The following is a 55081-nucleotide window of genomic DNA, read 5'->3' as shown; positions in this document are numbered from 1 at the left end:
CGCGAGGCGCGCCTGGCGCAGCGGCGGAACTTCCCCCCGGTCCCGGAACATGCGAGCCTGCCGGAATGAGCCAACAGAGTTCCAAACCCGAAGCGCCGAAGTCCGGCGGCTGGATCAAGCCGGCGGTCGAATACGGGCCGATCGTGCTGTTTTTCATCTCCTACAAGATCTGGGGCCTGATGCCTGCGACCGCGGTGCTGGTCGCCGCTTCGGTGGCCGCGACCATCGTCGGCTATCTCCGCGCCGGGCGCCTGCCCTGGGCGCCGATCATCACCACCGCGATCGTCGTCGTGTTCGGCCTGCTGACCCTGATCTTCCACGACGACACCTTCATCAAGATGAAGCCGACCGTGGTCTACACGCTCTTCGCGGCAACCCTGTGGGGCGGGCTGCTGCTCAAGAAGCCGCTGATGGAGCGGCTGATGGGCACCAGCCTCAAGATGGATCATGCCGGTTGGCGCAAGCTCGAGGCGCGCTTCGCGCTGTTCTGCGCCGGCATGGCGGTGCTGAACGAAGTCGTCTGGCGGACTCAGACCGAGAACTTCTGGGTCAACTTCAAGTTCGGCTCGATCTTCCTCACCTTCCTGTTCATGGCGACGCAGCTGCCGATGATCAAACGGCACATGCTGCCCGATCCGGCGGAATCCGAAAGCAAGGGTGCCGCCGGGGAATGACCACCGAGGAACAGGAGTGGCTCGGCGAAATCCTCTACCTCGCGGAGCCGAGCGGACGTTCCGAGATGATCGCGCTGGTGCGCCGGCACTGGGAGACACTGCGCGCCGGGCGGCGCTTTCCGGCCCGGGCCGAGATCGATCCGACCGCGATCTACAACGCCCTGCCCTATGTCTCGGTGCTGCAGTACCAGCACGCGCCGTTCCGGATCCAGTTCCGCCTGGTCGGCAACGAGGTCGACCGGCTCTACGGCAGCAACGTCCAGGGCAAGTTCATCGACGAGATGGAGTGGGCGCCCCATGACATCATCGACACCACCCACATCTATGACCGTCTCTATCGCGAGGCGACGCCGCTCTTCGGCCTCTCCTACACCGACTTCCAGTCCAAAGCCGACCGCGTCTTCGAATGGGCGGTGTTCCCACTCTCCGACGACGGCGAACGCGTGAGCCACGCGATCAGCATCGACGACTACACGATGGTCACGCCGCGCGGCGGCAAGCTGTTCTGAATTGTGGCGAGAGACCCGCGGGTCAAGCCCGCGGGTGACGACATTCCTGAAGTCTAGACGTTCGAATCCGGCGCAGCGGCCTTGCGCTTGGCGAGGAACGCCAGCAGCGCTTCGTCGATCGCGGGATCGAGCGCCGGGGCCTCGTAGTCCTGCAGCATGCGCTTCCAGATCTTGTTGGCGCGCTGCGCGGCGTCCTGCTCGCCTTCGGCCAGCCACTGCTCGAAGCTGTTGTTGTCGGCGATCGACGAGCGGTAGAAGGCGGTCTCGAAATTGGCCTGGGTGTGCGAGCAGCCGAGGAAATGGCTGCCGGGGCCGACTTCGCGGATCGCGCTCAGCGCCTGGCCGTTCTCGGTGAGGTCGATGCCCTTGGCCAGGGTCTGCATCATGCCGAGCTGGTCGGCATCCATGATGAACTTCTCATAGCCCGAAGCGAGGCCGCCCTCGAGCCAGCCCGCGCCGTGCAGCACGAAGTTGGTGCCGGCCTGCAAGGTTGGCAGCAGAGTCTGAGCACTCTCGTATGCAGCCTGGGCATCCGGCACCTTGGAGGCGCAGAGCGAGCCACCGGTGCGGAACGGAATGCCGAGGCGGCGCGCGATCTGCGCCGCCGCGAGGCTGACCAGGGTCGGCTCGGGCGTGCCGAAGGTGGGCGCGCCGGATTGCATGGAGATCGAGCTGGCGAAGACGCCGAAGATCACCGGCGCGCCGGGCTTATAGAGCTGCGAGGTCGCGGCACCCGAGAGCACCTCGGCCAGAACCTGGGCGAGCGTGCCGGCGGCGGTCACCGGGCTCATCGCGCCTGCGAGAATGAACGGCGTGGTGATCGAGGCCTGGTTGGCGCGGGCATAGACCTTCATGGCACCGAGCATGGTGCCGTCCCAGACCATCGGCGAGTTGGCGTTGATGAGGGAGGTGATGACGGTGTTGGTCTCGAGGAACTTCTCGCCGAACACGATCTTCGCCATCTCGACGGTATCGGCGGCGCGCTCCGGCGCGGTAACCGAGCCCATGAACGGCTTATCGCTGAGCTTGATGTGGCTGTAGACCATGTCGAGATGCCGCTTGTTAACCGGCAGATCGACCGGCTCGCAGACGGTGCCGCCCGAATGGTGGATCGAGGGCGACATGTAGGCGAGCTTCACGAAATTGCGGAAGTCCTCGATGGTCGCGTAGCGGCGGCCTTCGTCGAGGTTGCGGATGAAGGGCGGGCCGTAGACCGGCGCGAAGACCGTGGCGTCGCCGCCGATCCTGACCGAACGCTCCGGGTTGCGGGCGTGCTGAATGTATTCGCGGGGCGCCGACTTCTGGATGATCGAGCGCGGCAAGCCCTTGGGGAAGCGGATGCGGGTGCCCTTCACATCGGCGCCGGCGGCCTTCCAGAGTTCGAGCGCTTCCGGCTCGTCGCGGAACTCGATGCCGATCTCCTGCAGGATGGTGTCGGCGTTGTTCTCGATGGTGGTGAGGCCCTCCTCGTCCAGCACCGTCACCAGCGGGATCTTGCGGACGATGTAGGGGTTCTGGACCAGCTTCGGCTTCTGGCGCTGGGCGCGACGGGCATCTGCACCACCGCGGGCTCTCCTTCCAGAATCCTTGGGACCGGTTTCGGCTACGGACATGGCCTCATCCTCAAGACTTTAGGGGCTAACACTGGCGTCATAACGACACCGGGGGCGGTTTTCCTCTAGCGGATGAGCGACCTTGGCTGCCGTTTTCGCGCCCCAGGTCCCGGCCGATTCCCCCTGATTTCCGGGGTTTACCGATGTCGCGTGGCCTTTTTCTGGTGTCGCAAACAGGCGGCAATCGGCCACCCGCCGCTTTATAGTCCGGCGGAAAATCAAATCCGGGAGTCTTGGGTCCATGGCCGAATTGCCGAGCAAAGCGAAGGTCGTCATCGTCGGGTTGGGTGGCATCGTGGGCGCGTCGGTCGCGCATCACCTGATCGAGCGCGGCTGGACCGACATCGTCGGCATCGACAAGTCCGGCATCCCGACCGATATCGGCTCGACCGCCCATGCCTCCGACTTCTGCTACATGACCAGCCACGACTTCCTCTCCTGCTGGTCCTCGCTCTATTCCATCGATTTCTACGACAAGCTCGGCCATTACGAACGGGTCGGCGGCCTGGAAGTCGCCCGGGTCGGCGACGATGCCCGGATGGACGAGATCAAGCGCAAGGTCGCCTCGGCCAAGGCTTTCGGCACGCGCGCCCGGCTGATCGACGCCAAGGGGATCAAGGAAAAGTTCCCGCTGATCGAGGAGTCCCAGGTCCAGGGCGGACTCTGGGACCCCGATGCCGGCCTGGTCATCCCGCGCTCGCAAACCGTCGCGCACAAACTGGTCTCCCAGGCCGAAGCTTCGGGCAAGCTGAAAGCCTTCGCCAACACGCCGGCGAAGTCGCTGGTGATCGAGAACGGCCGCATCAAGGGCGTCGTGACCGAGAAGGGCACGATCATGGCGGATTATGTCGTCGTCTGCGCGGGCTTGTGGGGCCGCCTGATCGCCGAGATGGCGGGCGAGGACCTGCCGGTGATGCCGGTCGATCATCCCCTCACCTTCTTCGGGCCGTATACCGAGTTCGCGAACACCGGCAAGGAGATCGGCTGGCCGCTGCTGCGCGACCAGGGCAACTCCGCCTATATGCGCGACACCGGCGACCCCAAGACCGCTGAGGGCGGCATGATCGAATGGGGCTACTACGAAGAGACCAATCCCCGGCTCTGCCATCCGCGCGATCTCCTGGAGAAGCATCAATCGCGCCTCTCGCCGTCGCAGCGCGATCTCGAGATGGAACAGATCCTGGCGCCGCTGGAGCGCGCGATCGAGCTGACGCCGATCCTGGGCGAACTCGGCTATGACGAGAAGCGCTCCTTCAACGGCCTCTTGCAGGTAACCGCGGACGGCGGCCCATCGATCGGCGAGAGCCAGAAGGTGCGCGGCCTCTGGTATGCGGTCGCGATCTGGGTCAAGGACGCGCCCGGCATGGGCAAGCTGGTCGCCGACTGGATGACCGACGGGCGCACGCCGATCGACCACGCCAAGATCGACTACGCCCGCTTCTACCCGCATCAACTCGAAGAAAAATTCATCGAGGGCCGCTGCGGGGAAGCGGCGCAGAAGATCTACAACCCCGCCGTCCATCCGCGCGAGCCCTATGCGACGGGCCGCAACATCCGCCGCTCGCCCTTCTATGAGCGCGAGAAGGAGCTCGGCGGCTATTTCATGGAGCTGGGTGGCTGGGAGCGCGCGCATGGCTACGCCGCCAACGAGCATCTGCTGAAGAAATACGGCAACCGGGTGCCGGTGCGCGAGAACGAGTGGGACAACCGCCATTTCTGGCGCGTCTCCAACGCCGAGCACCTCGCCATGAGCGAGGATTGCGGCATCGTCAACCTCTCGCATTTCTACATGTGCGATGTCGAAGGCCCGGATCATGTGGCGCTGATGGAATGGGTCTGCGCCGCGAAGATCGGCGGCGACAACATGGTCGGCAAGGGCATCTACACCCACTTCCTCGACGACGAGGGCATGGTGCGCGCCGACCTGACGGTGATCCGGATGGCGGATCGCTGCCGCGTCATCGACGGCGCCGATGCGGGGCCGCGCGATTTCCACTATCTGCGCCGGGTCGCGCAGGACAAGGGCTTCAACGTCACCGTCACCGATGTCACCGAGAAGTTCGTCACGATCGGGATCTGGGGCCCGAATGCCCGCACCACCTTGCAGAAGGTGGTGAAGGATCCGGCCGGCCTCACCGCCGAGAACTTCCCCTTCGCCGCGATCAAGCCGATCGAGATCGGCGGCAAGAACGTGATGGCGTTCCGCATCTCCTATGTCGGCGAGCAGGGCTGGGAGCTGCATATGAAATACGAGGACGGCCTCGCGGTCTGGGACGCCTTGCGCTCGACCGGCGTGATGCCGTTCGGCGTGGAGACCTATGCCAACAGCCGGCGGATGGAGAAGTCTCTCAGGCTGCAAAATGCGGATCTCCTGACCGAGTACAACCTGATCGAAAGCGACCTGCAGCGCCCGAAGGTCAAGGAGGCCGACTTCCGCGGCAAGGCCAAGCATCTCGAGCACCGCGCCCGCAAGAACCAGCCGGCGATGCTCTGCACCCTGGTGATGACCGCGAACACCGACAGCAAAGGCGTCGCGCGCTATCCGGTCGGCATCATGCCGGTGCTCGATCCGGCGACCGGCGAAGGCCTGGTGGACGAGCTCGGCCGCCGCTCCTTCACCACCTCGGTCGCCTATGGTCCGACCATCGGCAAGAACATCGCCCTCGCCTATCTGCCCTGGGCCTATTGCCAGGAAGGCCGCAAGCTCAACGTCGAATACTTCGGCGAGGCCTATCCGGTCGAAGTCGCCGGCGTAGGCTACAAGCCGCTCTACGACCCGGAGAACATGAAACCGCGGAGCTAGAAGAGATCTGCGCCCAGTGCATAAGCCGAGCAAATCGGCATGCATTCGGCGCGAGATTCTTCTTTCTGTCCGGGTACTGTCCGGGTTGAGCGCCTTCGTCCGGGTCCCGTCTGCGTTGATGGCAGCACGCTGATTTGTCTGCGTCCGATCTGCGTTGCGCTGCACTTTCGCCGCCGAGCAGTTTCGTCTGCCCGCGCTGTTCCGGCAGCATTTTTTGGCGGTATCGTCTGTCTCCTGTCTGCGTTGCGCTGCACTCTTGGGATTCAACGGCTTCGTCTGCGCTGGCCTCTGTCTGCGTCCCGTCTGCGTCGGCCTCTGTCTGCGTTGGCGCTCTGCGGCCTAATTCGGTCGGAGTAGCGGCATGTCGTATAGGGGCGGTGGGTATATCTCGGAATCGTCGGGGTCCCGTTGGGGTTAGACAATGCCGTGCGGGTCCTGTGGGGGTTGCGTGATTCTGTGTGGGTCCGGTGGGGGTTGTGAGCATTTGAACCTCGCACGCCTTCACACGCGCCGCGGCATTCGCCGCGCGCGGCCAGGGCGCACGAAAGCGCGCGCCGTCTTCTCCCTCATTCCCCTGAATGGAAGAAGCATAGCTCATTTGTTGCTCCAGAGCAACTTACGGATGTGAGTTCGCCCCGCTCGGCTTGGCCCGCCGCGCCGCGCACCGTCGGGGTTCCATATCTACGCCGCCGCCGATTGCCCAGATCAGCCAGAACACGAGCGTCGTTAAGCCACCCAAGTATCCCATCATGAAGTCGCTGGGACCTGGCCACGAGAGTCGGAACAATGCGGATGCGCAAATTCCCAGCAGCCCTCCTGCCGCCGCAACCGACCACCAGTGGCCGGGCCGAAAAGGTCGCAACAGCAGGAAAGCCGGAACACCGAGAACGACGACAAAACTCAAGGCAAACAAGTAAACCACGAGAAAGCCCTCGATTGAGGACATCGCGCGATCTCCATTCAGCGGGGAGCCATAGACCATAAGCGCCGGCGGAACCGCCGCGGCGACGACGAAGCCGACGGCTATGGCGACAAGTTCTCTCCCGCTGGCGCCGCACTCCCGAGCGATCCCCAACCCGATGCCGAGAAAGATAGGGAGCACGACAATGATCATCGGCCCCTACCGCTTACGAGTTCTGATTCATGGCTTGCGCCGGAAACTCGTGATCCAGCGAGTCCGTCGGTTTCGGTGCGAAGGCCTTGAACAGCTTCGAGCGGCGGAGCTTCACCAGCATGTTCATGTTGAAAAAGTGCATCACGCCAAGCACGACCACGACCAGGCCGATCTTGGTGCTCAGGAACTCGACCGCGCCCACGGCATCGGACGGCTTCTCGCCGTAGCGCAAGGCCAGGGACATGAAACCGATATTCACCAGGTAGAAGCCGACCAGCAGCAGGTGATTGATCGAATCGGCCAGGGCCTCCTGCCCTTCGAAATTCTCGATCAGGAAGACGCGGCCGTTCTTGTTCAAGGTGCGGCCGACCCAGATCGTGATGGCGAGGCTCAATCCGACATAGAGGGCATAGGTGACGAGCAGGAGCATTGCTGCCTCCTCCGCGGTGCGGTATAAGGTTTAGATATTTCGCTACATGGCTAATTATCACGCTATGGATATTTAGATATTTAGTCAACTGGCTAACTTTGTCGCAGGCCGCGCGGGAACCCGATGGATAAAGTCTTCGAAGCGCTCTCCTCCACCATCCGGCGGAAGATCCTGGCCTATCTCTCGGCCACCAGCATGACGGCGGGCGAGATCGCGGACCGCTTCGACGTCGCCAAGCCGACCATCTCCAAGCACCTCTCGGTGCTGGAAGGCGCCGGGCTGGTGCGCAGCGAGCGCCGCGGCCAGTTCATCCATTACAGCCTGGTCGAGGCCAACCTGGTGAACACGCTGACCGGCTTCATCCAGGAAGTCTGCCCGGTCGCGCGCCCGCTGCGGCGTGAGAGCAAGGCGCACGCCAAGGCGCGCAAGGCGACGGGCAACGGGTAACGCCCGCTCTTCCCGCTTGCAACAACCGGCAATTGCAGGCACCATTCGCGGGTCGTCGTCCTCCCGAAGGGAAAGGGAGCAGCGTGGCGGTCCCACCTCAAGATGAAGAAGAGACCAGAACCGGCCGCCGGCAGGACGTGACGGTGCTGGTCAAGGTCCTGCCCAAAGATCCGATGGTCGCGCGCAGGGAAAAGCTCTGGCCGCCCGAGCGGCCCGAGAAGGTCAAATGCGCCACGATCGACGACGGTCCGACCAGCGCGCGGATCTCGGTGGTGGACTACAACGCCGACCTCGATGTGCGCTTCGCGCCGGCCCGGGTCCTCAAGGACGGATCGGGCTTCCTCGGACTCGCGGGCAAGTCCCCCGACAAGATTCTCGAGAGCTTCACCTTCCACCAGATCAATGCCTGGGCGATCGCCGAGCAGACGCTGGAGCGGCTGGAGAGCGAACGCGCCCTCGGCCGGCCGATCCCCTGGGCCTCCGGCCTCGGCCGGCTGTTGATCCTGCCGCATGCCGGATATGAGCAGAACGCGTTCTACGACCGCGCTACCGGCGCGCTGCATTTCTTCTATTGTGAGGGCAAGGACGGGAACCGGGTCTTCACCTGCCTGTCGCATGACATCGTCACCCATGAGCTGGGACACGCGATCCTGGACGGATTGAAGCCCGGGTATAACGAAGTCGCCTCACCGGAGACGGCGGGGTTCCACGAATACTTCGGCGACGCGATCGCCATGATGGCCAGTCTCAGCAACCGGGAGATCGCCAAGCTGGTGGCGCGCGGCGCGCCGGCCCGGCTCGGCGCGCGGAACGTGGTCTCGAAGATCGCCAGCGAGTTCGGCGAAGCGCTCAGGGGTACCGATTACCTGCGGGGTGCCTGGAACAACCGGAAGATGCGCGACCTGCGCGGCAGCTACGAGGAGCATGACTGGTCGGAGATCCTCACCGGCATCTACTACAACCTGTTGCAGTTCCTCTATCGGCGAAACCTGCAGAACCTGCGCAAGGAGGAGCCGAAGCAGAGCCGTCAGTACTTGGCGATCAAGTCGCTGATCCGCTCCGCCACGCATACCGCCAACATCATGCTGCGGGCGATCGACTACTGCCCGCCGGTCGACCTGCGCTACGACGAATATGCGCGCGCCGTGCTGCGCGCCGACGAAGTCGCCTATCCGATCGACGCCTACGGCGTCCGGACCGAGCTCCGGCGCATCTTCAAGCAGCGCGGCCTGGGGCTCAAGCCCGAGCCGCCCAAACAACGGCAGAACATCGTCAGCGCGCTGCGCAACGCGCCCAGCATCGACGACGTGACCGCGACGCCGGTCGATGCCTATCGCTTCCTCAACCGCTATCGCGACGTGTTCGGCATCCCGCGCGACGCGAACCTGACGGTGGACACGGTCTATCGCACCAACAAGCGGGCCAGCAGCGGCTATTGGACGCCCAAGGAGCGCGTGATCGAGTTCACCTGGAGCGAGGACGTGAAGCTCGCCGGCAAATCCTTCGGCTCGCTCGACGGCACCTATATGCCGCTGCTCTGCGGCGGAACGCTGGTGTTCGACGGCAGCGGCAATTTCCTGCACCAGGCGATGGTGCTGCCCTCGGACGATCGACGCGAGCAGCTGCTGAAATACCTGCGTTACCTGGTCAGGAACGGCGAGATCGGCGTCACCGACAATGCACGCGGCATCGGCGCGCCCGGTCGCGACGCCTACCGCATCCGCGCCACCATCCGCGGCGACCACGTCCAGCTCCAGCGCAACGCCGCCATGCGGCACGATCGGCCCGGGCGTCGGGCACGGTAAGCATCACGGGACGCACCATGGGGCACATCGATGAGCCAGGAGATCCGCATCCGCGCCTATATCGTCGGCTTCGGGGATTGCATCCTGCTCAGCCTGCCGGACGGCAACAAGACCCGGCACCTGTTGTTCGATTTCGGCCGCGCCCCCAACGATTCAGCGAGCCTGGAGCGGTTCCCGGCGATCGCGGCCGACATCAAGAAGGAATGCGGCGGCCGGCTCGACCTGCTGGTCATGACCCATGAGCACCTGGACCATATGGAAGGCTTCTACCGCGAGCGGGAAGTCTTCAACAGCATGACGGTGGACCGGGTCTGGATGAGCCTGCCGAGCCACCCGAAATACTACACCGACTTTCCCAAGGCCAAGCTGCAGAAGAAGCTCCGCGCCGGCCTCACCGCCTTTGCCGCAGATGCCCGGCGCAACGGCCTGGTGCTGCATCCGGGTTTCATCTCCCTGCTTGAGAACAACCTCGCCAACAAGGACCGGGTCGAGTATCTGCGCAATCTCGGCAAGAAGCCGGTCGCCTATCTCGCGCGCGGCAAGTCGGCCTCGCCCGGCTTCAGCAACGTCAAGATCCGGGTGCTGGCGCCGGAACCCGATGTCAGCGTCTACTACTCGGCGAGTGCCCGGGAGAATGCCATGACGGCGGCGCTCGCCGCCGCCAGCGGGAGCGAGGCGGATCGCGAAGGCCTGACCTGGACCTTCCCGGATGTGCCGCGGGCCACCGCGAACCAGCTTGGCGGCGTCTCGCGCAGCGACTTCGAACGGCTGCGCCGCTCCATCCGCGAGGACGGCGTTGCCATGGCGCGGTTCATCGACCGGGCGCAGAACAACACCTCGCTCTGCCTGATGATCGAGGCCGGCGGCAAGCGGCTGCTGCTGCCCGGCGACGCCGAGCTCGAAAGCTGGGACGTCATGAAGAAGAAATGCGCGGCGGAATTGAAGAAGCCGGTCGACTTCCTGAAGGTCTCGCACCACGGCAGCCATAACGGCACGCCGCTGGAGCTGCTGGATTCGCTGCTGCCGGTCCGGCGCAAGCAATCGGCGCAGGTGCTGGTCTCGACCAAGAAGAACGTCTACGGCACGAAGAATCCGGTGCCCGACACCTCCCTGCTCGATGAGCTGGCCCGGCGCAGCCGGAAGGTGGTGACCACCGACGGCAAGCCCGGCACCCATGTCGACCTGAGCTTCTGACCGTCCCCGGAACTCCGGCCCGAAAATCCTGTCGCCCTTGCCCGGTTTCTGTAACAAGATGCGCGGGGGGATCGACATGAATCACTGCCATCGTTCCATCGCGCTTGCCGCCCTGCTTCTCGCCGCGACCGCCGCACCGGCCGGGGCGGACGTCGTCACCGGCAATGTGATCGGCGGCTTCGCCGAGGTCGCCAACAGCGTGAGCGGCGCCCTGCCCGGCCAGCAGCCGGCGCCGAAGCAGCTGAAATCGCCGGCGCATTTCGGCGAGAAGGTGCTGACCGCGGCGGGGGCTAAGGCCAACATCAGCTTCATCGACGGCTCGCATGTGCTGATCGGCGAGAATGCCGCGTTGACCATCGACGCTTTCGTCTTCGACCCGAAGTCCGGCAAGGAAAGCGCCGCCTATACCATCGCCGCCGGCGCCCTGCGCTTCGTCTCGGGGAGCATCAAGAGCGACAGCATCAAGATCCAGACCCCGACCGCGGTCGTGGCGGTGCGCGGCACCAATTTCAAGCTCAAGGTGCTGCCCGACGGCACCACCGTGATCTCGGTCAACCGCGGCGCGGTCGAGGTCACCTCGCGCCGGACCTTCGCGACCGCGACGCTCGGCGCCGGCCAGAGCGTCAGCTGCAACGAGCAGGGCTTGAGCGACGTTGACGCGAACGAAGTCGAGATCGCCGACGAGTTCGTCGATCAAGTCGAGTTCGACGGCGAGCCGGATCTCGCCGAGGTGGGCTTGAGCGAGCTCGGCTTCTCGGACGAGGAAGCCAACGAGATCGAATCCGCACTGAGCGAGTCCGAGAGCGAAGACGGTGCCGACGGCGCCGACAGCGATTCCGAAGGCGGTGACGGCAGCGACGGCGGCAGCGATTCCGGAGACGGCGGAGACGGTGGCGATGGTGGCGACGGCGGTGGTGATGGCGGCGGCGAGGGTGGCGGCGGCGGCAACAACTAGCGCGACCAGACCCTAGGTGCGGGCGAAGGGATCGTCGGTGCTGTCCTCGTTCCAGACGTATTCCGCCCAATGCGCGACCTGGCGCGCGCGATCGATGCCGCAAAGCCGCGCGATCAGGGCCAGCGCCATGTCGGTGCCGGCCGAGACGCCGGACGAACTCCAGAACTTGCCGTCCTCGACCCAGCGGGCGCGCGGCTGCCATTCCACCTTCGGCCCCTGGCGCACCACCCAGTTGTAGGCGTTCTTGTTGGTGGTGGCGCGCCGGCCGTCGAGCAGGCCGGCCCTGGCCAGCAAGGCGCTGCCGGTGCAGACCGAGGCGACGGTCTCGGCGCGCCCGGCGGCGTGATTGAGCCAATCGAGCAGGGCCTGGTTCTCGACCTCGCGGCGCGTGCCCATGCCACCCGGCACCAGCAGCAGGTCGTAGGGATGATGGTCGACCAGGTAGTCATCGACCACCGAGCGCGGGCCCTGGGCGCTGTCGACAACCTCCGCCTGTTCGGAGACCAAGCGGATCTCGAATGCATCCTCGAGCAGGCCCAGCATCTCCAGAGGGCCGAAGACGTCGAGCAGCTCGAACCGCTCGAACAGCAGGACGCCGACCGTGCGCTTCATGATGCGAGGAACCGCGCCATCGCCGCATTGTCGAGGCCGGCGGCTTGCATGACGCGGCGCGCGAAGGCGGCCGCTGCCGGGCGCAGGTTGCCGGGCGGCCGGTCGAGCCAGTAGGCGACCGGGTTCAACACAGTGCGGTCATCGACCGCAACCACCCGCCCCTGCTGCAGCACCTCCTGGATCAGCGGCGGCCGGGCCAGCGCGATGCCGAGGCCGTGCTCGGCGGCATCGACCACGAGGTTGTAGTCCTCGAAGCGGCGATCCTGGCGGCGCGGGCGATAGTCGAGGCCCTGGGCGCCGAACCAGGCGCGCCAGCCCGAGGCGTCGGAATCGTGGATCAGGGAATGGCTGAGCAGGCGTTCGGGCTTGCCCTTGCCGATCTGCGCCGCGAGCTCGGGAGCCGCGACCGGAAAGCAATGTTCCTCGAACAGCTGCACCGAGTGCCGCTTCGGAATGCCGCCGCGCCCGCAACGCAGCGCGAGGTCGATGCCGTCATCGGCGAGATTGGATTCGCGATGGTCGATGATGAGCTCGACCCGGAGCTCGGGGTCGCCGGCTTCCAGGGCCCGCAGCCGCGGCATCAGCCAGAGGCCGCTGACCGACGGCAGGGAAGCGAGGCGCACGACCGCGCTGCCGCGGGCCTCGATCCAGCGGTCGGAGCTGTCGGCAATCAGCGCCAGGGCCTCGGTGGTTCGCTGGTAGAGGCGCAGGCCTTCCGGCGTCAGCTCGACGCCACGGGCCTGACGCTGGAACAGCTTCTGGCCGAGCCAGCGCTCGAGCTTGGCGATCTGGCGGCTGACCGCGCCGTGGGTGATGTTGAGCGCCTCGGCCGCCGCGGAGAAGCTCCCGGTGCGCGCCGCCGCCTCGAAGGCCCGGAGGGTGTCGAGCGGTAGCAGCGGCGCGCGGTGGGAGAAGCCGGTGATGTGATTCATAGTCACAGCTCGACATTGATCCTGTCGATTGTCAAGCAGCTCACTTTTCCGCAAATTTCCAGGCACATAGATGGAGTTCACGATGTCCCTGGGTACGGAAGCCCTGCCATTGCCGCGCAAGTTCGACTGGATCCCCATCCTCGCCTTGGCGGTCACCGTGGTCGGCTGGGCCTCGGCCTTCCCGGCGATCCGGGCGGGGCTGACCGCCTTCGGGCCGCTGGAGCTGGGTTCGCTGCGCTTCGCCATCGCCGCCCTGCCCTGTGCGCTGCTGCTGGCGATCATGCGCCCGGCGCTGCCGACCTGGCGTGAATTCTTGCGGTTGGCGCTGCGCGGCCTGGTTTGCGTCTCGGTCTACACGGTGGCACTCAACATCGGGGAGCAGACGGTCTCTAGCGGCGCCGCGAGCTTCATCGTCAACGTGAGCCCGATCCTGACCGCGATCTGGGCGATGCTGCTGCTGGGCGAGCGGTTCGGCACCGTCGCCTGGCTCGGCACCGCGCTCTCCTTCACCGGCGTGACGCTGGTCGCTTTGAGCGACAGCGAGTCCTTCAAGTTCGATGCCGGCGTGTTGTTCATCCTCGCCGCGGCGCTCTGCACCTCGGTCGATGCGGTGATCCAGAAGCCGCTGTTCAAGCGGCATAACGGCCTTACCGTCGCCTGCTGGTCGATGATCTTCGCCGCCCTGTTCCTGACCCCCGGTCTGCCGGGCGCGTTCCGGCAATTCGCCGCGGCCGACGGCGAGGCGCGGTTCGCGGCGCTCTATCTCGGCACGGTGCCGAGCTTCGTCGCTTATTGCGGCTGGTCGGTGACGGTGTCGCGCTTCCCGGCGGCGCGGGCGGCGAACTTCCTCTATTGCATTCCGCCCACCGCGACCTTGATGGGCTTTCTCTGGCTGGATGAGATTCCGGCGCTGCTCGGGATTGCCGGCGGCGTGCTGGCGCTGGTCGGCGTGGCGGTGGTGAATATGGCGCTGCGGCGGCGCAGGACCAGCTAGAGTTCGCCTTCGCCGCTGGCGAGGGATTCCAGCGCCTCGACGTCCTTCAGCACCACCTGATGCGCGCCGGACACGGCGATCAGCTGGTTGCGCTTGAACTGGCTGATGCCGCGGGACACGGTCTCGATGGTGAGGCCGAGATAGTCGGCGATGTCGAGCCGGCTCATCGGCAGGTCGAGATTCGGGTTGTCATCCGAGCGCTGCATGATTCTCAGCAGGAACCAGGCGAGCCGCTCCTGCGCGGTCTGCCGGCCCAGCATGACGACGTGATTCTGGGTGGCCGAAAGGCCCTTGGCGAGCAGGTTCATCAGCAGCTTCTGCAAGGCTGGCTCGCTCTCGGCCGCCGCTTCAAGCTGCGCGCGCGGATAGGAGACCACGACCGCGTCGGCGATGGCCTCCGCGGTGAAACCGTGCTCGCTTTGCCAGTCCAGGCCGAAGAAATCGCCGGGGAGATAGAAGTCGGCGATCTGGCGGCGGCCGTCCATCAGCACGCGGCAGGTCCGGACCGCGCCGCTGATCACCTTGTAGACGTGCCGGGCGGGATCGCCTTCGTTGAAGACCTGGGCGTTGCGGTTGAACTTGACGACCTTGCCGATGCCCTGCAGAACCGCGGCGATCGGGTCGGCGGCTTCGCTTCTGCCGCCTTCCAGAACCGGCCAGGGCGCACGGGCGCGGGTGGACAATGTCTCTGCGGCAACGGGCACTATCTGCAGCATGGCGGTCATCGGTCGTACCCCGAGCGATCCTTGAAGATGCTCGAAGCATCCCCCGGAACGATCTCCGAGAATATTGAGGAAAGTCCCGTAAGGGGTATTACCTATTCAGGCGGCCTTCAGCGCGCGATCGACCGCGGCAATCAGCGCCTCGTCGACCGGCTTCTCGAGGAAGGCGAAGGCGCCGGCCCGCCGGGCCCGTTCCTGGATCTCCTTGCCGCCCTGGGCGCTGACGATGATGACCGGCAGGCCGATCCGGCGCCGGCGGAGCTGCTCCAACAGCTCCAGCCCGCTGATCTCCGGCATGTTGAGGTCGAGCAGCAGGCAGGCCCTGCCGCCCGCCTTGAAGCCGTCGAGGAAAGCCCGCGCCGAGGCGAATTCCTCCACCGCGAGATCATAGGTCTCGAGCAGGGCCCGCGCGGATTCGCGGACGCCGGCATCGTCATCGACGATGTAGACCGTATCCCGATCCGCTGCAGCCAAGGAAGTCTCCGAAAGCCGGGGCGCCACCCCTTGAAACTGGGGTATCCGGGGGCCGCAAGAAATACGGAAATACCCCTAGCGGGCCGGATCGCCTTTCTTGGGGCCGCCCGAGATGCCGGCCGCGATGGCGGTCCGCACCAGGTCGGAAAGGCTCTTCGCCTCCATCTTCTCCATCACATGCGCCCGGTGGATCTCCACGGTGCGGGGCGAGATGTCGAGCTCGAAGGCGATGATCTTGTTCGGCTGGCCGGCGACCAGCAGCTCCAGCACCTGACGTTCGCGCGCCGAGAGGCTGGCGATCCGCGCCTTGGCGGCTTCCGTGAGCGCGGCCTGCTCGCGCGCGCCATGCGCCTTCGCCAGCGCGCGCTTCACGCTGGCCAGCAGCAGCTCGTCATCGTAGGGCTTCTCGATCAGATCGACCGCGCCCGCCTTCATCGCCCGCACGGCGAGCGGCACGTCGGCATGGCCGGTCACCACGATCACCGGCAAGCCCGCGTTGCGGCGGTTCAGCTCCTCCTGCAGCTCCAGCCCGTCCATGTCCGGCATGCGGATGTCGGCGATCAGGCAGCCGGGCCGCCCGGGCCGATAGGCATCGAGAAAGGCGCGCGCGGATTCATGCGCCTGGGCGGCGAGGCCGGCGGATTCCAGCAGCGCGCAGAGGGAGTCGCGGGCAGCGCCGTCATCATCGACGACGAATACAATCTCGTCGGCCATCTACTGTTCCGTCTTCTCGATCAAGGGCAACTGGAAATGGAAGGAAACGCCGGCGCCCGGGTTGGGTGTCGCCCAAAGCCTGCCACCATGCGCATTAATGATCGACTTGGAAATCGTCAAACCCAGCCCCATGCCCCGCTCCTTGGTGGTCACGAAGGGCTGAAACAGACGGCCGATCTCCGCCTCGGACAATCCCGGTCCGCTGTCCGAGATCGTCACCTCGGCAAAACCGGCTTGGGGGCTGCTGCATTCGATGCTGAGGCGCGGCTCCGGCATCGACTGCATCGCTTCCAGCGCATTGCGGATCAGATGGATGATCACCTGCTGGATCTGCATCTTGTCGACCAGGACCGGCGGCAATTTCCGGTCCAGGGTCAGGGTCACCTTGGCGGTTCCGGCGCCGGGCCCGGTCAGGGCGCGCGCGACCGCCTTCTCGATGATCTTGTAGAGGGCCTCTTCGCGGCGGCTGGGCTGGCCCCGGGCGATGAAATCCCGGCGGTTGCGGATGATCGCGCCGGCCCGCACGATCTGCTCGCCGGCCTTGGCCAGCAGCTCGCCCGCCTTCGCGGCGCGCGCATCGTGGCAGGTCTCCAGGGTCCGCTGTGCGGCTTTCACGTAGTTCATGACCGCGGCCAGCGGCTGGTTGATCTCATGCGCCATCGACGAGCCCATCTGGGCCATGGCGCTCAAGCGCGAGACGTCCATCAGCGGTGCGGCCCCGCGCTCGGTGAGGTCGTGGACGATGCAGACCGAGACCTCGGCGCCTTCGGCCTTGCCCTGGCCGACCGAGAGATAGATCGGAAAGGTCGAGCCGTCCTTGCGCCGCCCGAGCGTTTCGCGGCTGGCCAGCCGGCGGCCGTTCTGCGCGTCGCGGTAGGGCGATGGGATCAGGATCGACACGTCCTTGCCGGTCACCTCTTCCGGCCGGTAGCCGAACAGGCGCGCGCAGGCGGGGTTGAATATTCGAATATGGCCCTCGGCATCGACCAGAATGATGCCGTCCGCCGCCGCCGTGATCAGCGCCTCAAACACCGCATCATCCCGATTTGCACTGCTTCCCGAGGCAAGCATCCCCAACCCACGCGATGCACACCACGCCGAAGGCCCGATTGTACCGGGCCAGCCTGCAACTCTATTTCGAACCTGCCGGCGCGGGCAACCCCGCTCACCCCTCCAGAAATAGCGCAATGTGCCTGAAAGTGTTACCTTTTTCGCAATGGAGCCGTGCCAATTGGCGCCTTGCCCCGCAGGTGCGAAGCGCCTAACTTGCGGCTTTGGCAAAATAAGGCGAGCAGGACCGGCAATGGCGAACCGCTTCTTGAAGCTCCTCAACGAACGACCCTTCCTGATGGCCGACGGGGCCACCGGGACGAATCTGTTCGGCATGGGGCTGATGACCGGCGACTCGCCGGAGCTGTGGAATTTCGAACACCCCGAGCGGATCGAGGCCCTGCACCAGAGCTTCGTCGATTCCGGCGCCGACCTGTTTCTGACCAACAGCTTCGGCGGGACCCGGAACCGGCTGAAGCTGCATCAGGCCCAGGACCGGGTCCACGAAATCAACAAGCGTGCCGCCGAAATCGGCCGCAAGGTCGCCGACAATTCGGGCCGCGAGGTCGTTGTCGCGGGCTCGATCGGCCCGACCGGCGATCTGTTCGAGCCGATGGGCACCTTGACCGAAGCCGAAGCCGTCGCCGCCTTCGCCGAACAGGCCAAGGCCCTGGCCGAGGGCGGCGTCGATGTGCTCTGGATCGAGACCATGTCCTCGAAGGAGGAAGTCGCGGCCGCGGTGAAAGGTGCGGCCACGACCGGCCTGCCGATCGTCACCACCATGAGCTTCGACACCAACGGCAAGACCATGATGGGGATCTCGCCGGCCGACTTCGTCGCCTTCATCCATACGCTGGACCCGAAGCCGGTCGCCTTCGGCGCCAATTGCGGGGTGGGCGCCGCGGATCTGGTGGCCACCATCGTGAAGCTGTCGGAAGCGGCCGGCCCGGACGACATCATCGTCGCCAAGGGCAACTGCGGCATCCCGTTCTACGAGGAAGGCAAGATCAAGTATAACGGCACGCCGGAGCTGATGGCCGACTACGCGCGGATCGTGCGCGATGCCGGCGCCCGCATCGTCGGCGGCTGCTGCGGCACCTCGCCCGAGCATCTGCAGTCGATCCGCCACGCGCTCGACGGCCACCAGCCGGGCGCCAAGCCGAGCGCCGCCGAGATCGTCGCGCGCCTCGGCCCGGTCACCGAAGGCGCCGCGGCCCTGCTCGCCGGCGGCGACATGTCCGCGGCGGCGCCCAAGCGCAGCCGCCGACGCGATCGCGGCACTTCGGAAGAAGCCGCGTTCTAAAGTCTGGACAGACCTAACCTGCGGCAAGACCCTCACCCCAACCCTCTCCCTACGGGAGAGGGAGTTTTCTGAGATCCATCATGTCTTCGCTCTCCGCCCTGCTTTCCGAGACTGTCGGCCGCGCCTTTGCCGCGGAGGGCCTCGATGCCGCTTTCGGCAAGGTCATCGTCTCCAACCGGCCGGATCTCGCGCAGTATCAGTGCAACGGCGCGCTGGCGGCCGCGAAGGCCGCGAAGCAGAATCCGCGGGCCCTCGCCGAGAAGATCGCCGAACGGCTGAAGGCCGAGCCGATCTTCCGCGAAGTCAGCCTTGCCGGTCCCGGCTTCGTCAATCTCAACATGACCGACGCCTATCTCGGCCAGCAGATGAACCGCATCCTGCGGGACACGCGGCTGGGCGTCCCGCCGCGGGCCAAGCCACGGACCGTGGTGCTGGATTACGGCGGCGCCAATATCGCCAAGCCGATGCATGTCGGGCATCTGCGGGCCGGCATCATCGGTGACTCGCTGCGGCGGATCTACAAGTTCGCCGGCGACCGGACCATCGGCGACGTGCATCTGGGCGACTGGGGCCTGCAGATGGGGATGATCATCTCCGAGCTGGAGCTGAGAAGGCCCGACCTCCCCTATTTCGACAAGAGCTTCAGCGGGCCCTATCCGAAGGAGAGCCCGGTCAGCCTGGCCGAGCTCGAGGAGATGTATCCGAAGGCCTCCAAGGACAGCAAAGAGAACCCGGAGCGGATGGAGATCTCGCGCCAGGCGACGGCCGAGCTGCAGGACGGCCGGCCCGGCTATCGCGCGCTCTGGCAGCATTTCTTTGATATCTCCGTGGTCGCGCTGCGCCGGGACTACGGCAATCTCGGTGTCTATTTCGATCTCTGGAAGGGCGAGGCCATCGTCCACGACCTGATCGCGCCGATGATCGCCGACATGAAGCAAAAGGGCCTGGTCGAGGAGAGCAAAGGCGCCGAGATCGTCCGCGTCGCCGAACCGGAGGACAAGGCCGAGATCCCGCCGGTGATCCTGGTGAAGTCGGATGGCGCCTTCATGTATGCGACCACCGATCTTGCCACCATCGTCGACCGGGTGAACTGCCAGGACCCGGACTTGAGCATCTACGTGGTCGATCACCGCCAGAGCCTGCATTTCGTGCAGGTGTTCCGCGCCGCCAGGAAGGCCAGGATCAACGGCAAGGGCGAGCTGGTGCACTTGGGCTACGGCACCATGAACGGCACGGATGGGAAACCCTTCAAGACCCGGGCCGGCGGCGTCATGCGGCTCGACGATCTCTTCCAGATGGTGACCGACGAGGCGACCAAGAAGATCACCGAGCACAAGCTCGGCGAAGGCTATGACCCGGCCGAGAAGATCGACATCGCGCATAAGGTCGGCGTCGCGGCGCTCAAGTTCGCCGATCTTTCCAACAACCCGATCGCCAACTATGTCTTCGACCTCGACCGCTTCTCGAGCTTCGAGGGCAAGACCGGTCCCTACTTGCTCTATGCCGCGGTCCGGGTGAAATCCCTGCTCCGCAAGGCACGGGAGCAGAACGACGCCCCGGGCACCATCCTGCCGCCGGAACCGGGCGAGCGCGACCTGCTGCTGCAGCTGGGGCAGCTGCCCGACGCGATCGAGGCGGCCTATGCCGACCTCGCACCGAACAAGATCGCCGACTTCGCCTTCACCCTGGCGCAGACCTTCAGCGCCTATTACGCCAATTTCCACATCCTCAGCGAGACCGACACCGGGATCCGGCGCTCTCGTCTGGCGATCGCCGAACTGGTGCTGAAGGAGCTGGAGCTCTGCCTCGAGCTGCTGGGAATCGCGACGCCGGAACGGATGTAGCTAGCGGCAGGTTGCCGCCAAGGCCTCCTCGGCCGATTGCAGCGTCGCCGCATCCTTGGTCTTCGCCCGCGCCTCGGCGATCGACGCCTTCGCGCTACCGCAATCGCCGCTCTTGGCCTGCGCAACCGCCAGCATGGCATAGAGACGATCCTGGTCCGGCGCGATCTCGGTGGCGCGCTTGAGGTCGAGGGCCGCTTCCTTCCACTGCTCGCCGATGCTTTCCAGGAAACCGAGGGTGCTGTAGGCGATCAGGCTGTGCGGGTCGATCACCGTCATCTCGCGATACTCGGCGATCGAGCCGGCGAGATCGTGCTGCTGCAGCAAGGCGGTCGCGCGGGTCAACAGCACCTTCGAGCGCTCCTCCGGCGGCAGATTGAACGAGCCCATCAGGTCGTTGCAGTCCTGCGCGGTCCGGCCCTCGCATTGGGTCGGGTTGAACTTCGCCTGCTGGGCGAGCGCCGCCGGCGTGACGAGCAGACTGAAGAAAACAAGCGCGAGGATTCGAAGCTTCACGGGGTCACCTGCCTGCCATACGCGCTGAAAGATGCATTCTTCCCAATAGTTTGGCAATCGACGGCCGGTGTTGACAAATCGTCCGGAACGTACAAACTGTACGGATGAAGATGACCAACCTGATCGAGCTCCCCGGCTCCGTGATGCCGCCGGGCCCGGTGGTCGATGCGATCGCAGAGACCATTGTCCGGCTGCTGCATCCCCATGCCGAGCTGGTGCTGCACGATCTGGCGACCGGGAAGATCGCCAAGATCTGGAATCCCTCTTCGGGACGCAAGCCGGGCGAGCCGTCCGATCTCGATGACATCGATCCGGAACTCGTGGAAGAGAACGTGGCCGGTCCTTATGAGAAGGCGAGCCCGAAAGGCGCGCGGCTGAAATCGATCAGCGCCATCCTGCGCGACCGGGTCGGGATTGCACGTTTCCTGCTCTGCATCAACCTCGACGTCTCGCAGTTCGACGCCGCCGCCAGGCTGCTGCAGAGCTTCGGCGCCAGCAGCGAGAGCCGGCCGGACTGGATGTTCCGCCAGGACATCCGCGAGCAGATCAACCTGCAGATCGCCGGCTATTTAAAGCGGCACAATCTCAACATGGCATCGCTGGACCAGGCCGGCCGCATCGCGCTGGTCGGATTCCTGGATGAGAGCGGCGCCTTCCAGACCCGGCGCGCGGTCGATCACATCGCCGCGGCGCTAGATCTCTCCCGCACCACGGTCTATCTCCTGCTGCGGCAAGCACGCACGCCGGGGCCTCAGGCAAAGACGAGGAAACGCAAATGACCATGCTGCCCGACTTCAAGCTCGAGACCTATCTGGCGAAGTGGGAGTTCTCGGCGCGCTACCACATGACCGCGTCGGACATGGAATCGATGTCGGTGGCCGAGCTGCTGGCTTTGGCAACGCCCGAGGATCGCGCGGCGTTCGACGCGTTGCGGCTAGGCTATATTGAAACCATGGGCACGCCGCCGCTGCGTTCGGCTATCGCCGGTACCTATGCCGGCCTTCAGCCGGAGGACGTGCTGGCCTTCGCCGGCGCCGAAGAAGGCATCTTCTGCGCGATGCATGCCCTGCTCGACAAGGATTCCCACGCAGTCATCGTGACACCCAATTACCAGTCCAGCGAGACCCTTCCGCTGTCGATCTGCGCTACCACAGGCGTGGCGCTGCGCGAGCGCGAGAACTGGGCGCTCGACGTCGATGAATTGCATGTCGCCCTCAAGCCCTATACCAAGCTGGTCCTGATCAACTTCCCGCACAATCCCACCGGCAAGGTGATCGACCGCGCGAGCTTCGACGCGGTGGTGACGCTGTGCCGGGAGCGCGGCATCACCCTCTTCTCGGACGAGGTCTATCGCGGGCTGGAGCGGCGCCCGGAATTGCAATTGCCGCAGGCCGCCGATGTCTATGAGCGAGGGATCTCGCTCAATGTCATGTCCAAGGCCTATGGCCTGCCGGGACTGCGGGTCGGCTGGATCGCCTGTCGTGACCGCGCCCTGCTCTCCCGCATGGAGCGGATCAAGCACTACCTCTCGATCTGCAACGCCGGCCCGAGCGAGCATCTCGCCGTCATTGCGCTGAAGGCACGCGCGCGGATCGTGGCGCGCAATCTGGCGCTGATCGAGCGCAACCTCGGCGACGTGAATGCCTTCTTCGCCGAGTTCGGTGAGCTGTTCGACTGGCAGGTGCCGGATGGCGGCTGCATCGGCTTTCCGCGCTACAAGGGCAAGGATGGGGTCGAGAGCTTCTGCAAGCGCCTCGCCGAAGAGATCGGCGTGGTGCTGCTGCCGTCCAGCATCTACCAGTCGGCGCTGACGCCGACGCCGACCGACCGGTTCCGGATCGGCTTCGGTCGGAGTTACGTGCCGGAGGGGATCGCGGCGATGCGGGCCTGGCTGCGGAGCAACCGGCAGGCGGCGTGAAGGTTACAGCGCCGCTTCGAGATCCGCGATGCTTTCCAGCACGACATGCGCGCCCGCATCCAACAGCGCATCCTTGGAGCTGACACCGGTCAGCACGCCGATCGCGCGGCCCGCTTTTCCGGCACGGGCCATGTGCATGTCATGCGGGCTGTCGCCGACCACGGCAATGGCGGAGGCCGGCAGCTGCATCAGCCTCGCGAAGGCCTCGACCATGCCGCCGCCGGGCTTGGTGCCGTGGCCGGTGTCGAAGCCGCAAATGAAATCCAGCGCCTGCTTGACGCCGAACTTGTCCATCGCCTGGTGTGCCGCGAGCTCGCTGTCCATGGTGGCGATGCCGAGGCGATAGCCGCGGTCGCGCAGCCGGGCGAAGAAGCTGTTGAAGTCGACCACCGGGTGCATGACCTCGGTCTGGCGCTTGAGGAAATGCGCGGAGACCGAGCCGTAGAGGCTGTCCACGTCGGTGCGGCCGAGCAGCTCGGCCCAGAGCGCCACGATCTCGCGGTTGCTGCCCGAGGCAATCACCGAGCCCGGCAGGTAGCGGCCGGTCGCGGCGTCCTTGCCCGATTTCAGCATGATCTCCGCGGCGCGCGCGGCATTGCCCTCGGCCGCGAGCAAGGCGGCTTCCTCGGTGACGGCGCCCCAGGTCCGATAGAAATCGAACAGCGTCCCGTCCTTGTCGAAGAGAATGGCTTCGATCATGGGTGGAAGGTCACGGCGTCTCGACAGTCGCCGGGTCGGGCTGGTTGACGCGGGCGTATTCGGTCTGGCGCAGCATGCCGCGATAGAGCTCGTGCTCGCCGACCACGCCGATCAGCTCGCCGCTGTCGCCGAGCAGGACCAGCGGGCGCTTGGTCTGCTGGCGCACCATCACCGCCGCGCGCATGGGCGTCATCGGCGTGCCGCAGACCATGACGTTGTCGCCGAGCCGGTCGAGCGCCAGGTCGGTCGCATAGGACAGGAATTGCCCCGGCTTGCCGTTGACGATGAGATCGATCGGCTTGCCCTGGGGGTCGAGGCGGCAGCGGCACTTGCCGGCCCGGTCGAGCTGGATCATCGAGGAGCCCTGCTCGCGCGCGAGGTCGCTGGCCCGCCGCATCAGGGTGCCGCCCTTGAGGACGGTCAGCGGATTCATCGAGGCGACGAACTGGCGGACATAGTCGTTCACGGGATTTAGGATGATCTCCTCCGGCCGGCCGAACTGGACCACGCGCCCGGCCTCCATGATGGCGATCCGGCTGCCGATCTTCAGCGCCTCGTCGAGATCGTGGCTGACGAAGACGATGGTCTTGTGCAGCCGGCGCTGCAGCTCCATCAGCTCGTCCTGGAGATGCTCGCGGATCAGCGGGTCCAGGGCCGAGAACGGCTCGTCCATCAGCAGGATATCCGCCTCGGTCGCGAAGGCGCGCGCCAGGCCGACGCGCTGCTGCATGCCGCCGGAGAGCTCGTGCGGGAACTTGTCGGCGAACTTGTCCAGCCGCACCAGGGCGATCTTCTCGTCGACCACCTTGTCGCGGTCGGCCTTGCTCATGCCGCGCACGTCGAGGCCGAAGCCGACATTTTCATGCACGGTCAGCCAGGGCATCAGGCCGAACTGCTGGAACACCATCGAGATGTTGTTGCGCCGGACCTGGCGCAGGGTCTCGGCGTCGCAGCTCGCGACATCGACCTCGCGCTTGCCGTCGTTCACGATGACCTTGCCGCGGGTCACCTTGTTGAGACCGTTGACGCAGCGGAGCAGCGAGGACTTGCCGGAGCCGGACAGGCCCATCAGCACCAGGATCTCGCCGCGATCGACGAAGACCGAGGCGTCGTGGACGCCGACCAGGCATCCGGTCCGGTCGAGGATGCTGTCGCGGCCCTCGCCCTTGTCCAGCAGGGAGATCGCCTCGGCCTGCCGCTGGCCGAAGATCACATCGACATTCTCGAAGCGGACGGCGGTTTGTGCGGTCATGACGGCCTCAGGCTTTCTTCACGCGCCTGCGGCGCGTCGGCTGTTTGAGGATGCGGTCGAGGATGATCGCGAGGACCACGATCGCCAGGCCGGATTCGAAGCCGAGCGCGACATTGACTGAGGCGAGTGCCTTGACCACCGGGACACCGAGCCCCGGTGCGCCGACATAAGCGGCGATCACGACCATGGAGAGCGACAGCATGATGCACTGCGTCACGCCGGCCATGATGCTCGGCAGTGCAGCCGGAAGGGTTACCTTGAACAGAAGCTGCCCTCGGGTGCACCCGAAGGACTCACCGGCCTCGACCAGCGCGGTTGGGACCTGGCTGATTCCGAGATAGGTCAGGCGCGCGGGCGCCGCGACGGCGAACAGAAAGGTCGCGACCACGGCCGGCACCATCCCCAGGCCGAACAGCGCGAAGGCAGGAACCAGGTAGACGAAGGTCGGCAGGGTCTGCAGGAGATCGAGGACCGGTGAAACGCTGTTCCAGAGCCATTTCCGGCGCGCGGAGATGATGCCGAGAGGGATGCCCACGAGGAGGCTGACTACAGTCGAGAAGAAGACCAACACCAGCGTGTTGATCATTTCATCCCAGAGGCTGATGTTCCAGATGAACAGGAAGCCCAGTGTGACAAAGGCCGGAATCTTCCAGTCACGGTGTCGCCACAGCGCAAGCGCGGCGACGACCAGGATGAAGATGATCGGTGGAACCGTGTTCAGGATTTCCGCCACCGAATCCATGAAGCTGCTGGCACCCTTCGAAAAGAAATCGAAGAGCCAACCAAGATGCAGCTTGATCCAGTCGATGATGGCTTTGGCCCAGATTCCGACCGGAATCTTGTTGCCCGTGATGATCGCCGCGATCTGTTCCATTGCGCCCCCGCGTCCTTCCCGGCCGCGATTCCCCTCGGGCTGGATAAAGGAACGGCCTCAGCTTAAGAGATTAAGCTGAGGCCGCCTAGCAATCGTTGCAGCTTGGTGAAACTCCGGTCGGTTAGAGACCCAGCGACTTCTTCACCGCCGCAGCGCCATCGCCACCATCCACGGTGGTGACGCCGGCCAGCCAGGTGTCGAGGACGCCCGGGTTCGCCTTGAGCCAGTTGGTGGCGGCGGTATCGCCGTCCGTGCCCTTGCCGATCTCATCCATGACAGCGGATTCCATGGCGAGATCGAACTTCAGGTTGGTGAGCAGCTTGCCCATGTTCGGGCAGTCGGTGACGTAGCCCGGGCGGGTCAGCGCGTTGATCTTCGCATCGCCAAAGCCGTCCTTCTCGAAGCCGGTCAGGTAGACGAGCTTCATCTGGCCCATGACCGGATGCGGCGCCCAACCGAGGAAGGCGACCCATTCCTGCTTCTCCATGGCCTTCTGGGCCTGGGCCAGCATGCCCTGCTCCGAGGATTCGACGAGCTCGAAGCCGGCCATGCCGGAATTGGCGTCGTCGATCTTCGCCTGGATGATCTTGTTGCCGTCGTTGCCGGGCTCGATGCCGTAGAACTTGCCGTCGAACTTGTCCTTGTTGGCGCCGAGGTCCTTGATGTCCTTCACGCCGGCGGCGGCGACATAGTCCGGCACCACCGGACCATAGCCGGCACCGGTCAGGTTTGGCTCCAGCGAGTCGATGGACTTCTCGTCGAGATAGGGCTGCACGTTCGCGGCGTTGGACGGCATCCAGTTGTCGAGGAAGAAGTCCAACTGCTTGGCCTTCAGGGCCTCCAGAATCAACGGCAGCGCCAGATTGTCGATCTTTGACTTGTAGCCGAGGCCCTTCAGCACCGTGTTGAAGAGACCATTCTGCGCGGTGTTGTCGGTCCAGCCCACATCGGCGAAATGCGGGGCCTTGCAGGCTTCCGGCTCGGCGGCGAAGGCGGCCGAGGCGGTCAGCGCCGTGACGGCCGCGGTGGCGGCCAGAAGATTACGCAACTTCATTGGATTGCTCTCCCATGTTGAACCAGCGTCCCATGTCGCCTCGGCTCAGTCCGGCATCTTCTTGTTTTTGCCCTGCCGGCGCCGGGGCTTGTCGATCGATCTTATACGTCGCGTTGATGCCGCGAGTTTCACATCTACGCCATCTTATGACGCATCCGCGGCATTTGCCCAGCCCTTTTTTGATTGATCGTCCAATATAAGACCCGCAGTATGCCCGGCTTGGAACAGAGTGGGCGAGGCCAATGCCGAAACTGGGGATGGAGGAGATCCGGCGCCGGCAGCTGATCGAGGCGACCATCGCCTCGATCCACGAGGTCGGCTTCGCGGAATCCAGCCTCAGCCGGATCTCGGCCAAGGCCGGGGTCTCGACCGGGATCGTCCACCATTATTTCGAGGACAAGGCCGAGCTGCTGGAATCCACGCTGCGCGCGCTGGGCACCAAGCTGCGGCTTTGCGTGGTGCAGCGGCTGAACGCGGCCCGGACGCCGACCGAGCGGCTGCTGGCCGTGCTGGACGGCAATCTCGGCACCGAGATCTTCACGCCGGAGGGCGTTTCCGCCTGGCTCGCCTTCTGGGCCCAGGTGCCGACCAGCCCCCGGCTCGCCCGGATCCAGCATGTCATCATTTCGCGCCTGCGCGACAACCTGGTTCATGCCTTGAAGGGTCTGGGCCGCAAGGATGCCCAGGAGATCGCCCGCGTCACCGAGGCGCTGATCGACGGGCTCTGGCTGCGCGCGGCGCTCGCCCAGGACGGACCGGATTCCGCCCGCGCCCGCCGCCTGGTGCTCGACTATCTCAATGCCCGTTTGGATACCAAGCTGAAATGAAATTCGCCCCGCTATGAAGTTCGATCGCATATTCGACTATGTCATCGTCGGCGCCGGCTCGGCCGGCTGCGTGCTGACCCATCGCCTGAGCGAGGATCCGGCGCTCAAAGTCTGCGTGCTGGAAGCGGGACCGAAGGATCATTGGTGGAACTGGCAGATCCATATGCCGGCGGCGCTGATGTATAACCTCTGCCACGACCGCTACAACTGGTACTACGAGACCGAGCCGCAGCCCTACATGAACAACCGCGTCATGTACTGGCCGCGCGGCCGCGTGCTGGGCGGCTCGTCGAGCCTCAATGCCATGGTCTATATCCGCGGCCACGCGCTGGACTACGACCGCTGGGCCTTCAAGGAGAACTGCCCAGGCTGGTCCTACCAGGAGATCCTGCCCTACTTCAAACGCGCCGAGCATTCCGAGAGCCGCAACGACGCCTACCACGGCACCGAAGGCCCGCTCTGGACCCATACCGGCAATACGCCCAACCCGCTCTACGACGCCTTCATCGAGGCGATGCAGCAGGCCGGCTATCCGCTGACCGAGGATATGAACGGCTATCAGCAGGAAGGCGCCGGCAAGATGGACATGACGACCCATAACGGGCGTCGCTGGTCCGCCGCGCAAGCCTATCTGCGCAGCGCCGAGAAGCGCGCCAATGTCACGGTCGAAACCGGCGCCTTGACCAGCCGGGTGCTGTTCGAGGGCAAGCGCGCGGTCGGCGTCGAGTTCAAGCAGAACGGCCAGGTGAAGCGGTATCGGGCCGAACGCGAGGTCATTCTCTCCGGCGGCGCGATCAATTCACCGCAGCTCTTGATGCTCTCCGGCGTGGGGCCGGCCGATCATCTGCGCGAGGTCGGCGTGCCAGTTCAGCACGACCTGCCGGGCGTCGGGCAGAATCTCCAGGAGCATCTGGAGATGTATGTGCAGCAGCAATGCAAGCAGCCGATCACGCTCTACACCTATACCAAGCCGGCGCCGATGATCGCGGCTGGCATCCAGTGGTTCCTGACCAAGCAAGGGATCTGCGCCACCTCGCATCTCGAGGCCGGCGGCTTCATCCGCTCGGAAGCCGGGATCGAGCACCCGAACCTGCAGTTCCATTTCCTGCCCTCGACGGTCAACGACCACGGTCGCAAGAACGGCACCAGCCATGCTTATCAGGTGCATATCGGCAACATGCGCCAGGAGGCGCGCGGCTGGATCAAGCTCAAGAGTGCCGATCCGACCGAGCATCCGCGGATCCAGCCCTTCTATCTGCAGACCGAGCGCGACCGCCGCGAGTTCCGCGACGCGGTGAAGCTCACGCGCGAAATCTTCGCCCAGAAGGCCTTCGATCCCTATCGCGGTCCGGAGATCCAGCCCGGCGAGCACGCCCAGTCGGACGAAGAGATCGACGCTTTCGTGCGGGCACGGGCCGACAGCGCCTATCACCCGTCCTGCTCCTGCAAGATGGGCACCGATGCGATGGCGGTGGTGGACCCTGAGGCGCGGGTGCATGGGCTCGACGCGCTCCGCGTGGTCGATGCCTCGATCATGCCGTCGGTGGTCAGCGGCAACCTCAATGCGCCGACCATCATGATGGGCGAGAAATGCTCGGACATGATTCTCGGCAAGCCGGCACTGGCGCCGTCGAATGCGCCGGTCTATCAGGCCAAGGACTGGCAGACCAAGCAGCGTTAGGCGCCGCTACCGATCGCCGGGGTCGATGTCTTCGTAGTGGAATTCCGGCAGCGGGTCGGTGCGCGGGTCGAGGGCGCCCGCTATTGCAGAGGTGGTCTGCATCGCCACGAAGCCGGTCTGCTCGCCGGCGGGCCGGGCCACGCGGCGCACCATGCGGTAGCGGGTGAAGATGAGCAGCAGCAGCGCCACCGCCGTCAGGTAGAAGAAGAAGGCCGCCGGCCCGAACGGACCCATCAGCGCCGAGGCGATCAGCGGCCCGGCGACGGCGCCGATCGACCAGATCAGCAGCAGGCCGCCGGAGGCGCCGACCATTTCGGAGCGATCGATATAGTCGTAGATCTGCGAGACCGCGATCGGATAGATCGCGGCCAGACAGCCGCCGAAGACGAAAACCGCAGTGAGGGTGCCGGCGAAAGGCCCCTGCTTCATTGCGATCAGGATGACGGTGACGCTGGAGATCAGGGTTCCCGCCAGCACGCCCAGCAGCACCGTGCGCCGGTCGTAACGGTCCGAAAGCCAGCCGATCGGGTATTGCAGCGCCAGGCCGCCGAAGATCGGCGCGCCCATGAACAGCGAGACCTCGAACACCGAAAGGCCGATCGCGTTGGCGTAGATCGCGCCCAGGGCATAGAAGGCGCCCGAGAGCAGGCCCGCGCCGCAGGTGACGACGGCACCCAAAGGCGAGGCGCGATAGAGCGCCAGCAGGCTCATCGGCTTGATCTTGTCGATCTCCGGACCGGGGACCCTTGTCAGCACCACCGGCACCAGGGAGAGCGCCACCGCGAGGCCGACGATGCAATAGAGCTCGGTGCCCTGCACCGTCCCGATATTGACCAGGAACTGGCCGCCGAACGAAGCAGTATAGATCGTCACCACATAGATCGAGAGAATCTGGCCGCGGTTTTCGTTGCTGCTCTTCACGTTGAGCCAGCTTTCGATGATCGCATAGAGGCCGGCGAGGCAGAAACCGGCGACGATGCGCATCCCGGCCCAGACCCAGATATCGAAGATCAGCGCGTGCACCATGGCCGCGGCGGTCATGATGGCGGCCAGTGCGGCAAAGGCGCGGATATGGCCGGCGCGGCGGATCAGCGACTGGATCCGGGCGCTGCCCAGGACAAAGCCGAGGTAATAGGCCGACATGACCAGGCCGGACTGGAATTCCGGCACATGCTCGAGGCCCATGCGGACCGGCAGCACGATGCCGAGCAGCGCATTGCCGACGACCAGGATGGCGGCCCCCAGCAGCAGGGAGAAGACGCTGGCCAGAATCTGGATCATCGGGCACTCACTGGACGCAGCATCATGAGGTGGAATGGCTCGAAATTGTGGCGGAACCGGCCGATCATCCGCTAACCTTGCCTCGGAGTCCCGGTCCCCAACGCCGCGCATTGGTAGCATTGCGACAAGGCCCGAGGGAATATAACTTGGGACACAGTCCCGGCGGATGCACGGGGGGAATGCATGGCCACCGATTTCGAGCTCGATGCGCAGTTGGACACTGATTGCCTGTTCCTGACGGACTGGCCGCTCTGCCGGGTGCTCAGGATGAACGACCGGGCTTATCCCTGGCTGATCCTGGTCCCGCGCCGGGTGGAAAAGCGGGAGATCATCGACCTCTCCACCGCCGACCAGGGTCTGCTGCTGGGCGAGATCGCCCGGGCCAGCCGCGCGATCAGACAGGCCCTGAAGCCCGACAAGTTGAACGTGGCGGCCTTGGGCAATGTGACGCCGCAGTTGCATGTGCATGTCATCGGCCGCTTCACCGACGACCCGGCCTGGCCGCGCCCGATCTGGGGCGTGCAGAAACCGCAGGCCTTCGACAGCGACGAGGCCGAGGTCGAAGTCATCCAGTGGCGGGACCTGCTGGCCTAATTGACGTTCCGGCCGAAGGGGTGGCCGGTCAGCAAGCTGATCAGATGCGCACCGAAGATCAGCAGCACGGCCAGGGACAGGAACTGGACCGCGAGCCAGGGTACGACCGGCCAGCGCAGATCGACCGGCCGGCGCAACTGCCAGTTCGCCAAGCCGCCCACCGCCAAGCCGATCGCCAAGGCGATGAGCGTCGTCTCCAGTCCCGGCGCTCCCATCAGTCCCCCGCGGTCAATCCAGGACCGACACCAGGCGTTCGACGACCTTGGCCGCGGTCGGCGCCACGGCGGCGACGAATTTGCCGAAATCGAGATGGCTGTCGGCGCCGGCGAGATCGCTCAAGCTGCGGATCACGATCGCCGGGACGCCGAAGGCCTCGGCCACCTGCGCCACCGCGGCGCCTTCCATCTCGACCGCATGGGCGCCGAACACGGATTGCAGCCGCGCCCGCGCACCTTCGTCGTTGATGAACTGATCGCCGCTGACGATGGTGCCGATCTTGATCATCGGCGGCCGCACATCCTTGCCCACGAGATCCGCAGGCAGCGACGGCAGCTTGAATCCGTCGAGCGCGGCATGGATGCGCGCCACCAGATCGTCCGGCAGCTCATAGCCGAAATCCGCCCGGCCCGGGCCGAACGGCGGCACGCCGGGGCGGAACGGCGTCACGCCGTCGGCCTGCAGGCGGCCGTAATCGTGCTGGACCAGGCGCTGCGCCACCACGAGATCGCCGATCGCGAGCGCCGGATCGATGCCGCCGGCGACGCCGGACATCACGATCGCCCGGCATTTCAATCCGTCGAGCAGCAGGGTCGCGGTCATCGCCGCGGCGACCTTGCCGATGCCGCTTTCGATCATGGCCACCGGGCGGCCGAACAACTGCCCGGTCAGGACCTCGCGCCCGGCCAATTCCTGGCGTTTGATCGCGCTCATATCGCCGAGCAAAGCCGCGATTTCTTCCGGCATGGCGCAAATGATGCCGAGGGGGATTCGTTCTTTCAGCATGATAGGCTGGACCCTAAAGACGGAGTCCCACTCTGTCTACATGATGACAGGCGTAACGATGGAACCGGTCCTGCTCTGGCTGCGGCGAGATCTCCGCATCGGCGACAACCCCGCGCTGGCCGCCGCGATCAAGACCGGCCGCCCGATCATCCCGGTCTTCATCCGGCCGAAGCCGGACGAGATCGGCGGCGCCTCGGCCTGGTGGCGTGGCGCGAGCCTTGCGGCGCTCCGCGAGCAATTGCGAAAACGCGGCAGCGATCTCCTGCTGAGGACCGGCGAGCCGCTGACGATCCTGGCCGGGCTGGCGGCGGAGACCGGTGCCGTTGCGGTGCACTTCAACCGCACGCTCGAGCCCGATGCGATCAAGACCGATATCGCGGTGCTCGCCGCGATGCCGAAGCATGGTGCGATCGCGCTCGATCATCCCGCCAACCGGCTGCATGAGCCCTGGCGCCTGAAGACCGGGACCGGCGGATCGTTCAAGGTGTTCACGCCATTCTGGCGGCGCCTCGCCGAAGCCTATCGCCCGCCGATCGCCCTGCCCGCGCCGAGGAAGCTGCGTGCGCCACGGGCTTGGCCGGAGAGCGAGACGATCGAGGACTGGCAGGTGACAACGGGATGGAGCCAGGGCTTCGCGGCGGACTGGCAGCCGGGCGAGGCCGGCGCGGAGGTACGCCTCGCCCAGTTGCTAGAGACCGTCGACAGCTATGACAAGACCCGCGATCGCCCGGATTGGGAGGGCACCTCGCGCTTGAGTCCGCATCTCGCCTGGGGCGAGATCAGCGTGCATGAGATCTGGCGGCGCTTGCAGGAGCGACACGGCGAGGCTGCCCTGCCCTTCCTGCGGCAATTGGGCTGGCGGGATTTCAACAGCCACCTGCTCTATCATTTCCCGAAGCTGCCCAAGGAAGCCTGGTCGGCGAAGTTCCGCGGCTTTCCCTTCCTGCCGCATGGCAAGGGACTGAAGGCCTGGCAGCGCGGCCGCACCGGCTATCCGATCGTCGATGCCGGGATGCGGCAGCTCTGGGCCACCGGCTGGATGCACAACCGCGTGCGTTTGATCGCGGCCTCCTTCCTGATCAAGGACCAGATGATCGACTGGCGGCGCGGCGAAGCCTGGTTCTGGGACACACTGGTCGATGCCGATCTCGCGCAGAATGCCGGCAACTGGCAATGGGTGGCCGGAAGCGGCGCCGATGCCGCGCCCTATTTCCGAATCTTCAATCCGATCACCCAGAGCCGGAAGTTCGATCCGGACGGCGCCTATATCCGGCGCTGGGTGCCGGAGCTGGCGAAGCTGGATGCCAAGGCGATCCACGCGCCTTGGGAAGCGGCGCCGCTCGACCTGGCGGCGGCCGGCGTGGTGCTGGGGAAGGATTATCCGCAGCCGATCCTGGAGCATGACGAGGCGCGGAAGCGGGCGCTGGCGGCTTATGAGACGGTGCGCTAGCTGGACCTGCAAACAAAAGCGGCGGCCCGAAGGCCGCCGCCAGTTTAGAGGGAACGCTCGAGTAGACTCAGTAGGCCCAGCTGGCCGCAACACTCTCACGAACAACCGCGCTGCCGCCCGTGGGTTCCATCCGTTTTGCCGCGCGGAGGTGACGGACCGTCGGCCGCCGGTCGGCCGCCGGCTGGTACCAGATGGAGAACTCGCCCAGGGACTGGAGATAGCCGGTGACATTGGCTTCGTCGGCGATTTCGATGGAATCGATGCCGCAGCGATCCATGAACAGATACTGGTCGCGCAGCACGTTGCCGACCGCGCGGATCTCACCGCTATACCCGAGGCGCTGGCGCAGCGCCCGGGCGTGGGAATAGCCGCGGCCGTCGGTGAATTTCGGGAATTCGAGCACGATCAGCGAGATCCGCTCGAGATCCTCGGCGAGGGCCATCGGCGACTGGTCGCTCTTCAGGCGAACGCCCAACGGCGCGTTGCGGCCCAAGAGCGTCTCACGCTCCTTCAGCCAGCGGTCAAGCGAGACCACCGCGGGCTTGCCTTCCGGCAGGGCCGCGTCGTCCGCGACGGTCAGCCAATCATTCGGCTGCAGGGCGCCGTGCTTGAGAATTGCCATAGACTTTCTCCTTGAACGGATCGAGGCCGAGGCGGCGGAAGGTTTCCAGGAACCGCTCGTCCTTGTTGGTCCGCTTTTCCAAATAGACGTTCACGATGTTTTCGACGGCATCCGCGACCTGGTCGATCGAGAAGGCGGGCCCCATGATCTTGCCGATCGAGGCATCGTCCTTAGACGAGCCACCGAGGGTGATCTGGTAGAATTCCTCGCCCTGCTTATCGACGCCGAGGATGCCGATATTGCCTGCGTGATGATGCCCGCAGGCATTGATACAGCCGGAGATGTTGAGGCGAAGCTCGCCGATCTCCTCCAGCCGCTGGAAGTCGTTGAAGCGCCGCGACAGCCGCTGGGCGATCGGGATCGACCGCGCGTTGGCGAGGTTGCAGTAGTCGAGGCCCGGGCAGGCGATGATGTCGGTCAGGAAGCCGACGTTCGGGTTCGCGAGACGCACCGCCGCGAGCCGCTGCCAGAGCGCGTAGAGATCCTGCTGGCGCACGCTGGGGAGCACCAGGTTCTGGTGATGCGTGACCCGGATGGTCTTGAAGCTGTATTCGTCGGCGAGGTCGGCGATCAGATCCATCTGGTCGGCCGAGGCATCGCCCGGCGCGCCGCCCTCGGGCTTCAGCGAGATCGAGACGATGCGATAGCCGTCGACCTTGTGCGGATGGGTGTTGGCACGGACCCAGCGCGCGAAGGCGGCGTCGCTGCGCTTCGCGGTCTCGAGCTCGGTCGAGATCACCGGCAGCTTCTCGTATTCCGGCGGCGTGAAATAGGCCTGGATGCGCGCGACCTCTTCCTGGGGCAGGGTCAGCACGCCGTCCTTGATCCGCTCCCACTCTTCCTCGACCAGGCGCGCGAATTCCTTGGTACCGGTCGCGGTGACCAGGATCTTGATACGCGCCTTGTAGAGGTTGTCGCGGCGGCCGAGCAGGTTGTAGACCCGCAGGATCGCCTCGAGATAGCTCAGCAGATGCTGCTTCGGCAGGAAGCTGCGGATGGTCGGGCCGATCGCAGGGGTGCGGCCCATGCCGCCGCCGACGATGACCTCGAAGCCGATCTCGCCGGCCTCGTTCTTCACCATCTTCAGGCCGATGTCGTGGAACTTCACCGCGGCGCGGTCGTGGCTGGCCCCGGTCACCGCGATCTTGAACTTGCGCGGCAGGAAGGCGAACTCGGGATGCAGGGTCGACCACTGGCGGATGATCTCGGCCCAGACCCGCGGGTCCTCGATCTCGTCCGGCGCGACGCCGGCGAAGTGATCGGCGGTGGTGTTGCGGATGCAGTTGCCGCTGGTCTGGATCGCGTGCATCTCGACTTCGGCGAGATGGTCCAGGATGTCCGGGACGTCCACCAGCTCCGGCCAGTTGAACTGGATGTTCTGCCGGGTGGTGAAATGGCCGAAGCCCTTGTCGTAGCGGCGCGCGATGAAGGCGAGCTTGCGCAGCTTCTTCGACGAGAGCTCTCCGTAGGGGATCGCGATTCGCAGCATATAGGCATGGAGCTGCAGGTAGACGCCGTTCTGCAGGCGCAGCGGACGGAACTCATCCTCGGCCAGCTCGCCGGCCAGGCGACGTTCGACCTGGCCGCGGAACTGCTTCACGCGCTCGGCAACGAAGGTGGCGTCAAATTCGTCGTAACGGTACATCGCTTAACTCAGCCTTGAATCCTGGCGGTCCAGGAGCCCTGGTCCGGGGTGATGGTGGGCAGGCGGCTGGCGCGGATCCGCTCGCGGGCACTCGCGGCCTGCAGGCCTTCCGGCGTCTCCTTGAACTCGGCGAGATAGGGGCCGACCACCAGGCGCGCCTTCACGTCGATGCCGGCGGCTTCGAGCGCGGCATTGGCTTCGGCCTCGTCGCGCAGCAGCTTGCTCTCGGCATAGTCTTCCGACCATTTGAGCTCGGGGGTCAGCCAGACGATGACGCCGTCGCGCAGGCGGTTGGCGGTGACGACTTGGACGGTCATTGGGCAACTCCCATACGCTTGGCTGCAGCAGGCGCGCGCAGCACCACGACCCGCGCGTCTTGCGGCAGGTCCGCATTCACATCGACCCGCAGCGCATCGCGGCGGGCGTAATCCAGGATTTCCGGCCCGACATTCGCGTCATGGGCGATCACGTCGGCCTGGCGCAGCGCACGCAAGGTGCCGAGGGTGAGATCGTCGCTGCGGTTGGAGGCGAGTTCGATCACGGTGACCGACCCTGCACCGCTCTGCGTTGCGTCGGCGGCGTTGAGGTCGCGGATGATCTTGCGGGCGGCGCGGAAGTCCTCGCCGGCCATGACCAGATCGGCGCCCTCGCCCTCGAAGAAACGCTCCCAGAAGCGGCGGCGCGTGGCGCTGTCGGTGACGCGGGTCTGCACGGCGGCACGGAAGCGACGGGCGAAGGCGGCCAGGCGATCGAGGCCGTTCGGCAGCGCGTCTTCGATCGTGGCGCGGATACGCTGCGCCAGGATCGGCGCGCTGCCGCCGGTCGAGATGCCGATCACGATCTCGCCGCGATCGACCACCGCCGGCATGATGAAATCGGAAAGCTCGGGACGATCGACCACGTTGACCGGAATGCCCACGCGCCGCGCGGCCTCGGTGACGGCGCGATCGCGCGTATCGTCACCGGTGGCGCCGAAGACCAGCGCATAGCCCGCAAGCGAGGCGACCTGCTCCACGCGGTCGACTCGCGCGCCGGCGGCTTCGAGCAGACGTCGCTTCGCTTCGGCGGCGTGACCACTGCCGACCACCAGGACCGGGCGGCCCGAGAGCCGCATGAAGATCGGGAAAGATTGCATTGTTCGTCTAATCTACATAACCAACATGCTAATACGGCCAGGCGAGAAGTTTTCCTGTTCTCTCAAATACGTATTCGGCCCCCTTTAAGTCAAGATCATTGCCCACAAATTCCTGCATTTCACACTGTTGTGTGGAATAAATGAAGCTCGGCCCGGGCTTGCGCGGATGCCCATCGCGCCCCAACTGACGGACAGCTATGATTGCAATGTTTGCAACGGTTTGACCTGAGGGACTGCCCCCTTGGACCAGCACCAGATCCAGCCCACCGCCCCGCATGACCACACCCGCTGCATTGCAGATGCGCTGGGGCTGGCCGAGACGGTTTGCGCCAAGCGTGGGGCCAGATTGACCCCGCTCCGCCGCCGGGTGCTTGAGCTGGTCTGGAACAGCCATCGGCCGGTGGGGGCCTATGCGATCCTGGACGACCTCCGGGAAGGCGATAAGGCGGCGGCGCCGCCGACAGTCTACCGCGCGCTCGACTTCCTGATGGAACAGGGCCTGATCCACCGGATCGAGAGCCTGAACGCCTTCGTCGGCTGCGACCATCCGGAAGACCGGCATGTCAGCCAGTTCCTGATCTGCACGAATTGCAGCGCCGCCGTCGAGATCGACGACCGCGGCATCGCCAATGCGGTGAAGAAGAGCGCCGCCGAAGCCGGCTTCACGGTGAACCGCTTCACCGTCGAGCTGCAGGGCACCTGCCCGGCCTGCGCGAAGGCGGCGTAGCTGTGCTGCGGGAGATCTGGCGAACCGTCAGCTTGCTGCATTTGGCTTCCAAATTGCGCCTCACGCAGGACGGCTCGGTCTATTGGCGGAAGCGGCGGTGGCATGGTGGGCCAACGAACACCGCCTACCGCATAGACGAAACATCGCTGCGAGCTCTGGAGACCGCAACTATTGATGCCGCGCTGCTCGTCCCGTGCATCATCCTGCTCGCCTTGACCGGCCTCGCTTTCGCGCCGCTATGGCTGGCAAGCGTTGCAGTGCTGATGATGGCGTGGCTGCTGTGGCTCTCTCAGGGGCCGGTGCGGCGCATCAGGCGAAATTGTGAGGTGGCCTCGATCCGCGAAGTTTTCGTTGCGAATGGAATCCAGACGCTTGAACTGCAGTACGTGAGAACGGTTATGGCGCTGGGAGGTGTCGCAGCTGTGGGCGGCTTGGTGTCATCCTTCGCCGTTGAGGTGCAGTTTTACGATCACCTCGAGGGGCAGCAACGTGCGGCTCTGAACATGCTGGGATACTTGTGTTTTTTCGGAGGATTTTCGCTCGCTCGCAGTTCTTCGGACTTCGACCCCGCCAATGAACCGGAAGTTACGGCGGGGCGCAGTTCCGTCACCGCCGTGAACAATACGAACTAGATCCGGCTGGCGAAGGTGAGCATCACCACGCCGAGGCAGATCACCGCCAGGGCGAAAGAGACCGCTAGGATGATGCGGACGTGGCCGGTGGTTTCCGCCGAGCGGGCATCCTCGATGCCGACGGTCTGGTGGCCCTCCGTGTTCTGAATTTCGTGGGCGGGTTTCACCTCGTGCTCGAGATGATCCGGGTGATGACCTGCCGTCTGATAGGTCGCCATGGCGCAGCCCTCCTCATCAGGGAGCGCGGCTCGTTCGTTCATCCGCGCATATGAGGAAAAAACGGAAACCTCGCTGACAGGTTCCCGAAAATAAGCCGCTATGCAGGCCTGCGGGTGGCTAGCGCCGCAGGCTGCGCTCGATCATCGGCTCGAAATAGCCGAGATCCGGCGTTTTCATGCCGAGGATCTTGCCCTCGTCGTCCCAGCGGCGGAGCGCTACGGCATCCCTGTAGAAGCGCTCGGCTCCGAATTTGGCCTGCTCTTCCGCGTTCATCGGGCCGCCCTGCAGCCGCAGCGACAGTTTCGACGCCTCCGACAGGACGTCGAAATAGCCCGCTTCGCTGGCCGAGAGATAGCGCTTGGCCGCGACATGCAGCCGGACCGGCTCGCTCACCTCGGGGCCGAAATGCTGCGACAGCCAGGCCGAGCCCAGCGACTCATGCTGGGTGTCGATGCCGGAATCGGCGATGTCCTCCGGCAGGTCATGCAGCATATGGCCGATGTCGTGCAGCAGGGTCGCGACGATCAGCGGCTCCGGTGCCCCGTCCCGCTCGGCGAAGACCGCGCATTGCAGCGCATGCTCGAGCTGGCTGACGCCTTCGCCGTAGCCCTCATGGCCGCGCTTCGCAAAGGCGGCGCGGATCTCTTCCACGGTGCGTCCAGAGGGGGTGCTCATGCTGCGGCGTCTGTGCGGTTGGTGGTGCGGCGCTTCAGGATGCGGCGGCGGCTCTCGATGCCGTCGCGATCGATGTAGCAGCCCTGCAGGTGCCGGCGGCCGAGATTGGGATCGAAGGCGGTGCGGCCATGCAGGGCGCGGTCGTTCTGCATCACCACCAGGTCGCCGGGACCGAGCTTGAAGATCACCTCCAGCTCCGCCCGCTTCAGGATCTGGGCGAAGGTGCGGTAGGCCGCATACCAGCGCGAGGCGAGATCGATCGGCGCGTCGAGCCAGTCCGCCGAGCGGTTGTTGAAATGGACCGCGGTGACGACGCCGTCCATGTCGGCGGTGATCAGGGTCTGGCGCGCCTCGAGCTCGGCCTTGTCGTCGCTGAAGCGAAAGGTCATCGGCACGGTGGAGAGCAAGGCGAAGGCGCCCGGGTTCTCCCTGCGCAGGATCTCCGCCGCGTGGAAGCCGTCCACCAGCAAGGTGTCTCCGCCGGGAGCGCCCGCCTCCAGGCAATGCAGCAGCTGCACGCCCGGCGAGGGATGGCGGTAGGGATTGTCGGAATGGACGCCGAGGCCGAGCGAGGTGTTGGCGAGGTTGTTCGGGTTCGGCACCGAGATCACGTCGAACAGGCGGCCGTAGTTGGTGACGCGCACGAAGCCGAGGTGGTCGCCCACTTCAGCCACCATGCCGGCCTGGGCGGGGACGTTCCTCAGCAGGCCGAAGCCGAGCGCGGCGTAGCGATCCAGCCAGGCCAGTTCCTGCGCCGGATCGCTGAGCATCTGCGGCCAGTCGCCTACCGGGAGATCGCTTTCCAGCGGCTTGCCCCAGAGTTCCGGCTTCACCTGTCGCGCGATGCGCGCCGAGGCGATCAAGTCGTGGGCGTTCAGCCATTCGGCGCCGTATTCCGAACGGTGGCCGTCGGACCACAGCACCTTCACCGTGCCGTCCGGCGCCACCATGGCCTCGAGCGCGGCGAGATCGGCCGGCAGGTCGACGATCTCGTAGAGCTTCTGGCCGTTGCCGGGGTGCCGGCACTTGGCGCAGCGGCAGTTGTCGCGCAGCCAGAAGTTCGGCAGATGGGTCGGCGACTTGTCGCTCCAGCGGACCGTGAGGCCGCCCTCATGCACCTCGGCGACGGCGGGACGGCGGTTGGGATCGGACATCGTCACTCAGTTCCAGGGCAGTGAATAGGTCTTCACATTGGTAAAGCATTTCATCGCCTCGATCACGCCTTCCTTGTAGCCGAGGCCGGAATCCTTGATGCCGCCGAAGGGCGACATCTCGATGCGATAGCCGGGCACTTCGCGGACGTTGACCGTGCCGACTTCCAGCTCGCGCACGAAGCGGGTGATGTAGTCCAGGCGATTGGTGCAGACGCCGGAAGAAAGTCCGTAGGCGGTCGAGTTCGAGACCTTGATCGCCTCGTCGATGTTCTTGACCCGGATCACCGGCGAGACCGGCCCGAAGGTCTCGATCTTCACCAGGCGGCAATCATAGGGCACGTGATCGACCACGGTCGGCGAATAGAGCGCGCCCTTGCGGATGTTGCCGTGCAGCAGCCTGGCCCCCGCCTTCACCGCGTCGTTGACCGCTTCCTCGCAATAGATCGCCGAGGCTTCGTCGATGACGGTGCCCATGTCGGTCTCCGGGTTCATGGGATCGCCGTATTTGATCGCCTTGGTTTTCGCGAGCAACAACTCAACGAAACGGTCGGCCACCGCTTCGTGGACAATCATGCGCTTCACCGCGGTGCAGCGCTGGCCGGAGTTCTTGTAGGAGCCGGCGACGGCGAGCGTCGCGGCTTCCTCGATATCGGCGTCTTCCATGACGATCAGCGGATCGTTGCCGCCGAGTTCCAGCACGGCGCGGCGATAGCCCATATGGGCCGAGATATACTTCCCGACCGAGACGCCGCCGGTGAAGGTGATGAGGTCCACGTTGGGATCGGTCAGCAGGGTGTCGGCGATCTCCTTGGGGTCGCCGGTCACGACCTGGAACATCTCGCGCGGGAGACCCGCCTCGTAGAGCACGTCGGCCAGCATCAGCGCCGAGAGGGGCGTTTTCTCGGAGGGCTTCAGCACCATGCGGTTGTTGGTGGCGATCGACGGCGCCACCTTATGCGCGACTTGGTTCAGCGGGTGATTGAAGGGCGTGATCGCGGAGATGACGCCGAGCAGCGGATCGCGCTGGGTATAGATCCGCCGCTTCTTGCCGTGCGGGGTGATATCGCAGGAGAAGATCTCGCCGTCATCCTTGATCACGATGCCCGACGCCAGGTGGAACACGTCATAGGCGCGGCCGACCTCGTAGAGCGTGTCCTTGAGGCTGAGACCCGATTCCGCGGTGATCAGCTCGGCGATCTGCTGGCGGCGCTCGACCAGGAGCTCGGCGGTCCTGCGCAGGATCGCGCTGCGGTCGGCGCGCGAGAGCGTCGGCCTGTAGGCCTTGGCGACCGCGAAGGCCTGGTGGATGTCGTCCACCGTGGCCTTCGGGCAGGTCCCGACCACCTGGTTGGTGTAGGGGTTATGGACCTCGAAAGTGCGATCGCTGGCACCGAAATTGCCGGCGACGCGCATCTTCTCTTTCCGGATGACACCCATGGATCAGACTGCCTTGTCGAGTTGCGCTTCGTCAGAAGCGTAGTTGAGGCCGAGATCGAAAGCGCTGAAGTTGCGCAGGCGATAGCCCTGCGGCAGCGCTTTGAGCTTGCAGTTCACGATGACCGGCACCTTCTGCTCGGTCATGCCGCCATGCGAGCGCAGCGGCCGCGTCAGGCCCGAGAGATCGTGCTTGGCGACGCTGGTGCCGATGGCGAAGAGCTTCTCCGAGACCACGATCACGTCGCCGACCCGGTCTTCAGGCAGCTCGAACTTCTTGCAGCCGGTGGCGCGATCGACCGCGAGCTCGATGCCGGGGATCTTGGCGATCTTGGCGATAATGGCGGCCTGGTCGGCGCCTGCCGGCAGATAGACCGTGGCAAAGGAGCCGAGCGCGCCGTGATGCACGACATAGGGGTCGGTGATCGGCAGGATGACGCGGGCTTTGCCGGCCCCGAGCCAGCCGTCCAGCACGTCCTGCAGGTAGACCACCTGCGGCTTCAAGTCGTCGCCGTGCTTGTCGTTCATGCCGTGGTCGGCGGTCAGCACGATCTCCGCACCCATCGCGTCCATCTCCGCCAGATAGCCGTCCATCATGCGGTAGAAGTCGTTGGCGGTATCATCGCCCGGCGCAAACTTGTGCTGGATGTAGTCGGTGGTCGAGAGATACATGATGTCCGGGCGCTTGGCCTTGAGCAGCTTCACGCCGGCGGCGAACACGAACTCGGAGAGATCCGCGCTGTAGACCGAAGGCAACGGCTTGCCGACGAAGTTCAGCACGTCGCCGATGCCATGCTCCTGCTCATTCGCCTGGTCGGCCTTCTCGGCGGAGAAATAGATGCCCTTCATGCCCTTGGCGAGCAGCAGGCGCAGCTTGTCCTTGGCGGTCACCACGGCGACCTTGGCGCCGGCATCGGAGAAAGCGGCAAGAATCGTCGGCGCGCGGAGGAATTTCGGATCGTTCATCATCACCTCCTGCCCGCTCTCGCGGTCGTAGAGGTAGTTGCCGCAGATCCCATGCACCGAAGGCGGCGCGCCGGTCACGATCGAGAGGTTGTTCGGGTTGGTGAAGCTCGGCACCACGCAATCGCCGATCAGGTTGGCGCCGGTCTTCACCACCTTGGCCAGCCAGGGCATCGCCCCCGCCGCAATGGCCTTGGTGAGATAGTCCGGCTCGCAGCCATCGACGCAGACGACGACCAGGGGCTGCTTCGGCCAGGTGTAGCTTTTGCCGTTGACGGTTATGCTCTTCATGGGACTACTCCGCGGCCTTGTTGTGCGGGCGGCCCGAGGCGACGCCCAGCTCGTTCATCACTTCCTTGGCGGCGGCGAGGAAGGCTTTCATCTCAGACTCGCCGATGCGGCCGATGCAGCCGATGCGGAAGCTGTCGGCGACGGTGAGCTTGCCCGGATAGATGACGAAGCCGCGGTCCTTGAGACCGTTGTAGAACGTGTCGAACACGAACTTCGGATCGGCCGGCATGTGGAAGGTGACGATGATCGGGGCCTGCAGCCGGTCCGGCAGCAGGGTCTCGAAGCCGAGCGCGCGCATGCCCTCGACCAGGACCTTGTGGTTGTTGCGATAGCGACCGCCGCGGCCGGCGACGCCGCCTTCCTGCTCATGCTCGGTCAGCGCCTGATCGAAGGCGACGATGCAGTGGATGGGCGGCGTGAAGCGGTACTGGCTGGTCTTCTCCAGGTTCTGCCACTGCTCGAACAGGTCAAGGGTGAGCGAGACGGCATTGCCCTTGGCCTTTTCCAGCGCGGAGACGCGGCAGAGCACGAAGCCCAGGCCCGGCACGCCCTCGATGCACTTGTTCGAGGAGGCGGCAACCGCATCGAAGGTCACGGTCTGGACGTCGATCGGCAGCGCGCCGAAGGCGCTCATGCTGTCGATCAGCAGCTTGCGGCCCGCTTCGGCGACGACCTTGGAGACTTCGACGATCGGGTTCAGGATGCCCGACGTGGTCTCGCAATGGACCACGGCGACATGGGTGATCGCCTTATCGGCGGCGAGGGTCTCGCGCACCTTGGCGGGATCGACCGGCTGGTCCTCGGCCCATTCGAGGATCGCGGTGCTGCGCTTGGCGTATTCGCAGATCTTCGCCATGCGCTTGCCGTAGGCGCCGTTGATCAGGATCAGCAACTTGTCCTTGGGGCCGATGAAGCCGGTCAGCATCGCCTCGACGGCGAAAGTGCCGCTGCCCTGCACCGGCACGGTGGTGAATTCCTTGCCGCCGCCGATCAACTCGACCAGGCGCTGGCGCATATGGGTGTTGATGGCGACGAAGCCGGCGTCGCGCGAGCCCCAGTCGTGCAGCATCGCCTGCTTCACCGTCATCGAGGTGGTGAGCGGGCCGGGGGTCAGAAGCCAGGGGTCCATGTGTCTCTCCAAGGGGTAGGGCTGGATTATCTGACAGCCCCGTACTATAAATCCAATCGTTAACAGTTATGTGACCTATAGAAACAACCTATTGTGTCATGAGCATCAGCCAGAGCCAGCTCCGGGCTTTCCATGCGGTCGCGACCGAGGGCAGTTTTACCAAGGCGGCCAATAACTTGCACGTCACGCAGCCGACCCTCTCCGGCCAGGTCCGGGCGCTCGAGGAGCGCTATGGCGTGCACCTGTTCGACCGGCGACGCCGCAAGATCGAGCTGACCGACATCGGCAAGCAGCTCCTGGAGATCACCTGGCGGCTGTTCGGTCTGGAGATCGAGGCCGAGCAGGTGCTGACCTCCGCCAAGGGGCTGAAGCGCGGGCACCTGCGGATCGGGGCCGATGCGCCCTATCACTCGATCCCGTTCCTGGCGGTGTTCAACCGGCGCTACCCGAACCTCCGGCTCTCGATGTCGATCGGCAATTCGACCAAGCTGCAGGAGGACCTGCTGGACCAGAGCGTCGATGTCGCCATCGCCGCCAACGTGAACCCCGACCCGCGGATCCATGCCATCCCGTTCCGGCAGGACCAGCTGATCTGCTTCGTCGATCGGGCTCATCCCTGGGCCAAGCGGCGGCGGATCAAGATCGCGGAACTCGCCGGGCATCGCCTGGTGCTGCGCGAGCCCTCTTCCACCACGCGGCAATGCTTCGAGGCGGCGATCAAGGGAACCGGAATCAAGACCGGCGAGGTGCTGGAGATCGGCAGCCGCGAGGCGATCCGCGAAGCGGTGGCCGCCGGCCTGGGCATCGGCATCGTGGCCCGCGCAGAGTTCGGCGACGACATGCGCTTGAAAGCCTTGGAGTTCGAAGGACCGGTCATGGCTTCGACCGAATACGTGGCCTGCCTCGCGGACCGGAAGGGAACCCCGCTGGTGAAAGCCTTTCTCGATATCGTGCAGGAAACCGTGGCGCAGGAGCGCAAACGATGAAGTGGATGTTCGCCCTCGCCTTCCTGACCTTCACCACCGCCGCGCATGCGCAGTCGGATCCCTGGGACGGGCTGGAACACAAGGGTGCGCGCTATGCCGGTACCAAGGATGCGCGGGAGAATGCGGTGATGTTCGTTTGCCCGGTCACGGGTGCCCCGCAGGTGATCCTGCGCTCGCACCAGTTCCGGGTCTCGGTGCCGGACGACCACCGCTACACCCTCACCTTCGCGACCGATCGCGGGCGCAGCGAGATCACCGCGGTGGCGAAGGATGCCGAGCTCACCTTCGAGGCCTCGGACCTGAACGCCCAGGTGGCGTTCCAGCGCCTGGCCGAGGACATTGCTGCCAGCAAGAGCTTCACGGTCTCGATGTCGCCGTTCGGCTGGAAGGGCCAGTTCAGCGCCGAGGGCGCCGCGGCGGCGCTGAAGCCGATGCTCGCGGGCTGCCGCGAATAGCTCACAGACCGGCCAGCACGCCGGAGGTCAGGGTGAAGTCGAAATAATCCTCGAGTGCGATGAACTGCTCCACCGCCGCGCCGCCGCGCGCGACCGGAAAGATTCCGAACTCATAGGTGAAGGTGTTCCCGGTCCGGGTCGGCTCGGTCAGAGCGCCCATCAGCGGCCGGCGCGTGGTGTAGGCTTGGTGGTAGAACTGCGACCAGGGAATGGTGAAGTTCGGACCGAGAAACTCATCCAGGTAGCGGCCGGTGAAATCGACGCCGAGATTGTGGACGATCCGCGTCCCTACCAGGCGATAGCGAATGCGGAACGGCTCCGGCTCGACGTCCGAGATCAAGACGTTGGGCATCAGCAGGCGATGCTCGACGAGGTCGAAGGAGTCGCGATCCGGGATGCCCGCAGGACCGGTATTGGCGCTCCACCAGTCATAGAGCGCCCTGACTTGCTTAGACTTGGCCAGTTCCGGGTCGGTCCAGGTCTGCAAGAACACCCCCAGGTCGAGGGCGCATCTTGAACCCATTCCTGGCGCAAGGCGACTCCCCCGGCCTCACGCGACCCGGTGCCGCCAGTCCTGGTGCCGGGCGAGAAAAGTTCGACCGGCGAGTGCATGCAGCCCGCGCACCAGGGCACAGGTCAACACGATGGTCATGCCCATGGCGCAAGCGGCGGCACTGTTGCCGGCGTCGTCGGTGTTGAGGGCGTTGATCGCCATCAGCTTGGTGGTGCCGGTATAGATGAAGATCACCGCCGAGACCGTGGTCATCGCGTTGACGAAGTAATAGATCGCGATGTCGAGGATTGCCGGCAGGCAGACCGGCACGGTCACGCGCAGGAAGGTGCGCCAGACCGGCACTTTCAGCGAGGCCGAGACCGCCTCGAATTCCGCATCGAGCTGCTTCAACGCGGTGACCGCGGTCAGATGGCAGACCGTGTAGAAATGCGTGATCGTGTTCACGATCAGAATCACCAAGGTCGCGTAGATGAAATTGAACGGGTTCGACGGGCTGTTGAAGAAGAAGATGTAGGATAGCCCGAGCACCAGGCCCGGCGTCGCCAGCGGCAGCATGGCGAGGAGATGCACGGCCGAGCGCGCGATCCCGAAGCCGCGGATCTTCTCCACCAAATAAGCGCCGGTGAAGACGATCGCCGTGCCGAACACGGCAGTGAAGACCGAGAGCTTCAGGCTATTCCAGAAGGGATTCCAGCCATCGGTGCCGAGCTTGCCAAAGTCGTAGTGCTCCAAGGTGAGCGTCAGGTTGTAGGGCCAGAACTTGACGATGCTACCGAAGGCGGCCATGCCCATGACGCCGAGCAGGAAGACCGCGATCGCCAGGACGAAGACGAAGCAGGCGCGGTCGACGGCGGGACGCGGCTTCGGCTCCAGTGGGACGGCGCGGGAGGAAACCATGGATTGCTGGCGGCGCGTCGTGATGCGATCCGCGGCGAACGACAGCACCGCCGGGGCCAGCAGCAGCAGGCCGATGACCGCGCCCATCTGGAAATTGAACTGGCCGATCACCTGCTGGTAGATGTCGGTCGCCAGCACGTCATAGGAGCCGCCGATCACCTTGGGCACGCCGAAATCGGTGAAGATCAGGGTGAAGATCACGAAGCCGGCGCTCATCACGCCGTAGCGGCAACCCGGCAGGGTCACGGTGAAGAAGGTGCGCACCGGGCCGGCGCGCATCGCCGCGGCGGCCTCATAGAGACGCTGGTCGGCCATGCCGAGGGCCGTGGTGATGATCAGCACCGCGTGGGGGAAGGCGAAGAAGACCTCGCCGATGATGATGCCGACCGGGCCGTAGATCGACCCGCCCATCATCACGCCCTTGAAGACGCCCTGGTTGCCGAAGAGATAGACCAGCGCCAGCCCCGGCAACAGCGACGGCGCCAGCAGCGGGATCAGCGCCAGCGCTTTGAAGAAGCCGCGCGCCGGCATGCAGGTCCGGGTGATCGCATAGGCATACCAGAAGGCCAGCGCCAGGGTGATCGCGGTGCCGAGGATCGAGATGAAGAAGCTGTTCTCGAAGGAGAGCGACAGCGCCGGGTCGGCGAAGTATTTCGCGAAGTTGGCGTGGCCGACGAAGTTGCCGTCCGCGTCTTCCACTGATTTGCGGAGCAGCAAGAAGAGCGGGATGGCGATGGTGATGGCGAGGTAGAGCGCGAGCAGCCCGAGCCCGGCGCGCATGCCCCATTCTTCGCGTCCGACGATCGGGCGGATCTTGGCGGGCGTGTCGTCCTTGCGCGCAGACGCGCGATCGAAGGCGAAGGTGTCGGCCATCAGCCGCGCTTCTCACCGAATAGCCGCAGGCGATCCGCCGGCATGGCGATGGGAATAACCTTGCCGCGCTCCAGCCCCAGGTCCCGCGCCGCGTTCATCGAGAAGTCCGCCATTAGGCGCGGCGAGCTGGGGCCGTTTACCGCGAGGTCGGCGCGGTAGAAGGTGCCGAGGAACTCCATCTCCTCGATCTTGACCTCGATCGCGTTCTTGTGCCCGGCGGCGATGCCGCGGACCTGGATGTCTTCCGGGCGGAAGCAGAGGCTGACATGCGCGCCGACCGCGAGCCCACCGGTTTCGGCGGCAAGCATCAGCGGGCCGACCCGGACAGTCCCCTCGCCCACCACCTCGGCCTTGAGGAAGTTCATGTGGCCGACGAAATCGGCGACGAAAGCGGTCTTCGGGTTGCGATAGACCTCCTGCGGCGTGCCGACCTGCTCGATGACGCCCTGGTTCATGACCACGAGCCGATCGGCGATCGCCAGCGCCTCGGCCTGGTCGTGGGTCACCATGATCGTGGTGACGCCGATCTTGCGCTGCAAAGACTTCAGCTCGGTGCGGAGATGCAGGCGCACCCGGGCATCGAGCGCCGACAGCGGCTCGTCCAGCAGCAACAGCCCAGGCGCCATGGCGATCGCGCGCGCCAAGGCGACGCGCTGCTGCTGGCCGCCGGAAAGCTGGCTCGGGTATTTGCGCTCATGGCCCTGGAGGCCGACCAACTCGGCCAGTTCCTGCACGCGGGCGGCGACCTCCCTGCGAGGCTTGCCGGAATTCTTGAGGCCGTAGCCGATATTGTCGGCGACTGAGAGGTTCGGGAACAGCGCGTAAGACTGGAAGACGATGCCGAAATCGCGCTGCGCGGACGGGAGCGCGGAGATGTCGCGGCCGGCCTGCAGGATGCGGCCGGAGGACTGGATGTCGAGGCCGGCGATGGCGCGGAGCAAGGTGGTCTTGCCGCAGCCAGAGGGGCCGAGGAAGCAGACGAACTGGCCCTCCTCGATCTCGAGCGAGACGTCCTTCAGCGCCTGGAAGCTGCCGAAGGATTTGCTGACCTGGGAGATCTGGAGGTAGGGCATGCGGTATCTTCTCAAATATGAAAGCGCGCTGCGTCGTGCAGCGCGTTCAAGCTTGAACCGTCAACCCCCTCCCTGGCCCTCCCCGATCTTGGGGGAGGGAAGTCTCGTGAAGAGGCTGCTGCAAGTGATGGCTCCATCCGTCCCCCGCCCCCAAGATGGGGGCGGGCTGGGGTGGGGGTTGACGTTTCAGCTGCGTGAGCGCTCACCACACGGCGCTCCGCCGCCTACCGAGATCAGCTCTTCGGGGCGTCCTTGGAGCCGTAGCGCTTCTGCCACTCTTCGAGGATCGCCGCGCGCTTCGCGGCCATGGAAGTGAAGTCGTTCGGGGAGATCATCAGCTTCTCCTCGTCCGCCGGGTAGTTCTCCGGCAGCTTGGCCTGCACGGTCTTGCTGGCCAGCACCTGGTAGTAGTCGTTGTACATCTGGTTGGCGTCGGCGGTGGCGGCGAAGTCGGCGAGCGCCTTGGCGCCGTCGATATGCTTGCTGCCCTTCATGATCGCGGTGGCTTCCATTTCCCAGCCGATGCCGTCCTTCGGCAGGATGATCTCCAGCGGCGCGCCCTTGTTCTTCAACACCACGCCCGGATAGGAGAAGGAGATGCCGATCGGATACTCACCCGCACCGGCCGCCTTGCAGGGCTTCGAGCCCGAGTGCAGGTAGGTGTTGATGTTCTGATGCAGGCCGTCCATGTAGGCCCAACCTTCCTTCTCGCCGAAGATCTGCAGCCAGGCGGCGACATCGAGGAAGCCGGTGCCGGAGGAGTTCGGATTCGGCATCACGATATGGCCGGCATAGATCGGCTTCAGCAGGTCCTTCCAGGTCTCCGGCTTCGGCAGGCCGAGCTTCTCGGCTTCGACGGTGTTGAAGCAGATCGCCGAGGCCCAGGCGTCCATGCCGACCCAGGTCGGGTTGTCGCGCTTGTCCTTGAAATCGTCCTTGATGTCGGCATAGCCCGCCGGCTTGTAGCTCTCGAGCATGCCTTCCTTGTCCAGCACCATCAGGCTGGTCGCGGCCAGGCCCCAGATCGCGTCGGCCTGCGGATTGGCTTTCTCGGCCAGCAGCCGCGCGGTGATGACGCCGGTCGAATCGCGAACCCATTCGATCTCATAGTTGGGGTTCGCGGCCTCGAAGGCCTGCTTGTAGACCGGCAGCTGCTCTTCCTCGAGCGCGGTATAGACGGTGAGCTTGTCCTTCGCCGCTGCCGTAGCGGTAAAGCCGACCAGCGCCGCCAGCGTCAGGCCGGCGATCCGTGATTTGGTTCCGAACATCGTCGTGTTTCCCTCTCTCCAGCGACCTCTCCGGATCGCGCGAGGGGCAAACTCTTCCGAAACCGTGACGGTTTGATAACAGCCGCGTGACGTGTTGGAGGCGGCTGTATTCAGCCCTCCTTCGCGCTCCGCGCTTCGGAGGGCAGGCTGGGAAGCCGGTCTTAGAGTATTCGGCTCTTCGGCGCGTTCTTGCCGCCCTCCTACGCGCGCTGCGCTTCGGACGGCAGGTGCTGTCTCAGCTCTTCGGCGCGTTTTTGCCGCTGTAGCGCTTTTCCCATTCGTCGAGGATCTGCTGGCGCCGCGCGGCGACCGCCTCGAAGTTGTTGGGGTCGATCAGCGCTTCCTCTTCACCGGCGGGATAGTTGTCGGGCAAAGTCGCCGCGACGTCCTTGCGGGCGAGGATCTGGTAGTAGCTGTTGTAGAGCGTATTCGCCTCGGCGCTGGCGGAGAAATCCGCGACCGCTTGCGCGCCCTGCAGATGCTTCGCGCCCTTCACCACGGCGGTCGCCTCCATCTCCCAGCCCAGACCTTCCTTCGGGAAGATCACTTCGATCGGCGAGCCGTTGTTGGCGAGCTTCACGCCGGCATAGCCGAAGGAGATGCCGACCGCGGCGTCGCCGGTCGCGACCGCGGCGCAGCTCTTGGCGCCGGAATGGAGATAGCTCGAGACGTTCTCGTGGAGGAGATCCATATAGTCCCAGCCGCCGGTCTCGCCGAAGGTCTGGATCCAGCCGGCGACCGAGGCGAAGCCGGTATCCGAGGAGCTCGGGTTGGGCATCACGATCTGGCCCTTGTAGGCCGGCTCGACCAGGTCCTTCCAGCCGGCGGGCTTCGGGATCTTGTGCTCGGCAGTGAGCTGGGTGTTGAAGCAGATGGCGTTGGCCCAGGCATCCATGCCGACCCAGACCGGCCAGCCGGTGCGGCGGTCCTTGAAGGCGTCCTTGATCTGGTCGAAGCCCTGCGGGCGGTAATGCTCGAGCTGGCCGTTCTTGTCGGCCTGCATCAGATAGCTGGCGCCCAGGCCCCAGACCACGTCGGCCTGGGGATCGCCCTTCTCCGCCAGGAGCTTCGCGGTGATCTCGGCCGGGGTGCCACGGACCCATTCGATGTCGAACTTGGGATATTTGGCCTCGAAGGCCTTCTCGTAGACCGGGAGCTGCTCGGCCTGGAGCGCGGTATACACCACGACCTTCTGGGGATCGGCCGCCAGGGCGGCGGAGGCGGCGAGCAAGGCTGCAACAGAGCATCCGCCGCAAAGCAGCTGCAGCGCGGTCCGCTTGGTCGAAATCATTGAAAACGCCTTCCCAGTCTCGATTCCCCAGCGCCTGCGGGCGTCCCCCTGCCCCGGCGCGGCTTTCCATAGCTGGGAGATTATACCGAAGTCAAATTAAGCGGGAAATCACAGATGGATAGGCCCGGGTCGGGCGTCAGGCTCCGGTCAGCGCCGGGCCCGGACCGGGACCAGCAAAGGCTGCCGCTCCAGGAAACGCCCGAGCAGGATGCCGGTGGGAAGCTGCAGCGCCAGCCAGGTGGTGATCATGAGGACGGCCATGTCCCGGACTCCTTCGCACAGGTGCCCGCGCGTGTCTTTGAGGCACCGAGCGATCGCGAGGATGGTGGCACAACCTGCCCCTTCCTTGTTTGATGTGCATCAAGATCCGGGCGGGATGTGACGATTCGGAGATCAGGCGTCCTTGAGGCGGGAGGGGCTGAGCTCGCCCTTGGCTTCCAGGATCGGCTGGGCGACCAGAGCGAGATGCGAGTTGATCCGCTTCAGGTCGCGCAGGATGTCGAGGTGCAGACCGCTGGTCTGGATGCTCTCGACGCGGCCCTCGCGCAGGCGCTCGAGATGACTCTCGGAGGCCTGGCGCTCGAGCTCGCGGAAGGCCTGCTTCTCGGCGAAGAGCTTGCGGGCGAGGTCGAGATCGCCGGTCATGAAGACGTTCATGGCAAGCTGCAGGTTGCCGTTGAGGCGGTCGTGGATGCCCTCGATCTCCTCGGCCCCTTCGGGTGAGAATTTCAGCTTGTACTTCACCTTCTTGGCGGCGAGCTCCATCAGGTTCTTGTCGACGATGTCGCCGATATGCTCGAGGTTGGTGGTGAAGGTGATGAGATCGATCACCCGCCGGTGGTCTTCCGGGCTCATGCTCTCGCGGCTGACCTTGGTGAGGTAGAGCTTGATCGCTTCGTTCAAGCGGTCGACCAGGGAGTCGAGGTCGCTGGCCTGCTTGATAATCTTGCGGTCGTCAGAGCGCAGGGCCTGCAGCGATAGGTGCAGGATCTCACCCACCGCATCGCCCATGCGCAGCGCCTCGCGCGAGGCATTGGCCAGCGCGATCGACGGCGAATCCACGGCGCTGGCGGCCAGATAGCGCGGCCGTGCTGGATCGTCGGCCTTGGTGGCATCGGGCATCAGCTTGCGGGTCAGGCGCGAGACTGGGCCGATCAGGCCGATGAAGACCAGGACCAGCACCAGGTTGAAGCCGACATGGAAGTCCAGGATCTGTCGCATCGCGCCGCCGCCGAAATCCGGCAGCAGCGGCAGCAGCGGCACGATCAGCGGCAGCAAGGGCAGGATCGCGATGACGCCGATCCCGCGGAAGACCATGTTGCCGAGCTGGACCCGGCGCGCCTCCGGCGGATCGCCCATCGAAGCCAGCATCGCCATCACGTCGGCGCAGAGATTGGCGCCGAGCACGAAGGCCAGCGCCAGCGGCACCGGCAGGATGCCGATCTTCACCAGCGAGGCGACCAGCAGCACCACCGCGATCGAGGAGGCGCAGAGCACGGTCAGGATGCCGCCGGCGATGACGCCGAAAACGGGCGAGTTGGACATCAGGTTCAGGATCTGCGGCAGCAGCGGCGCCTCGCGGATCGGCTCGGCCGCCTCGGTGATGAGATGCAGCGCCAGCAGCGCCAGGCCGAGGCCGATCCCGGCGCGGCCGAGATCGCGGAGCCGCGTGCTCTCCAGCTTGTTGAACATGATGTAGCCGATGAGGATCAGCGCCGGCGAGAGGATGTAGACCGGCAACGAATAGGCCTGGGTCACCAGGCTGGTGCCGAGATCGGCGCCCAGCATGATCGCCAGCGCCGAGGCCGCGCCCACCATGCCGCGGGTGACGAAGGACGAGGTCAGCAGCCCGGTGGCGCTGGAGGATTGCAGCAGCAGGCTGGTGACGATGCCGGCACCCAGCGCCCGGAAGCGGTTGGTCATCGCCAGCCCGACCCAATGCCGGAGCTGGCTGCCATAGGCGCGCATCACCCCGGTCCGCACCATGCGCAACGACCAGAGCAGCAGCGCGACCGCGCCGAAGAGGTGGAGAAGGAATTCCATGGCTTGTCCAACGCCGCAACGAGGCCGGCGGCTCATTCCCGTTACGAAACGGTGTCACAAAACTGTAACACGACCGGGCGCGAGTCGCGCGAGCGGGAAAGCGACACGTTTCCGTGCGGTTAGGACGGCAAGGAAAGCCTACTCCAGCCCTGCCGCGAACTCCTCCAGCAGCGCGACCGCATAGCCGGTGGCACCGGCGGGCGTGAGCGGGCGGTCCTTGCCGGTGAATTCCTTACTGGCGATGTCGAGATGCGCCCAGGGGCGGTCGGTGACGAAATTCTTCAGCAAGGCGGCGGCATGGGCCGCATCGGCGGATTCATCGTCGGGCGAGTGATGGCGGAAATCCGCGATGCCGGATTCCAGGTTCTGGTCGTAATAGCCGTCGATCGGCAGGCGCCAGAGGCGCTCGCCGGTGGCTTCGCCGGCGCTAGTGAGGCGGCGGTTCAGGCGCTCATCGTTGCAGAAGATGCCGGCGTAGGCGCCGCCGACTGCCGCCATCACGGCATAAGTGAGTGTCGCGAGATCGACGATGCACCGCGGCTTGAAGCGGGTCGCCGTGTAATAGAGCGCGTCGACCAGCACCAGGCGGCCTTCGGCATCGGTGTCGATCACCTCGATGGTGCGGCCGGACATGGTGGTGACGATGTCGCCCGGCTTGTAGGCGGTGGCTGAGGGCAGGTTCTCGACCAGGCCGACGACGCCGACGGCGTTGACCTTGGCCCTGCGTGTCGCGAGGGCGTGGATCGCGCCCACCACCGCGGCGCCGCCGGCCATGTCGCCTTTCATGGTGATCATGCCCGAGGGCTTTTTCAGGCAGAGGCCGCCGGCATCGAAGCAGACACCCTTGCCGACGAAGGCGATCGGGCCTTCTTTCGTCTGCTTTGCGCCGTGGTATTGCAGGACCAGCAACCGCGGCGGGCGTTGCGAGCCGCCGCCGACCGCGAGGAGCGCGCCCATGCCGAGCTTCTTCATCGCCGCGACGTCGAGCACCTCGATCTTCACGCCGAGCTTGGCGAGGCCCTTCATGCGCGCGCCGAACTCTTCCGGGTAGAGCGCGTTGGGCGGCTCGTTGGTGAGGTCGCGGGCGAAATGCACACCCTCGGCCACGGCGGCCAGGCGCTGGTCGAGCTTCTTCGCCTCGGCGGTCTTGGCCGTGACCAGCGTGGCGCCGGTCAGCAGCTTGGGTTTGTCGGGTTTGTCCTGGGTGAGGTACTTGCCGAAGCGGTAGTTGCGCAGGCGAATCCCCAGCGCCAGGTTGGCGGCGAGCTCCCCCTCGCCGAGCGGCGTCCCCTTCGGCAAGTCGATCAGCAGGTCGGCTTCCGGCTCATGCACCGCCATCAGCCGCGCGGCGATGGCGCCGCCGAGGCTGCGGGCGTTCCTGGCGCTCAACTCCTTCGGTGCGCCGGCGCCGGCGATCAGCACCCGGCGCGGGCCATCCTTGGCCGGGGCGATGAGCTCGATGATCTGCTCGCGCTTGGCCTTGAAGGCCGGGGCGGTGACGGCGCGGGCAATGGCACCGCCGAGCTGGGTGTCGAGCACCAAGGCCCGCGCGCCGAGCTTGCCGCCCTCCGGCACGAGCACGGCGATGACGGCGGCGGCCGACGGTTTCGGCTGGTAGGCGACCTGCATGGGAATCCCCTGACTCTCGTTCTTTGCCAGGGGTTATCGCAAATCGGCGCCCGGATGGCGATCCGGTAAAATCGATAGGGAGGGGGCGCCGC

At 65.4% G+C, this 55081-nt stretch carries 55 protein-coding genes (1 of these 55 only partly in view); 21 read left to right on the top strand and 34 right to left on the bottom strand.

The genetic code is table 11. The annotated features are described in order from the left end of the window. The 3 genes in view from ACH2CY_RS18745 to ACH2CY_RS18735 are tightly spaced (each overlapping or abutting the next) and all read left to right on the top strand, a layout consistent with a single transcriptional unit that may run on beyond the window. A protein-coding gene (locus ACH2CY_RS18745) for a DMT family transporter (RefSeq protein ID WP_395020843.1) crosses the window boundary here: on the top strand, positions 1-69 show its 3' end. Its footprint begins 870 nt before the window's first position; only the last 69 of its 939 coding nucleotides appear in the window; the start codon falls outside the window, past its left edge; it ends in the stop codon at positions 67-69. Beyond that, positions 66-674, top strand: a complete 609-nt coding sequence (locus ACH2CY_RS18740; RefSeq protein ID WP_395020842.1) for a septation protein A — start codon at positions 66-68, stop codon at positions 672-674. Before ACH2CY_RS18745 ends, ACH2CY_RS18740 begins: the two co-directional genes overlap by 4 nt. Next, a complete protein-coding gene (locus tag ACH2CY_RS18735; RefSeq protein WP_395020841.1) occupies positions 671-1183 on the top strand; it encodes a PAS domain-containing protein in 513 nt (170 codons plus the stop codon). The genes ACH2CY_RS18740 and ACH2CY_RS18735 overlap by 4 nt, the downstream gene beginning before the upstream one ends. Before the next feature lie 53 nt (positions 1184-1236). Here the strand turns inward: ACH2CY_RS18735 and ACH2CY_RS18730 are convergent, their stop codons facing one another. Continuing rightward, on the bottom strand, positions 1237-2796 hold the full coding sequence (locus ACH2CY_RS18730) for a trimethylamine methyltransferase family protein (RefSeq protein ID WP_395020840.1): 1560 nt from the start codon (positions 2794-2796) through the stop codon (positions 1237-1239). Positions 2797-3037: 241 nt separating this feature from the next. Here ACH2CY_RS18730 and ACH2CY_RS18725 point away from each other — a divergent pair, with 241 nt between their 5' ends. Further along, positions 3038-5599 carry an FAD-dependent oxidoreductase gene (locus ACH2CY_RS18725; protein WP_395020839.1) on the top strand — a complete coding sequence of 854 codons (2562 nt, stop codon included), beginning with the start codon at positions 3038-3040 and terminating at the stop codon, positions 5597-5599. Between the two features lie 616 nt (positions 5600-6215). On the opposite strand, the gene ACH2CY_RS18720 is transcribed toward ACH2CY_RS18725, so the two are convergent. Together ACH2CY_RS18720 and ACH2CY_RS18715 are read right to left on the bottom strand one after the other, a co-directional pair. Then, complete coding sequence (locus ACH2CY_RS18720; RefSeq protein WP_395020838.1) at positions 6216-6713, bottom strand: hypothetical protein; 498 nt, start codon at positions 6711-6713, stop codon at positions 6216-6218. Positions 6714-6726: 13 nt separating this feature from the next. After that, positions 6727-7143 carry a hypothetical protein gene (locus ACH2CY_RS18715; RefSeq protein ID WP_395020837.1) on the bottom strand — a complete coding sequence of 139 codons (417 nt, stop codon included), beginning with the start codon at positions 7141-7143 and terminating at the stop codon, positions 6727-6729. Between the two features lie 123 nt (positions 7144-7266). On the opposite strand from ACH2CY_RS18715, the gene ACH2CY_RS18710 reads away from it, so the two are divergent. The 4 genes from ACH2CY_RS18710 to ACH2CY_RS18695 all read left to right on the top strand — a co-directional run bounded on the left by ACH2CY_RS18710 (position 7267) and on the right by ACH2CY_RS18695 (position 11544). Then, positions 7267-7590 (top strand): metalloregulator ArsR/SmtB family transcription factor, encoded by a 324-nt coding sequence (locus tag ACH2CY_RS18710; protein ID WP_395020836.1) that lies wholly within the window; start codon positions 7267-7269, stop codon positions 7588-7590. Between the two features lie 83 nt (positions 7591-7673). After that, the gene (locus ACH2CY_RS18705) at positions 7674-9395 is read left to right on the top strand and encodes a hypothetical protein (protein ID WP_395020835.1); all 1722 of its coding nucleotides are present in this window, start codon (positions 7674-7676) and stop codon (positions 9393-9395) included. A gap of 30 nt (positions 9396-9425) precedes the next feature. Then, the gene (locus tag ACH2CY_RS18700; protein ID WP_395020834.1) at positions 9426-10589 is read left to right on the top strand and encodes a ComEC/Rec2 family competence protein; all 1164 of its coding nucleotides are present in this window, start codon (positions 9426-9428) and stop codon (positions 10587-10589) included. Between the two features lie 76 nt (positions 10590-10665). Further along, complete coding sequence (locus tag ACH2CY_RS18695; protein WP_395020833.1) at positions 10666-11544, top strand: FecR domain-containing protein; 879 nt, start codon at positions 10666-10668, stop codon at positions 11542-11544. 12 nt (positions 11545-11556) lie between these two features. Here ACH2CY_RS18695 and ACH2CY_RS18690 read toward each other — a convergent pair whose 3' ends face one another. Together ACH2CY_RS18690 and ACH2CY_RS18685 are read right to left on the bottom strand one after the other, a co-directional pair. Next, positions 11557-12156 (bottom strand): DJ-1/PfpI family protein, encoded by a 600-nt coding sequence (locus ACH2CY_RS18690; RefSeq protein WP_395020832.1) that lies wholly within the window; start codon positions 12154-12156, stop codon positions 11557-11559. Further along, positions 12153-13088: a LysR substrate-binding domain-containing protein gene (locus tag ACH2CY_RS18685; protein WP_395020831.1), complete on the bottom strand. Its 936-nt coding sequence runs from the start codon at positions 13086-13088 to the stop codon at positions 12153-12155. Before ACH2CY_RS18685 ends, ACH2CY_RS18690 begins: the two co-directional genes overlap by 4 nt. Positions 13089-13170: 82 nt before the next feature. Between ACH2CY_RS18685 and ACH2CY_RS18680 the strand changes: the two genes are divergently transcribed. Then, a complete protein-coding gene (locus ACH2CY_RS18680) occupies positions 13171-14082 on the top strand; it encodes a DMT family transporter (protein WP_395020830.1) in 912 nt (303 codons plus the stop codon). Here ACH2CY_RS18680 and ACH2CY_RS18675 read toward each other — a convergent pair. From ACH2CY_RS18675 to ACH2CY_RS18660, 4 genes are all read right to left on the bottom strand, one after another. Further along, entirely contained in the window at positions 14079-14807 is a 729-nt protein-coding gene (locus ACH2CY_RS18675) for a helix-turn-helix domain-containing protein (protein ID WP_395020829.1), read from the bottom strand. The genes ACH2CY_RS18680 and ACH2CY_RS18675 overlap by 4 nt on opposite strands. A 96-nt stretch (positions 14808-14903) precedes the next feature. Further along, complete coding sequence (locus ACH2CY_RS18670) at positions 14904-15278, bottom strand: response regulator transcription factor (RefSeq protein ID WP_395020828.1); 375 nt, start codon at positions 15276-15278, stop codon at positions 14904-14906. A gap of 75 nt (positions 15279-15353) precedes the next feature. Beyond that, positions 15354-15992 carry a response regulator FixJ gene (gene fixJ / locus ACH2CY_RS18665; protein ID WP_395020827.1) on the bottom strand — a complete coding sequence of 213 codons (639 nt, stop codon included), beginning with the start codon at positions 15990-15992 and terminating at the stop codon, positions 15354-15356. Beyond that, positions 15993-17024 (bottom strand): nitrogen regulation protein NR(II), encoded by a 1032-nt coding sequence (locus tag ACH2CY_RS18660; RefSeq protein WP_395020826.1) that lies wholly within the window; start codon positions 17022-17024, stop codon positions 15993-15995. Between the two features lie 271 nt (positions 17025-17295). Here ACH2CY_RS18660 and bmt point away from each other — a divergent pair, with 271 nt between their 5' ends. Next, positions 17296-18345 (top strand): betaine--homocysteine S-methyltransferase, encoded by a 1050-nt coding sequence (gene bmt, locus ACH2CY_RS18655; protein ID WP_395020825.1) that lies wholly within the window; start codon positions 17296-17298, stop codon positions 18343-18345. Positions 18346-18425: 80 nt separating this feature from the next. Then, a complete protein-coding gene (argS, locus tag ACH2CY_RS18650; RefSeq protein ID WP_395020824.1) occupies positions 18426-20189 on the top strand; it encodes an arginine--tRNA ligase in 1764 nt (587 codons plus the stop codon). Here argS and ACH2CY_RS18645 read toward each other — a convergent pair whose 3' ends face one another. After that, positions 20190-20702: a hypothetical protein gene (locus tag ACH2CY_RS18645; protein ID WP_395020823.1), complete on the bottom strand. Its 513-nt coding sequence runs from the start codon at positions 20700-20702 to the stop codon at positions 20190-20192. It abuts the gene before it with no gap. Between the two features lie 104 nt (positions 20703-20806). On the opposite strand from ACH2CY_RS18645, the gene ACH2CY_RS18640 reads away from it, so the two are divergent. Next, positions 20807-21481, top strand: a complete 675-nt coding sequence (locus tag ACH2CY_RS18640) for a transcriptional regulator (protein WP_395020822.1) — start codon at positions 20807-20809, stop codon at positions 21479-21481. Further along, positions 21478-22620: an aminotransferase class I/II-fold pyridoxal phosphate-dependent enzyme gene (locus ACH2CY_RS18635; RefSeq protein ID WP_395020821.1), complete on the top strand. Its 1143-nt coding sequence runs from the start codon at positions 21478-21480 to the stop codon at positions 22618-22620. The genes ACH2CY_RS18640 and ACH2CY_RS18635 overlap by 4 nt, the downstream gene beginning before the upstream one ends. Positions 22621-22623: 3 nt before the next feature. On the opposite strand, the gene ACH2CY_RS18630 is transcribed toward ACH2CY_RS18635, so the two are convergent. The 4 genes from ACH2CY_RS18630 to ACH2CY_RS18615 form a co-directional block, all read right to left on the bottom strand. Further along, positions 22624-23319, bottom strand: coding sequence for an HAD family hydrolase (locus ACH2CY_RS18630; RefSeq protein WP_395020820.1), 696 nt, complete (start codon positions 23317-23319; stop codon positions 22624-22626). A gap of 10 nt (positions 23320-23329) precedes the next feature. Beyond that, positions 23330-24571, bottom strand: coding sequence for a choline ABC transporter ATP-binding protein (gene choV / locus ACH2CY_RS18625; RefSeq protein ID WP_395020819.1), 1242 nt, complete (start codon positions 24569-24571; stop codon positions 23330-23332). A 7-nt stretch (positions 24572-24578) separates the two neighbouring features. Further along, entirely contained in the window at positions 24579-25427 is an 849-nt protein-coding gene (gene choW, locus ACH2CY_RS18620; RefSeq protein ID WP_395020849.1) for a choline ABC transporter permease subunit, read from the bottom strand. A gap of 139 nt (positions 25428-25566) precedes the next feature. Further along, positions 25567-26499 carry a glycine betaine ABC transporter substrate-binding protein gene (locus ACH2CY_RS18615; protein ID WP_395020818.1) on the bottom strand — a complete coding sequence of 311 codons (933 nt, stop codon included), beginning with the start codon at positions 26497-26499 and terminating at the stop codon, positions 25567-25569. Between the two features lie 242 nt (positions 26500-26741). Between ACH2CY_RS18615 and betI the strand changes: the two genes are divergently transcribed. Next, complete coding sequence (gene betI / locus ACH2CY_RS18610) at positions 26742-27326, top strand: choline-responsive transcriptional repressor BetI (RefSeq protein ID WP_395020817.1); 585 nt, start codon at positions 26742-26744, stop codon at positions 27324-27326. Between the two features lie 13 nt (positions 27327-27339). Next, positions 27340-29007, top strand: coding sequence for a choline dehydrogenase (betA, locus tag ACH2CY_RS18605; RefSeq protein WP_395020816.1), 1668 nt, complete (start codon positions 27340-27342; stop codon positions 29005-29007). A gap of 6 nt (positions 29008-29013) precedes the next feature. On the opposite strand, the gene ACH2CY_RS18600 is transcribed toward betA, so the two are convergent. Further along, on the bottom strand, positions 29014-30288 hold the full coding sequence (locus ACH2CY_RS18600; protein ID WP_395020815.1) for an MFS transporter: 1275 nt from the start codon (positions 30286-30288) through the stop codon (positions 29014-29016). 183 nt (positions 30289-30471) lie between these two features. Here ACH2CY_RS18600 and ACH2CY_RS18595 point away from each other — a divergent pair, with 183 nt between their 5' ends. Then, entirely contained in the window at positions 30472-30882 is a 411-nt protein-coding gene (locus ACH2CY_RS18595; protein ID WP_395020814.1) for an HIT domain-containing protein, read from the top strand. Here the strand turns inward: ACH2CY_RS18595 and ACH2CY_RS18590 are convergent. Both ACH2CY_RS18590 and ACH2CY_RS18585 read right to left on the bottom strand, forming a co-directional pair. Then, positions 30879-31097 carry a hypothetical protein gene (locus ACH2CY_RS18590; RefSeq protein ID WP_395020813.1) on the bottom strand — a complete coding sequence of 73 codons (219 nt, stop codon included), beginning with the start codon at positions 31095-31097 and terminating at the stop codon, positions 30879-30881. The two genes, ACH2CY_RS18595 and ACH2CY_RS18590, sit on opposite strands and share 4 nt — an antisense overlap. A gap of 13 nt (positions 31098-31110) precedes the next feature. Beyond that, on the bottom strand, positions 31111-31884 hold the full coding sequence (locus ACH2CY_RS18585) for a 5'-methylthioadenosine/adenosylhomocysteine nucleosidase (protein WP_395020812.1): 774 nt from the start codon (positions 31882-31884) through the stop codon (positions 31111-31113). A gap of 58 nt (positions 31885-31942) precedes the next feature. Here ACH2CY_RS18585 and ACH2CY_RS18580 point away from each other — a divergent pair, with 58 nt between their 5' ends. Next, on the top strand, positions 31943-33334 hold the full coding sequence (locus ACH2CY_RS18580) for a cryptochrome/photolyase family protein (RefSeq protein WP_395020811.1): 1392 nt from the start codon (positions 31943-31945) through the stop codon (positions 33332-33334). 67 nt (positions 33335-33401) lie between these two features. On the opposite strand, the gene ACH2CY_RS18575 is transcribed toward ACH2CY_RS18580, so the two are convergent. From ACH2CY_RS18575 to ACH2CY_RS18560, 4 genes are read right to left on the bottom strand one after another with little or no spacing between them, the layout of a single operon-like run. Further along, complete coding sequence (locus tag ACH2CY_RS18575) at positions 33402-33956, bottom strand: DUF934 domain-containing protein (RefSeq protein WP_395020810.1); 555 nt, start codon at positions 33954-33956, stop codon at positions 33402-33404. Beyond that, positions 33919-35601, bottom strand: a complete 1683-nt coding sequence (locus ACH2CY_RS18570; RefSeq protein WP_395020809.1) for a nitrite/sulfite reductase — start codon at positions 35599-35601, stop codon at positions 33919-33921. The genes ACH2CY_RS18575 and ACH2CY_RS18570 overlap by 38 nt, the downstream gene beginning before the upstream one ends. 8 nt (positions 35602-35609) lie before the next feature. Beyond that, positions 35610-35918: a DUF2849 domain-containing protein gene (locus ACH2CY_RS18565; RefSeq protein ID WP_395020808.1), complete on the bottom strand. Its 309-nt coding sequence runs from the start codon at positions 35916-35918 to the stop codon at positions 35610-35612. Further along, positions 35915-36736, bottom strand: a complete 822-nt coding sequence (locus ACH2CY_RS18560) for an NAD(P)-dependent oxidoreductase (RefSeq protein ID WP_395020807.1) — start codon at positions 36734-36736, stop codon at positions 35915-35917. The genes ACH2CY_RS18565 and ACH2CY_RS18560 overlap by 4 nt, the downstream gene beginning before the upstream one ends. A gap of 241 nt (positions 36737-36977) precedes the next feature. Between ACH2CY_RS18560 and ACH2CY_RS18555 the strand changes: the two genes are divergently transcribed. Both ACH2CY_RS18555 and ACH2CY_RS18550 read left to right on the top strand, forming a co-directional pair. Then, a complete protein-coding gene (locus tag ACH2CY_RS18555; RefSeq protein ID WP_395020806.1) occupies positions 36978-37463 on the top strand; it encodes a transcriptional repressor in 486 nt (161 codons plus the stop codon). Positions 37464-37465: 2 nt separating this feature from the next. Beyond that, on the top strand, positions 37466-38095 hold the full coding sequence (locus ACH2CY_RS18550; RefSeq protein ID WP_395020805.1) for a hypothetical protein: 630 nt from the start codon (positions 37466-37468) through the stop codon (positions 38093-38095). On the opposite strand, the gene ACH2CY_RS18545 is transcribed toward ACH2CY_RS18550, so the two are convergent. The 6 genes from ACH2CY_RS18545 to ACH2CY_RS18520 form a co-directional block, all read right to left on the bottom strand. After that, a complete protein-coding gene (locus tag ACH2CY_RS18545; protein ID WP_395020804.1) occupies positions 38092-38313 on the bottom strand; it encodes a hypothetical protein in 222 nt (73 codons plus the stop codon). The genes ACH2CY_RS18550 and ACH2CY_RS18545 overlap by 4 nt on opposite strands. A gap of 118 nt (positions 38314-38431) precedes the next feature. Continuing rightward, a complete protein-coding gene (locus ACH2CY_RS18540) occupies positions 38432-38989 on the bottom strand; it encodes a phosphonate degradation HD-domain oxygenase (RefSeq protein WP_395020803.1) in 558 nt (185 codons plus the stop codon). Next, the gene (locus ACH2CY_RS18535) at positions 38986-40143 is read right to left on the bottom strand and encodes a TauD/TfdA family dioxygenase (RefSeq protein ID WP_395020802.1); all 1158 of its coding nucleotides are present in this window, start codon (positions 40141-40143) and stop codon (positions 38986-38988) included. Before ACH2CY_RS18535 ends, ACH2CY_RS18540 begins: the two co-directional genes overlap by 4 nt. 6 nt (positions 40144-40149) lie before the next feature. Next, positions 40150-41580: a phosphonoacetaldehyde dehydrogenase gene (gene phnY, locus ACH2CY_RS18530; protein WP_395020801.1), complete on the bottom strand. Its 1431-nt coding sequence runs from the start codon at positions 41578-41580 to the stop codon at positions 40150-40152. A 3-nt stretch (positions 41581-41583) separates the two neighbouring features. Then, on the bottom strand, positions 41584-42831 hold the full coding sequence (phnA, locus tag ACH2CY_RS18525) for a phosphonoacetate hydrolase (protein ID WP_395020800.1): 1248 nt from the start codon (positions 42829-42831) through the stop codon (positions 41584-41586). Between the two features lie 4 nt (positions 42832-42835). After that, the gene (locus ACH2CY_RS18520; RefSeq protein WP_395020799.1) at positions 42836-43960 is read right to left on the bottom strand and encodes a 2-aminoethylphosphonate--pyruvate transaminase; all 1125 of its coding nucleotides are present in this window, start codon (positions 43958-43960) and stop codon (positions 42836-42838) included. Positions 43961-44058: 98 nt separating this feature from the next. Between ACH2CY_RS18520 and ACH2CY_RS18515 the strand changes: the two genes are divergently transcribed. Together ACH2CY_RS18515 and ACH2CY_RS18510 are read left to right on the top strand one after the other, a co-directional pair. Further along, positions 44059-44946, top strand: a complete 888-nt coding sequence (locus ACH2CY_RS18515) for a LysR substrate-binding domain-containing protein (RefSeq protein ID WP_395020798.1) — start codon at positions 44059-44061, stop codon at positions 44944-44946. Beyond that, positions 44943-45401: a hypothetical protein gene (locus ACH2CY_RS18510; RefSeq protein ID WP_395020797.1), complete on the top strand. Its 459-nt coding sequence runs from the start codon at positions 44943-44945 to the stop codon at positions 45399-45401. The genes ACH2CY_RS18515 and ACH2CY_RS18510 overlap by 4 nt, the downstream gene beginning before the upstream one ends. Before the next feature lies 1 nt (position 45402). On the opposite strand, the gene ACH2CY_RS18505 is transcribed toward ACH2CY_RS18510, so the two are convergent. The 7 genes from ACH2CY_RS18505 to ACH2CY_RS18475 form a co-directional block, all read right to left on the bottom strand. Beyond that, positions 45403-45888 carry a PAS domain-containing protein gene (locus tag ACH2CY_RS18505; protein WP_395020796.1) on the bottom strand — a complete coding sequence of 162 codons (486 nt, stop codon included), beginning with the start codon at positions 45886-45888 and terminating at the stop codon, positions 45403-45405. Positions 45889-45951: 63 nt separating this feature from the next. Continuing rightward, positions 45952-47685: a putative 2-aminoethylphosphonate ABC transporter permease subunit gene (locus ACH2CY_RS18500; protein WP_395020795.1), complete on the bottom strand. Its 1734-nt coding sequence runs from the start codon at positions 47683-47685 to the stop codon at positions 45952-45954. Continuing rightward, entirely contained in the window at positions 47685-48758 is a 1074-nt protein-coding gene (locus ACH2CY_RS18495) for a putative 2-aminoethylphosphonate ABC transporter ATP-binding protein (RefSeq protein WP_395020794.1), read from the bottom strand. Before ACH2CY_RS18495 ends, ACH2CY_RS18500 begins: the two co-directional genes overlap by 1 nt. A 233-nt stretch (positions 48759-48991) precedes the next feature. Next, a complete protein-coding gene (locus tag ACH2CY_RS18490; RefSeq protein ID WP_395020793.1) occupies positions 48992-50026 on the bottom strand; it encodes a putative 2-aminoethylphosphonate ABC transporter substrate-binding protein in 1035 nt (344 codons plus the stop codon). Positions 50027-50261: 235 nt separating this feature from the next. Then, the gene (locus tag ACH2CY_RS18485) at positions 50262-51317 is read right to left on the bottom strand and encodes a putative 2-aminoethylphosphonate ABC transporter substrate-binding protein (protein WP_395020792.1); all 1056 of its coding nucleotides are present in this window, start codon (positions 51315-51317) and stop codon (positions 50262-50264) included. Between the two features lie 393 nt (positions 51318-51710). Then, positions 51711-53360: a Na/Pi cotransporter family protein gene (locus ACH2CY_RS18480; protein ID WP_395020791.1), complete on the bottom strand. Its 1650-nt coding sequence runs from the start codon at positions 53358-53360 to the stop codon at positions 51711-51713. 138 nt (positions 53361-53498) lie between these two features. Continuing rightward, positions 53499-54989, bottom strand: a complete 1491-nt coding sequence (locus tag ACH2CY_RS18475) for a leucyl aminopeptidase (protein ID WP_395020790.1) — start codon at positions 54987-54989, stop codon at positions 53499-53501. Positions 54990-55081: the final 92 nt, after the last annotated feature.

The organism is Dongia sp. (assembly GCF_041905885.1).
Taxonomy (GTDB): Bacteria; Pseudomonadota; Alphaproteobacteria; order Dongiales; family Dongiaceae; genus Dongia.
The sequence above is the reverse complement of the archived record's forward strand: the minus strand, read 5'-3'. Positions and strand labels throughout refer to the sequence as shown.

What these genes read in the sequence shown, in the direction of transcription:
- ACH2CY_RS18630 (WP_395020820.1), bottom strand. Translation starts at nt 23,319, where the DNA reads ATGATCGAAGCCATTCTCTTCGACAAGGACGGGACGCTGTTCGATTTC.
- ACH2CY_RS18575 (WP_395020810.1), bottom strand. Translation starts at nt 33,956, where the DNA reads ATGGCAATTCTCAAGCACGGCGCCCTGCAGCCGAATGATTGGCTGACC.
- ACH2CY_RS18475 (WP_395020790.1), bottom strand. Translation starts at nt 54,989, where the DNA reads ATGCAGGTCGCCTACCAGCCGAAACCGTCGGCCGCCGCCGTCATCGCC.
- ACH2CY_RS18685 (WP_395020831.1), bottom strand. Translation starts at nt 13,088, where the DNA reads ATGAATCACATCACCGGCTTCTCCCACCGCGCGCCGCTGCTACCGCTC.
- fixJ (WP_395020827.1), bottom strand. Translation starts at nt 15,992, where the DNA reads ATGGCCGACGAGATTGTATTCGTCGTCGATGATGACGGCGCTGCCCGC.
- ACH2CY_RS18715 (WP_395020837.1), bottom strand. Translation starts at nt 7,143, where the DNA reads ATGCTCCTGCTCGTCACCTATGCCCTCTATGTCGGATTGAGCCTCGCC.
- betA (WP_395020816.1), top strand. Translation starts at nt 27,340, where the DNA reads ATGAAGTTCGATCGCATATTCGACTATGTCATCGTCGGCGCCGGCTCG.
- ACH2CY_RS18540 (WP_395020803.1), bottom strand. Translation starts at nt 38,989, where the DNA reads ATGAGCACCCCCTCTGGACGCACCGTGGAAGAGATCCGCGCCGCCTTT.
- ACH2CY_RS18690 (WP_395020832.1), bottom strand. Translation starts at nt 12,156, where the DNA reads ATGAAGCGCACGGTCGGCGTCCTGCTGTTCGAGCGGTTCGAGCTGCTC.
- ACH2CY_RS18740 (WP_395020842.1), top strand. Translation starts at nt 66, where the DNA reads ATGAGCCAACAGAGTTCCAAACCCGAAGCGCCGAAGTCCGGCGGCTGG.
- ACH2CY_RS18640 (WP_395020822.1), top strand. Translation starts at nt 20,807, where the DNA reads ATGAAGATGACCAACCTGATCGAGCTCCCCGGCTCCGTGATGCCGCCG.
- ACH2CY_RS18720 (WP_395020838.1), bottom strand. Translation starts at nt 6,713, where the DNA reads ATGATCATTGTCGTGCTCCCTATCTTTCTCGGCATCGGGTTGGGGATC.
- ACH2CY_RS18580 (WP_395020811.1), top strand. Translation starts at nt 31,943, where the DNA reads ATGGAACCGGTCCTGCTCTGGCTGCGGCGAGATCTCCGCATCGGCGAC.
- ACH2CY_RS18560 (WP_395020807.1), bottom strand. Translation starts at nt 36,736, where the DNA reads ATGCAATCTTTCCCGATCTTCATGCGGCTCTCGGGCCGCCCGGTCCTG.
- ACH2CY_RS18695 (WP_395020833.1), top strand. Translation starts at nt 10,666, where the DNA reads ATGAATCACTGCCATCGTTCCATCGCGCTTGCCGCCCTGCTTCTCGCC.
- ACH2CY_RS18595 (WP_395020814.1), top strand. Translation starts at nt 30,472, where the DNA reads ATGGCCACCGATTTCGAGCTCGATGCGCAGTTGGACACTGATTGCCTG.
- ACH2CY_RS18675 (WP_395020829.1), bottom strand. Translation starts at nt 14,807, where the DNA reads ATGACCGCCATGCTGCAGATAGTGCCCGTTGCCGCAGAGACATTGTCC.
- bmt (WP_395020825.1), top strand. Translation starts at nt 17,296, where the DNA reads ATGGCGAACCGCTTCTTGAAGCTCCTCAACGAACGACCCTTCCTGATG.
- ACH2CY_RS18480 (WP_395020791.1), bottom strand. Translation starts at nt 53,360, where the DNA reads ATGGAATTCCTTCTCCACCTCTTCGGCGCGGTCGCGCTGCTGCTCTGG.
- ACH2CY_RS18490 (WP_395020793.1), bottom strand. Translation starts at nt 50,026, where the DNA reads ATGTTCGGAACCAAATCACGGATCGCCGGCCTGACGCTGGCGGCGCTG.
- ACH2CY_RS18570 (WP_395020809.1), bottom strand. Translation starts at nt 35,601, where the DNA reads ATGTACCGTTACGACGAATTTGACGCCACCTTCGTTGCCGAGCGCGTG.
- ACH2CY_RS18495 (WP_395020794.1), bottom strand. Translation starts at nt 48,758, where the DNA reads ATGCCCTACCTCCAGATCTCCCAGGTCAGCAAATCCTTCGGCAGCTTC.
- betI (WP_395020817.1), top strand. Translation starts at nt 26,742, where the DNA reads ATGCCGAAACTGGGGATGGAGGAGATCCGGCGCCGGCAGCTGATCGAG.
- ACH2CY_RS18730 (WP_395020840.1), bottom strand. Translation starts at nt 2,796, where the DNA reads ATGTCCGTAGCCGAAACCGGTCCCAAGGATTCTGGAAGGAGAGCCCGC.
- ACH2CY_RS18500 (WP_395020795.1), bottom strand. Translation starts at nt 47,685, where the DNA reads ATGGCCGACACCTTCGCCTTCGATCGCGCGTCTGCGCGCAAGGACGAC.
- ACH2CY_RS18735 (WP_395020841.1), top strand. Translation starts at nt 671, where the DNA reads ATGACCACCGAGGAACAGGAGTGGCTCGGCGAAATCCTCTACCTCGCG.
- phnY (WP_395020801.1), bottom strand. Translation starts at nt 41,580, where the DNA reads ATGGGTGTCATCCGGAAAGAGAAGATGCGCGTCGCCGGCAATTTCGGT.
- ACH2CY_RS18615 (WP_395020818.1), bottom strand. Translation starts at nt 26,499, where the DNA reads ATGAAGTTGCGTAATCTTCTGGCCGCCACCGCGGCCGTCACGGCGCTG.
- ACH2CY_RS18545 (WP_395020804.1), bottom strand. Translation starts at nt 38,313, where the DNA reads ATGGCGACCTATCAGACGGCAGGTCATCACCCGGATCATCTCGAGCAC.
- ACH2CY_RS18725 (WP_395020839.1), top strand. Translation starts at nt 3,038, where the DNA reads ATGGCCGAATTGCCGAGCAAAGCGAAGGTCGTCATCGTCGGGTTGGGT.
- ACH2CY_RS18535 (WP_395020802.1), bottom strand. Translation starts at nt 40,143, where the DNA reads ATGTCCGATCCCAACCGCCGTCCCGCCGTCGCCGAGGTGCATGAGGGC.
- ACH2CY_RS18485 (WP_395020792.1), bottom strand. Translation starts at nt 51,317, where the DNA reads ATGATTTCGACCAAGCGGACCGCGCTGCAGCTGCTTTGCGGCGGATGC.
- choV (WP_395020819.1), bottom strand. Translation starts at nt 24,571, where the DNA reads ATGACCGCACAAACCGCCGTCCGCTTCGAGAATGTCGATGTGATCTTC.
- ACH2CY_RS18600 (WP_395020815.1), bottom strand. Translation starts at nt 30,288, where the DNA reads ATGATCCAGATTCTGGCCAGCGTCTTCTCCCTGCTGCTGGGGGCCGCC.
- ACH2CY_RS18520 (WP_395020799.1), bottom strand. Translation starts at nt 43,960, where the DNA reads ATGGACCCCTGGCTTCTGACCCCCGGCCCGCTCACCACCTCGATGACG.
- phnA (WP_395020800.1), bottom strand. Translation starts at nt 42,831, where the DNA reads ATGAAGAGCATAACCGTCAACGGCAAAAGCTACACCTGGCCGAAGCAG.
- ACH2CY_RS18585 (WP_395020812.1), bottom strand. Translation starts at nt 31,884, where the DNA reads ATGCTGAAAGAACGAATCCCCCTCGGCATCATTTGCGCCATGCCGGAA.
- ACH2CY_RS18510 (WP_395020797.1), top strand. Translation starts at nt 44,943, where the DNA reads ATGAAGTGGATGTTCGCCCTCGCCTTCCTGACCTTCACCACCGCCGCG.
- argS (WP_395020824.1), top strand. Translation starts at nt 18,426, where the DNA reads ATGTCTTCGCTCTCCGCCCTGCTTTCCGAGACTGTCGGCCGCGCCTTT.
- ACH2CY_RS18565 (WP_395020808.1), bottom strand. Translation starts at nt 35,918, where the DNA reads ATGACCGTCCAAGTCGTCACCGCCAACCGCCTGCGCGACGGCGTCATC.
- ACH2CY_RS18700 (WP_395020834.1), top strand. Translation starts at nt 9,426, where the DNA reads ATGAGCCAGGAGATCCGCATCCGCGCCTATATCGTCGGCTTCGGGGAT.
- ACH2CY_RS18680 (WP_395020830.1), top strand. Translation starts at nt 13,171, where the DNA reads ATGTCCCTGGGTACGGAAGCCCTGCCATTGCCGCGCAAGTTCGACTGG.
- ACH2CY_RS18515 (WP_395020798.1), top strand. Translation starts at nt 44,059, where the DNA reads ATGAGCATCAGCCAGAGCCAGCTCCGGGCTTTCCATGCGGTCGCGACC.
- ACH2CY_RS18590 (WP_395020813.1), bottom strand. Translation starts at nt 31,097, where the DNA reads ATGGGAGCGCCGGGACTGGAGACGACGCTCATCGCCTTGGCGATCGGC.
- ACH2CY_RS18635 (WP_395020821.1), top strand. Translation starts at nt 21,478, where the DNA reads ATGACCATGCTGCCCGACTTCAAGCTCGAGACCTATCTGGCGAAGTGG.
- ACH2CY_RS18710 (WP_395020836.1), top strand. Translation starts at nt 7,267, where the DNA reads ATGGATAAAGTCTTCGAAGCGCTCTCCTCCACCATCCGGCGGAAGATC.